37 protein-coding genes are annotated in these 50,752 nt (G+C 50.4%); 19 read left to right on the top strand and 18 right to left on the bottom strand.

Going from position 1 to position 50,752, the window contains the following annotated elements:
• Positions 1 to 234: 234 nt before the first annotated feature.
• The gene (locus AC2215_RS11710; RefSeq protein WP_486810177.1) at positions 235 to 1,227 is read right to left on the bottom strand and encodes a ribose-phosphate pyrophosphokinase; all 993 of its coding nucleotides are present in this window, start codon (positions 1,225 to 1,227) and stop codon (positions 235 to 237) included.
• 462 nt (positions 1,228 to 1,689) lie between these two features.
• Positions 1,690 to 2,667, bottom strand: coding sequence for a DMT family transporter (locus AC2215_RS11705; RefSeq protein WP_486810176.1), 978 nt, complete (start codon positions 2,665 to 2,667; stop codon positions 1,690 to 1,692).
• A 180-nt stretch (positions 2,668 to 2,847) separates the two neighbouring features.
• Here AC2215_RS11705 and AC2215_RS11700 point away from each other — a divergent pair, with 180 nt between their 5' ends.
• Together AC2215_RS11700 and ureG are read left to right on the top strand one after the other, a co-directional pair.
• Positions 2,848 to 6,051 carry an ATP-binding protein gene (locus tag AC2215_RS11700; protein WP_486810175.1) on the top strand — a complete coding sequence of 1,068 codons (3,204 nt, stop codon included), beginning with the start codon at positions 2,848 to 2,850 and terminating at the stop codon, positions 6,049 to 6,051.
• Positions 6,052 to 6,146: 95 nt separating this feature from the next.
• Entirely contained in the window at positions 6,147 to 6,743 is a 597-nt protein-coding gene (ureG, locus tag AC2215_RS11695) for an urease accessory protein UreG (protein WP_486810174.1), read from the top strand.
• Between the two features lie 267 nt (positions 6,744 to 7,010).
• Here the strand turns inward: ureG and AC2215_RS11690 are convergent, their stop codons facing one another.
• Entirely contained in the window at positions 7,011 to 7,832 is an 822-nt protein-coding gene (locus tag AC2215_RS11690; protein WP_486810173.1) for a DUF6816 family protein, read from the bottom strand.
• A 710-nt stretch (positions 7,833 to 8,542) separates the two neighbouring features.
• Between AC2215_RS11690 and AC2215_RS11685 the strand changes: the two genes are divergently transcribed.
• Positions 8,543 to 10,291 (top strand): ABC transporter ATP-binding protein, encoded by a 1,749-nt coding sequence (locus tag AC2215_RS11685; RefSeq protein WP_486810172.1) that lies wholly within the window; start codon positions 8,543 to 8,545, stop codon positions 10,289 to 10,291.
• 523 nt (positions 10,292 to 10,814) lie between these two features.
• Here the strand turns inward: AC2215_RS11685 and AC2215_RS11680 are convergent.
• The 3 genes from AC2215_RS11680 to AC2215_RS11670 form a co-directional block, all read right to left on the bottom strand.
• Positions 10,815 to 11,180, bottom strand: a complete 366-nt coding sequence (locus AC2215_RS11680) for a HetP family heterocyst commitment protein (RefSeq protein ID WP_486810171.1) — start codon at positions 11,178 to 11,180, stop codon at positions 10,815 to 10,817.
• 153 nt (positions 11,181 to 11,333) lie between these two features.
• Complete coding sequence (locus AC2215_RS11675; protein ID WP_486810170.1) at positions 11,334 to 13,040, bottom strand: beta-barrel domain-containing protein; 1,707 nt, start codon at positions 13,038 to 13,040, stop codon at positions 11,334 to 11,336.
• A 508-nt stretch (positions 13,041 to 13,548) separates the two neighbouring features.
• A complete protein-coding gene (locus AC2215_RS11670; protein WP_486810169.1) occupies positions 13,549 to 14,733 on the bottom strand; it encodes an NAD(P)H-quinone oxidoreductase subunit H in 1,185 nt (394 codons plus the stop codon).
• Between the two features lie 180 nt (positions 14,734 to 14,913).
• Here AC2215_RS11670 and rsmH point away from each other — a divergent pair, with 180 nt between their 5' ends.
• Entirely contained in the window at positions 14,914 to 15,828 is a 915-nt protein-coding gene (gene rsmH, locus AC2215_RS11665; protein ID WP_486810168.1) for a 16S rRNA (cytosine(1402)-N(4))-methyltransferase RsmH, read from the top strand.
• A gap of 180 nt (positions 15,829 to 16,008) precedes the next feature.
• Here rsmH and AC2215_RS11660 read toward each other — a convergent pair whose 3' ends face one another.
• On the bottom strand, positions 16,009 to 16,167 hold the full coding sequence (locus AC2215_RS11660) for a hypothetical protein (protein WP_486810167.1): 159 nt from the start codon (positions 16,165 to 16,167) through the stop codon (positions 16,009 to 16,011).
• Here AC2215_RS11660 and AC2215_RS11655 point away from each other — a divergent pair.
• From AC2215_RS11655 to AC2215_RS11645, 3 genes are read left to right on the top strand one after another with little or no spacing between them, the layout of a single operon-like run.
• On the top strand, positions 16,166 to 17,851 hold the full coding sequence (locus tag AC2215_RS11655; protein ID WP_486810166.1) for a SpoIIE family protein phosphatase: 1,686 nt from the start codon (positions 16,166 to 16,168) through the stop codon (positions 17,849 to 17,851). The two genes, AC2215_RS11660 and AC2215_RS11655, sit on opposite strands and share 2 nt — an antisense overlap.
• A 3-nt stretch (positions 17,852 to 17,854) precedes the next feature.
• Positions 17,855 to 18,271 (top strand): ATP-binding protein, encoded by a 417-nt coding sequence (locus tag AC2215_RS11650; RefSeq protein WP_486810165.1) that lies wholly within the window; start codon positions 17,855 to 17,857, stop codon positions 18,269 to 18,271.
• A 14-nt stretch (positions 18,272 to 18,285) separates the two neighbouring features.
• Positions 18,286 to 19,350: an acyl-CoA dehydrogenase family protein gene (locus AC2215_RS11645; RefSeq protein WP_486810164.1), complete on the top strand. Its 1,065-nt coding sequence runs from the start codon at positions 18,286 to 18,288 to the stop codon at positions 19,348 to 19,350.
• A gap of 154 nt (positions 19,351 to 19,504) precedes the next feature.
• Here the strand turns inward: AC2215_RS11645 and AC2215_RS11640 are convergent, their stop codons facing one another.
• On the bottom strand, positions 19,505 to 20,161 hold the full coding sequence (locus AC2215_RS11640) for an esterase/lipase family protein (protein ID WP_486810163.1): 657 nt from the start codon (positions 20,159 to 20,161) through the stop codon (positions 19,505 to 19,507).
• A 574-nt stretch (positions 20,162 to 20,735) separates the two neighbouring features.
• Here AC2215_RS11640 and AC2215_RS11635 point away from each other — a divergent pair.
• A complete protein-coding gene (locus AC2215_RS11635; RefSeq protein ID WP_486810162.1) occupies positions 20,736 to 21,191 on the top strand; it encodes a hypothetical protein in 456 nt (151 codons plus the stop codon).
• Positions 21,192 to 21,193: 2 nt separating this feature from the next.
• On the opposite strand, the gene AC2215_RS11630 is transcribed toward AC2215_RS11635, so the two are convergent.
• The 5 genes from AC2215_RS11630 to AC2215_RS11610 form a co-directional block, all read right to left on the bottom strand.
• Positions 21,194 to 22,297, bottom strand: a complete 1,104-nt coding sequence (locus tag AC2215_RS11630; RefSeq protein ID WP_486810161.1) for a tetratricopeptide repeat protein — start codon at positions 22,295 to 22,297, stop codon at positions 21,194 to 21,196.
• Positions 22,298 to 22,356: 59 nt separating this feature from the next.
• Positions 22,357 to 23,100: a 16S rRNA (uracil(1498)-N(3))-methyltransferase gene (locus AC2215_RS11625; protein WP_486810180.1), complete on the bottom strand. Its 744-nt coding sequence runs from the start codon at positions 23,098 to 23,100 to the stop codon at positions 22,357 to 22,359.
• Positions 23,101 to 23,541: 441 nt separating this feature from the next.
• The gene (locus AC2215_RS11620; RefSeq protein WP_486810160.1) at positions 23,542 to 23,892 is read right to left on the bottom strand and encodes a hypothetical protein; all 351 of its coding nucleotides are present in this window, start codon (positions 23,890 to 23,892) and stop codon (positions 23,542 to 23,544) included.
• A 657-nt stretch (positions 23,893 to 24,549) separates the two neighbouring features.
• Entirely contained in the window at positions 24,550 to 24,717 is a 168-nt protein-coding gene (locus AC2215_RS11615; RefSeq protein ID WP_486810159.1) for a hypothetical protein, read from the bottom strand.
• A gap of 323 nt (positions 24,718 to 25,040) precedes the next feature.
• Positions 25,041 to 25,709, bottom strand: a complete 669-nt coding sequence (locus tag AC2215_RS11610) for a response regulator transcription factor (protein ID WP_486810158.1) — start codon at positions 25,707 to 25,709, stop codon at positions 25,041 to 25,043.
• A gap of 238 nt (positions 25,710 to 25,947) precedes the next feature.
• Between AC2215_RS11610 and AC2215_RS11605 the strand changes: the two genes are divergently transcribed.
• Positions 25,948 to 28,749: a PAS domain S-box protein gene (locus AC2215_RS11605; RefSeq protein ID WP_486810157.1), complete on the top strand. Its 2,802-nt coding sequence runs from the start codon at positions 25,948 to 25,950 to the stop codon at positions 28,747 to 28,749.
• On the opposite strand, the gene AC2215_RS11600 is transcribed toward AC2215_RS11605, so the two are convergent.
• From AC2215_RS11600 to AC2215_RS11590, 3 genes are all read right to left on the bottom strand, one after another.
• Positions 28,675 to 30,069, bottom strand: a complete 1,395-nt coding sequence (locus AC2215_RS11600) for an ATP-binding protein (RefSeq protein WP_486810156.1) — start codon at positions 30,067 to 30,069, stop codon at positions 28,675 to 28,677. The two genes, AC2215_RS11605 and AC2215_RS11600, sit on opposite strands and share 75 nt — an antisense overlap.
• A gap of 46 nt (positions 30,070 to 30,115) precedes the next feature.
• The gene (locus tag AC2215_RS11595) at positions 30,116 to 30,895 is read right to left on the bottom strand and encodes a tetratricopeptide repeat protein (protein ID WP_486810155.1); all 780 of its coding nucleotides are present in this window, start codon (positions 30,893 to 30,895) and stop codon (positions 30,116 to 30,118) included.
• An 812-nt stretch (positions 30,896 to 31,707) separates the two neighbouring features.
• Positions 31,708 to 32,853: a hybrid sensor histidine kinase/response regulator gene (locus tag AC2215_RS11590; protein ID WP_486810154.1), complete on the bottom strand. Its 1,146-nt coding sequence runs from the start codon at positions 32,851 to 32,853 to the stop codon at positions 31,708 to 31,710.
• A gap of 469 nt (positions 32,854 to 33,322) precedes the next feature.
• Here AC2215_RS11590 and AC2215_RS11585 point away from each other — a divergent pair, with 469 nt between their 5' ends.
• Both AC2215_RS11585 and AC2215_RS11580 read left to right on the top strand, forming a co-directional pair.
• Positions 33,323 to 35,980 (top strand): hybrid sensor histidine kinase/response regulator, encoded by a 2,658-nt coding sequence (locus AC2215_RS11585; RefSeq protein ID WP_486810153.1) that lies wholly within the window; start codon positions 33,323 to 33,325, stop codon positions 35,978 to 35,980.
• Between the two features lie 579 nt (positions 35,981 to 36,559).
• A complete protein-coding gene (locus tag AC2215_RS11580) occupies positions 36,560 to 36,958 on the top strand; it encodes a response regulator (RefSeq protein ID WP_486810152.1) in 399 nt (132 codons plus the stop codon).
• On the opposite strand, the gene cobJ is transcribed toward AC2215_RS11580, so the two are convergent.
• Positions 36,955 to 38,841: a precorrin-3B C(17)-methyltransferase gene (gene cobJ, locus AC2215_RS11575; protein ID WP_486810151.1), complete on the bottom strand. Its 1,887-nt coding sequence runs from the start codon at positions 38,839 to 38,841 to the stop codon at positions 36,955 to 36,957. The two genes, AC2215_RS11580 and cobJ, sit on opposite strands and share 4 nt — an antisense overlap.
• Positions 38,842 to 38,957: 116 nt before the next feature.
• Here cobJ and AC2215_RS11570 point away from each other — a divergent pair, with 116 nt between their 5' ends.
• The 6 genes from AC2215_RS11570 (at position 38,958) to AC2215_RS11545 (ending at position 44,318) form a co-directional block, all read left to right on the top strand.
• Positions 38,958 to 39,845, top strand: coding sequence for a universal stress protein (locus AC2215_RS11570; RefSeq protein WP_486810150.1), 888 nt, complete (start codon positions 38,958 to 38,960; stop codon positions 39,843 to 39,845).
• Positions 39,842 to 40,360, top strand: a complete 519-nt coding sequence (locus AC2215_RS11565) for a thermonuclease family protein (protein ID WP_486810149.1) — start codon at positions 39,842 to 39,844, stop codon at positions 40,358 to 40,360. Before AC2215_RS11570 ends, AC2215_RS11565 begins: the two co-directional genes overlap by 4 nt.
• 261 nt (positions 40,361 to 40,621) lie before the next feature.
• The gene (locus AC2215_RS11560; protein WP_486810148.1) at positions 40,622 to 41,458 is read left to right on the top strand and encodes an inositol monophosphatase family protein; all 837 of its coding nucleotides are present in this window, start codon (positions 40,622 to 40,624) and stop codon (positions 41,456 to 41,458) included.
• 305 nt (positions 41,459 to 41,763) lie between these two features.
• A complete protein-coding gene (locus AC2215_RS11555) occupies positions 41,764 to 42,744 on the top strand; it encodes a J domain-containing protein (protein WP_486810147.1) in 981 nt (326 codons plus the stop codon).
• A complete protein-coding gene (locus AC2215_RS11550) occupies positions 42,745 to 44,031 on the top strand; it encodes an ATP phosphoribosyltransferase regulatory subunit (protein ID WP_486810146.1) in 1,287 nt (428 codons plus the stop codon).
• A 59-nt stretch (positions 44,032 to 44,090) separates the two neighbouring features.
• Entirely contained in the window at positions 44,091 to 44,318 is a 228-nt protein-coding gene (locus tag AC2215_RS11545) for a ferredoxin family protein (RefSeq protein WP_486810179.1), read from the top strand.
• 467 nt (positions 44,319 to 44,785) lie between these two features.
• Here AC2215_RS11545 and AC2215_RS11540 read toward each other — a convergent pair whose 3' ends face one another.
• Complete coding sequence (locus tag AC2215_RS11540) at positions 44,786 to 47,101, bottom strand: ATP-binding protein (RefSeq protein ID WP_486810145.1); 2,316 nt, start codon at positions 47,099 to 47,101, stop codon at positions 44,786 to 44,788.
• A 938-nt stretch (positions 47,102 to 48,039) separates the two neighbouring features.
• Here AC2215_RS11540 and AC2215_RS11535 point away from each other — a divergent pair.
• Both AC2215_RS11535 and AC2215_RS11530 read left to right on the top strand, forming a co-directional pair.
• Positions 48,040 to 49,425, top strand: a complete 1,386-nt coding sequence (locus tag AC2215_RS11535) for a DNA phosphorothioation system restriction enzyme (RefSeq protein WP_486810178.1) — start codon at positions 48,040 to 48,042, stop codon at positions 49,423 to 49,425.
• A 214-nt stretch (positions 49,426 to 49,639) separates the two neighbouring features.
• A complete protein-coding gene (locus tag AC2215_RS11530; RefSeq protein ID WP_486810144.1) occupies positions 49,640 to 50,419 on the top strand; it encodes a hypothetical protein in 780 nt (259 codons plus the stop codon).
• The last annotated feature ends 333 nt before the right edge of the window (positions 50,420 to 50,752 follow it).

Here is a 50,752-nt window from a genome sequence, read left to right as displayed (position 1 = left end):
GGAATGGGGAATGGGGAATGGGGAATGGGGAATGGGGAATGGGGAATGGGGAATGGGGAATGGGGAATGGGGAACATTTCATTGAATAATTTTCCTCTCCCTTGTCCCCTTGTCCCCTTGTCACCTTGTCCCCTTGTCCCCTTGTCCCCTTGTCCCCTTGTCCCCTTGTCACCTTGTCCTCTTTTCACCTTGTCCCCCAAAGTCTCCCCTACCTCCAAAAGAGCCTATGCGAGATTAGCGAAACATGCTGCTAACGGAACTATCTTCGTGGACGCGCCAAATGGTTTCACCCAAGACATTTGCTACCGAAAGCACGGTCAACTGGTCGAAGAGACGATCGCTCGGTACAGGTATTGTATTGGTGACGATGACTTCTTCAAAAACACCACTCGATAGGCGATCGATCGCTGGCGGAGAGAAGACCGCATGGGTGGCACAGGCATAGACTTGTCTAGCCCCCTCCCGACGGAGCATTCGACCCCCTTCGCTAATGGTCCCGGCCGTATCGATCATATCGTCCACCAGGACGGCGGTTTTACCTTTCACGTCTCCAATCAAGTTCAACACTTCTGCAACGTTATGAGCTTGTCGGCGTTTGTCGATAATCGCCAGAGGTGCGTCGTTGAGTTTTTTCGCGAAAGCCCTCGCCCGCGCAACACCGCCAATATCGGGAGAAACCACCACAAGATCGGATAAGTTCTTGCTCGATAAATAATCGATCAGAACCGGGGAACTGTAAACGTGATCGAAGGGGATATCAAAATAGCCCTGAATTTGTGCCGAGTGTAGATCCATAGCCAGGACGCGATGTGCGCCGGATTTGGTCATCAAATTCGCGACTAATTTAGCGGTAATCGATTCTCGACCAGCAGTTTTTCGATCGGCCCTGGCGTAGCCGTAGTAGGGAACAACGGCAGTAATTTGCCGAGCGGAGGCGCGGCGGCAGGCATCGATTGTAATGAGCAATTCCATCAAATGATCGTTGACGGGGTGGCAAACCGGTTGAATTAAATAGACATCGCAACCCCGAATCGATTCTTGAATTTGGACGTAGAGTTCTCCATCGGCAAACCGCTTGCGAACCATCGGACCGAGGTCGATGCCAAGATATCGAGACACCTCTCGGGCCAGAGGAACGTTAGCAGAGCCAGAAAACAGTCGCAGTCGGCTGTTGTCGACGACAGAGAGTAAGGACGGCTGAAGCGTTAATGTTGCGGAACGGCTCACAATAGAACCTCGACGTTCGTAATTTCATGGAAATCTTACCATTTCCTTCGATCGAGAGCTACGATTAAATTTATTCCTTTTTTTGAGCTTTAGATTTCGTTTTCTTAGCTTGGGGATCGCGCTTCCGCGCGATCGCGTTGTCAAAGTCAATCGGGTTTTTCTAATTTCAAAAAAATTCGGCGCGATCGCTGCTTGCTCGGGTGAATGTCGGCATTCTCGCCAGCCGTTATCAGAATGTTAGCTCGTTAACTTGAAAAGTGAGAACGATCTCGCAACGCAGGAACGAAAATTTAAAAATGTGTGCGGGCTTCGAGAGTCGAACCCCCTGCCGCTCTTACCTTTGAAAGCCATAAATTTTACTGCCAATCAGTACATGATTACCGGTATGGAAATCGAATTTCGAGCGCGAAAAATGCCTCGTTTTAGCCGATTGACTGTTGAGAAATTTGGGTTTAAGGCTAGCTACTTCTCGACCGTTTTACTCCCTCGATCGAGAGCTTCGGGCGATTCAGTTGGAGTTGATTTTTCGATGGTCCAAATACTAACCAAGGCAATTGCTGCCCCACTCCATTGTAGCGGAGTCAGAACTTCACCCAGAAATAAATTTCCAAAGAGCAGGGCAAAGACGGGGGTCATAAATGTTAACGAACTTAAGTTAACTAAGTTACCCATCGATGCAAAATAAAAAAATAAACCGTAGGCGATCGCGCTGCCAAATATCGTGGAATAGACCAGGGCACACCAACCCCAACGATCGATATTCACCCACTGTTGGGATTCGCAAATTCCAGAGAGGATAAACAGTGGGACGCCACCGAGAATCATATGCCAACCCGTTGCCACCACCGGATCGACGTATTGGGAGACTTTTGGCATCATCACAGTTCCCACGGCCATGGAGAGCGATGCGAGCAGCATCAACCACTCACCCCCTCGCAACAGTTGACTCCACTCAAAAGAAGATGTTTGTTGCCCGAACGGTGCCAGAATCCATTCTTCGGGTAAACCGATGGCACTGATGCCCAGCAATCCCACACCCAGTCCAATCCAACCCCAGGTGCCTATTTTCTCCCGATACAGCCACCAGCAAAGAAGGGCGACGATCAGGGGTTGAGAATCGATCAGGACCGAACCCAAACCCGCGCCGGTGCGTTCTAAGCCTTCCGAGAGAAAGCCTTGAAATAAGGTTCCATCCACCAATGCAAACAAGCCAATCCACAACCACCCCTGCCAACTCTGGGGCTGGGGTTTGCCCAAAATCCCAGCGGTTGCCAAGACCAAAATCCCAGCGGGAAAGAGTCGCACCCCTGCGACAAATAAAGGTGTCGTGTCGGGCAGAACGCTTTTCATTGCCACCATTGCCGTACCCCAGAGGAAAAAGGGCGCGATCCATAAAATTGGGGTTAGGGAAAACTTAGAATCTGCGAGTTTTAACTGCATAAATGATGAGGAGCCACGGAGCTCAGATTTACAATATTGTACTCAAATACGTCGCAATATGTATTTATGTTAAGAGGCGACGGACCGCCATCCGAGCGACCGATACTCGATCGCGCGCCGGGGCGCTCGAGGGTCAGTATAGTAGAGTCACAAACGTTTACGATGCGTGGGGAACGGTCGATGGAGTTACCAACTCAAACCGGTGAAATGGAGTCAAACGACAACCCGAAAAGAAGCCAGAAAAAGAAACCACTCTATCTGTTTCTCGTCATTCCCTTCTCGATTCAAGTGTTTGTCGCCGTCGGACTGACGGGCTATCTCTCATTTCGGAACGGTCAAAAAGCGGTTAACGAACTGGCGAGTCAGTTGAGAAGCGAAATTGCCGATCGCATCGTCCAACACCTACACGCCTATCTCGATACCCCCCATCAGATCGATCGCATCAATGTGGAAGCCTATCGCCAGGGAGATCTCGATTTAGAGGATTCCCAACGCCTTCTCGATCGCTTTTGGCGCCAGGGTTTGCGCTCGACTCAGGTAGGAACGATCGGAGTCGGTCTTCGGGATGGCACGTTGCTCGGGGCGAACCGTTCCGAAGGCTATATCGTCACCAGCCGTCCATCGACTGAGGGCATCTTACAACGCTATCAAGCGGATGATTCCCGAGAACTGGGCGCGTCAATTCTCGAAAAACCCGGTTACGATCCGCGTCAGAGGGGATGGTATCGAACGGCAGTGACCAAAGCCGGTCCAACTTGGACGCAAATCGATACCTCCATCGACGACAAGCGCCTGGATATCTCCGCCGTCTATCCGGTGTACGATGGTGCGGGGTTGCTGCAAGGGGTCTTTTTCGTCGATATCTCTCTATCCCAAATCGGTCGATTTCTCCAGAGTTTGCGCATTAGCCCGACAGGACAGGCTTTTATTTTAGAACCGAATGGGGCACTGGTTGCCAGCTCGACTCTAGAGCAGCCGTTTTCCATCCAAGGCAATCGCCTCACCCGTATCGATACCTTCGATCGAAACAACAAAACTGAAATCGCCGCCTTAGCCCAACATCTGCAGGGGGAATTCGGTCAACTCGATCGGGTGATGGGTTCCGAGCAAATCACCTGGATGTGGCAGGGCAAACCCCAATTCGTGCAAGTGACGCCATTTCAGGATGAGTTCGGTCTCAATTGGTCGATCGTGGTCGTGATTCCCGAAGCGGATTTCATGGCGCAAATTCATGCCAACACCCGATTGACGATCGTCCTGTGCGCGATCGCCCTGGGATTGGCAACGGCTCTGGGTTCGGTCACCGCTCGTTGGATCGGTCGGCCGGTTCTGCGGTTGAGCCAAGCCGCACGGGAGATTTCTGGGGGGGATTTGAGTCAGACCGTCACCGTCGAAGGAGCGGACGAATTAGAAGTCTTAGCTGAAGCCTTCAACGATATGGTTGGCAAGTTACAAGCCTCCTTTCGCCAGCAGGAAGAGTATTCTCGCCTCTTGGAAGTGAAAGTCGATCGAAGAACCCTCGAGTTGCAACAAGAAATTGAAGAGCGCAAGTTACTCGAACAGAAGCTGCGTTCTTCGGAAGAAAAACTGCGAGCGGTTTTCGAAGCGATGACGGATATCGTCTTAGTGATGGACGCCCAGGCACGCAATATCGAAGTGGCTCCCACCAATCCCGGACGCTTGTACGAACCGGATAATGAGGCAATTCGACAGACGATCGATCGCTTTTTTCAAGAAAATAGCCAAATTTGGTTGAGTAAAGTCCAGCAGGCTTTGAGCACCCAGCAAACGATTACCTTCGATTACACCCTCACCATCGATCGGCAAGAGGAGTGGTTTAGTGCGAGCATTTCTCCCATGTCCGATTCCCAGGCGATTTGGGTGGCACGCAACATCAGCCCTCGCAAGCGCGCCGAAGCCGCCATGCTCAAAGCCACAGAAGCAGCAAAAGCTGCCAACCGTGCCAAAAGCCGGTTTTTGGCCAATATGAGCCACGAGTTGCGATCGCCCCTGAATGCAATTTTGGGTTTCGCTCAACTGATGACTCGCGTCCCCAATCAATCCCCGGAACAGCAAGAAAATCTCGACATCATCACTCGCAGTGCCGAACACTTACTGTCTTTGATTAACAACATCCTCTCTTTTGCCAAGATCGAGGCCGGACGCACCACGCTCAACCCGCGTAACTTCGACCTGTTCGAGCTGCTCCAAGATTTGGAGGATATGTTCCGTCTGAAGGCAAAGGAAAAGCAGTTGGAGTTGCGGTTCGAGCGATCGCCCCAAGTCCCCCAGTACGTTCGTACCGATGATGTCAAACTCCGTCAGATTACGATCAATCTACTCAACAATGGCATAAAATTCACCGAAACTGGTCGCGTTTGGGTGAAAGTCAGTACCGAACCCCCAGAAGGATGGCAAGGGAAAACTCCGACTTCGATCGCTCCCCCCCTCCACAAAGCACGTTTGTATTTTGAAGTCACGGACACGGGGGTGGGGATTGCCCCAGAGGAACTCAAACTCCTATTCGAGCCGTTCGTTCAAACTCAAACCGGTCAAAATGCCCACGAAGGGACGGGTTTGGGTCTGTCGATCGCCCATCAATTCGTACAGTTGATGGGGGGACAGATGACCGTTGAAAGCGAAGTCGGACGGGGAACGCGCTTTGTGTTCGATATTGCCATCGATATTATCGAAGCGATGGCCTTACCCCCGCAACAGCCCGCACGCCGCGTTGTTGGCCTCGCCCAAAACCAATCGTCCTACCGATTGGCGATCGTGGATGATAATTGGAGCAACCGGCAACTGTTAGTCCGATTGCTCGCACCACTTGGCTTTGAGGTGCGAGAGGCGAAAAACGGGCAAGAGGCGATCGAGTTGTGGGAGCATTGGGAACCCCATTTAATTTGGATGGATATGCGGATGCCGGTGATGGATGGCTATGAAGCCACCAAACGCATTAAAGCCACTACCAAAGGTCAGGCGACGGCGGTGATTGCCCTGACGGCAAGTACCCTCGAAGAAGAGCGGGCGATCGTCCTTTCGACTGGATGCGACGATTTCGTCCGCAAACCCTTCCGGGAGTCGGAAATTTTCGAGACGATGCGCAAACATATTGGCGTGCGCTACATCTACAGCAACACTGACGCTTCACCCTCTTCTACGTCTTCTCCATCGGTCAAACCGTTCGATCGAGAAACGTTATCCGAGAAGTTGCGATCGCAGCTCGAACAGGCGATTCAATCGGGAGATATGGAACTGATGGAAAGTACGATTGAAGCGATCCGCGTCGATTGTGCCCAACTCGCCGAGTTTCTCGATGCGATGGCACGGGATTTTGCCTACGATGAGATTTGGGCGTTCCTTCAATCGAATGGGAAGCCATAACTGGATTGGCGATCGCTCTCAACCCTGGACGAAGAGACGATTGCAGAGGCGATCGAGTAGAATTTATCCTTGACGAGTCCATCGGGAGAATAACCGTGAGTCCATTTCGTATTGGCATCGCCGGCCCAGTTGGGTCGGGAAAAACCGCTCTCGTGGATTCCCTGTGTAAAGCTTTGCGCGATCGCTACGAGATGGCGGTCGTCACGAACGATATCTATACCCAGGAGGATGCGCAATTTCTGGTACGTTCCCAGGCGTTAGCGGCCGATCGCATTTTGGGAGTGGAGACGGGAGGCTGTCCCCATACGGCGATTCGCGAGGATGCCTCGATCAATCTCGTCGCTGTCGAACAGTTGGAGGAACGGTTCTCCCCCCTGGATTTGGTCTTCGTGGAAAGCGGGGGGGATAATCTCGCAGCCACTTTTAGTCCGGAACTGGTGGATCTGACGCTTTACGTCATCGATGTCGCCGCTGGGGATAAGATTCCCCGCAAAGGCGGTCCCGGTATTACCAAGTCCGATCTGTTGGTCATCAACAAAATCGATCTCGCACCGCTGGTGGGGGCAGATTTGAGCGTTATGGAACGAGATACCCAAAAAATGCGCGGAGAGAAACCCTTTGTTTTTACCAACTTGAAGACTCAGACGGGATTATCTGAGATTACCGATTTTATTCGTTCGCAACTGATTTAGCCTCTGAATTGAGGCTGGGTTGATATTTGGCGTTCCACCCCTCAAACTCCCCGCAGTTAACGACTGAATTTCCGGGCCATGGAGAAGACCGAGATGAAATGAAAAGGGCACGAATGGCGATGGAAAAGATGCAAACAGCTAGGATAGATCGATAATTTATAGCGCTTCGTCATCAGTGTATTTACACGATTGAAGAAATAGGTTTTTTCCATTCCCCATTCCCCATTCCCCATGACTGACAATGTGTAACGAAAAGGGCGCGAACTGCTATAACGACTGTTTGACCAAATCCAATTGATAGCGGTAGAGTGCCACCGGACGATCTTTGGCTATAAAATAGTCTGGATCTTGGGGGGAAAGGTAAATTGCCGTGATTTGGTCGGCGGTGACTCGATCGCCTTCGACCGTATCGATTGACCTTCCATCCGGGGTTTGATGTTGGTAAGCCGTGGTGGTTTCGACGCGGTTGAAATAAATCCCCGATGCCGTGCGAAACACTTGGTCGATCAATTCCGTTGCAGCAAATCGATCGGGAGTTGGGGTTTCGCTAGCTCGTCCGCTGACGATCGAGATCAGTTGACGATCGCCTCGAAATGCACTGACTTGGCGATTGGGATCGTCAGGATCGACTTTCACCGATACGACGCCGCTATCCCCCAGATAAGCCCGCGCGATGCTCGATCCGTTAAACTCGCGATCGGCCACGATCGATACTGAGTCAGCTCGATCTCCCTTCACCGACACCGGAACGGGTAAAAATCTTCGCAATTTTCGCTTTGCCAATTGCGGTCCGAAACGCACCAGAAAAGTAACCGGGCGATCGAGGTACGGGCGATTGCCTTCAAATCCTGGTGTCACCAAATCCGGTGCGAGGGGGGCAACCAAATCGATCAGGGTACTGGTGACTTCCCAAGTTCCCGCCATCCAATCGGGATAAACGAGATCTCCCTGGGCACTTTCGATTGGCGGCAGATTTTGCCAGTCGGGAAAGCGATCGAGTCGTTCGATGAGGGGAGTCGCCAGTGCTTTTGGACTCCAAAGAATGATTAATAACACGACGGAACTCAGAAAACGAAACAGTAAATTCATGAAAATAAGCGATCGGTAATATTTGGGTTCGCTGAATATTTGGGTTGCTCTTAAATCAAAGACGAGCTAGAATCTCTTCAGTTATTTTTTAGGCATCTTTTCTGGATTGCCCCGTTCGCAATTTTATCGGTTCGATCGACCTGTTTTACGAGCTAGCAGCTTCGATATTTTCTCATCGATCGTGAGGTCTCTACAGATCGTCTCAATCGTATTTAAATGTAACCTTTCCGATTTTTCTCTCATTGTGAGCGAGTGGCAAATTTTTTCTGAATTCCCCATTTTCAACTCCCAATGCAGTCTGTCGTCAACCCGATCGGTTTTTCACGCACAATTCTCGGGTTCGGGTCTCCTGTCGGGACCTGATTCCCTCGAGGGTCCGTGTTGGTAATACTGCTAAATGATGAGACTTCTGGTAGAAATCAAAGACAGAATCCATTTTGAGCCTGAATTTCTCAATTCTTTCTATCTTTCCCCTTCCCCCCCATGTCCTCCAGATGTCGATTCACCAGACCCTCAGAATTAACCGGACTGCTGAACGTTTGCCATCCCTGATTCTTGAAAACTCTTGTGCCGGCGATCTCCATTCTCGATCTTGAGAGAACATTAGGGCGGTGCAAATACTGCAAAACCCGACGTATCTTCGATCGCCCATGGCGATACAAGGGTCTTGAAATGCAGGAAATCGCCCGAAAGTGTTAAGATTTCTTACTATGAATTCTTCTCGGCTGGAAAAACTACTCTACTACCTGCGTCCGCACTGGAAACCCACGGCTTTGGGGATTGGGGCGCTGTTTTTCGTCAATGGTTTGGGGGTTTACATACCCCTTTTGATTCGCAACGCCATCGACGAACTGCAAATTAGCTTCAGTTTCGACATCGTACTGCGTTACGTCTTTTCGATCTTAATTCTCGCCACAGTCATGTGGGCGATTAGAGTGGCGTCGCGAATGTGGATTTTTGGGGTCGGTCGCCAGGTGGAGTTCGATCTCAAGCAGCGCATTTTCGAGCATTTGCTGACTCTGGAAATGTCCTATTTCGCCACCCATCCCATTGGGGATACGATCAATCGATCGACAAGCGATGTAGACAATATTCGGCGGCTAGTGGGATTTGCCGTCCTCAGTTTGGTCAATACCCTCTTTGCTTACCTTCTGACTCTGCCGGTGATGATTGCCATCGACTTGCGGCTGACGTTGCTCTCGTTGCTGATTTATCCGGTGATGTTCGTGGTGGTTTGGCTATCGAGCAATCGCCTGCGTACGGAGCAGATGGTACTCCAAGAAAAGCTCTCGGATATGAGCGGGACGATCCAAGAAGATATGAGCGGCATGGCGCTGATTAAAATCTACAGCCAAGAAGAGAACGAGCGCCGTGCGTTTCGCGACTTGAACCGAGGTCTCCTCAAAGCCAATCTCGATTTGGCTCGCACCCGCACCATTCTATTCCCCCTCCTCCAAGGGTTAGCCAGCGGCAGCTTGCTCATTTTACTGGCATTCGGTTCCAGCGCCATCGCGGACGGACGGATTGATGTGGGCGATTTGGTAGCGCTGATTCTCTACGTCGAGCGTCTGGTCTTTCCCACGGCCCTGCTCGGATTTACCCTAACGATTTACCAGCGGGGGGAAGTGAGTATCGATCGCATCGAAGCGATCTTCACCGTCGAACCGAAAATTCGCAATACTGAGACATCCGAGCCTCTGGCGATCGATTTCGTCCAAGGAAAAATAGAAGCTCGCAACTTTAGCTACCGCTATCCTGACAGCGATAATGCTGCTTTGGACGATTTAAGCTTCGAGATTTTCCCTGGAGAAACTGTCGCCATCGTCGGTTCCATCGGTTCGGGAAAATCAACGCTGGTACAAGCCTTTCCCCGCCTGTTGGATATTGCCCCCGGTCAGCTTTTTCTCGATGGTATGGATATCACCCAAATTCAGATCGAGGATTTGCGACGGGCAATCGCCTATGTCCCCCAGGAGAGTTTTCTCTTTAGCACCACGATTCAAAATAACATTTGCTACGGTGCGCCTCTGACCCCTTTAAATGAGATCGAACCGGTCGCCGAACAAGCACAAATTCACGCCGAAATTCTCAACTTTCCCCAACAGTACGAAACGGTTGTGGGAGAGCGGGGGATTACCCTGTCCGGGGGACAGCGACAGCGAACCTCTCTGGCCCGCGCGCTGCTGGTGGACGCACCGATTCTGATTTTGGACGATGCTCTATCGAGCGTCGACAATCAAACCGCGACGGATATTCTTAAAAATCTCTCGACGCAAACTCAACGCAAAACGGTGATTTTTATCTCTCACCAAATGTCCGCTGCGGCGATGGCCGATCGCATTTTTGTCATGGAAGAGGGAAAAATCATCCAAACCGGAACCCATACGGAACTCATCGGGCAGAGTGGATTGTATCAATCCCTGTGGGAAATTCAGAAGTTTGAAGAGTTACTCATTTAAATCCATCGAACCATAGAAAAATCCCCGAACACTTCGCAAGGTTGAGAGTTCGGGGATTCCCTCGGGGAAAACTTGTTTGTTTTATCGATATCTCATGCCGAGGAACCCTTGACGTTCCGACTGAATAAAGCATGCAATGCAAAGCTTTTAGGCGTTGATTGCGACTGCTAGACTTCGCCTGGATTATTTACAACGCCAATTGTAAATGCCGGCAACCCTGAACAGTCGTCGAATTCGAGAATTGTCGATCGATGACAAACTGTAATTGGGATAAAATTCGCCAATTAACGGATACTGAAGGCTTTCGGCTGTTTGGAGAAGGTTCTCATGAATCATGCAGGTTAGAACGATACTCCTGAAGGCTTCGTTCGAGCGATTCACAACAAGCCATCATTGAGTCTGTCGTCGTTTTCCCTTTCGTGGCGATAACAGCGACAAACTGATATCGTTCTATCCGATCCATGAATTAAAGGTTTTCATGGAATATGTACTTGTCAAAAAAGGGTAAAGGTAAAATTTTCGCTTAAAATCCCGATAGATTATAGTATCCACAACCTTTAACTGCAGCACTTTGCCGATCGAGCGTCGTCATGTGAGCGAGTTCCTTAATTTTGAGAGACGTTTTCTGAGACTTCTGTTGAGTGGGTTGCTCGCATCGAGTTTCTGCCCGGTGTCCGCTGGGTTTGCAGCCTTGACGGTTTTCTTTCATTAGCCGATTGAACGTGCGATAAGGCATATAGTGCAGGGGGTTATATCCGCCAAAGCGAAGAATGAGCAGGCACGCCCAAGAATATTTCCCGGCTAGAATGGCTTCAACGACCTGATCGTACTGTTCGCGGGTCATGATTTTCGAGAGTCGATCGCTGTCAAAAGAACTTTGATAAGTCATGGTTTTGCACACCTAAACTTTTGATTCGTCCTACAAAGTTTGTTGATTGCCTGGGTTGGGTCACAAATCTCAATGAGAAGTCTCAATTCTTTGGGCTACTACGTCTTGGATGAATTGAGATTGCAGTTCCATAAAAATGGGAGTGGGAAAAAACTAGAAATTCACGCCGCCTTCTTTTAACTGACGCAGAGGATCGATCAGTACATCCAAAATACGGCGACGGCGAATAATGATTTCCGCATTGGCGGTTTGTCCCGGTTTGAAATGAATTTTTTCGCCTTCTTCAGTCACATAGTTGCGCTCCAATTCAATTTCAACCTCGAAGACTTCTCCCATTTCCGGAGTCGATTCGGCATCTGGCGCGATCGAAGTGACCTTGCCTTCCACTAAACCGTATTCCTGAAAGGGATAAGCATCGAATTTGAGTTGTGCGAGCATTCCCATCTCCAGAAATCCCGCTTCTCGCTCGGGCAGTTTCGCCGAGAGCACCAAAGGCGCTTCTTCTGGGGCAATTTCGGCGATGGTCTGTCCCGGTTGGACGACTTCACCGCTGTGGTTGAGATGTAGCGCTAAAATGACGCCATCCACCGGAGCGTGAAGGAATCGTCGGTCTAACTTCGCTTGGGCACTGGCCAGTAAAGTGCCCGTTTCGGCGATTTTGGCTTCGAGCTGAGTGAGCTGAATTTCGAGTTGGTGAATTTGCTGCTGGATTTCAAGTTGAGTTCGTTCTCCTTCGGCTTTCTTTTGCTCGAGTTCGGCATACAGTCGCTCGGCTTCGGCTGAGGCCTGTTCGAGGCGACCTTTGTTTTCGCTGATACTTGCTTGACGATCGCGCAGATTTTGTTCGATATCGAACACTCGTTCGGAGGCGACGGTTTCGTCGTTCAATTCGGTTCTCAATAAAGCATTTTGGCTGTTGAGAACGTCTTGCTCTGCTTGAAATAACAGATCCCGAGAGATCGCCCCCCGCTCCACCAGGGGTCGAAGTCGCTCCAAACGCTCTTGGTTTTTACGAACTTGCTCTTGGAGTTGCGATCGCAGTTGTCCCGCACGAGCCGGTAGGGGAGCGATCTGATTTTTTTGGATTTCCATCGCCCCGAGCTGGGTTTGTAACTCCGACAAGGTTTGCCGCGTAATCTCTGCATTGGTTTCGGCTTGGGCGATCGATGCTTCGTGAGCTTGAAGGTTTGCGCTCGATATCGCAGCTCGGGTTTGAGCCTCCATACGCAATCGATCGATGGAGCCTTGAGTTTGCATTAACTCGATTTCATAGGCCGAGAGTTGCCCGGAAAGCCGCTCCACTTCAGCTTGAGCTAATTGAGTATCAAGTTCGGCGATCGGTTGACCCGCTTTGACGGTATCCCCTTCTTTCACCGCTAGATAGGCAACTTTCCCCATCTCCACGGGGTGAATTTTGTGAACGTTGCCTTGATGGACTAGTTCGCCTCGCGCTTGACCCACCTCGTTGATTTCGCCGTACCACGCCCAAGTTGCAAAGACCGCACAAAATACCACGCCTCCTAACATCACTTGGCGCGGAAATGTTGCTGCGGGTTGTTCGAGTAAGTTTTGCACCGAACCGGACCAGTGGGAGGCCCGCTCGCTGGCTTGGGCTTTTTCCGGAGTCGAGGGTTTTAAGGAGTCTGAGGTCGAGCCGGGAAACTGAGGTAGAACTCCTGCTACCGAAGGAAGACCCCCATAGATTGCCGTGGCGCGATCGCCAATGTCGGTCATCTGGGGGCGATCGAGGGATTCTGTTGATAAATTTCGAGAGAAATTCAGCTCCGGCAAACTTGGAGGTTTGGATGATTTATCCTCATGGTTTTGTTTGGAGTTAAGGGATCGAAATATGGGTTTCATATCGGAGCGTTCCTGTCGGGATGGTTGGCAAGACCTGTCCGAGGTAATCGATCGAATGACGGAAAACAGCAGTGTTGGCTCTGAAACACGACCCGGTGCTCGCACTGTACTTACTTACGTATAAACACGGATTTTGTCCGTATTTATAACGAGAAATAGCCTCACCTAGTGCTAGGCTAAGTGAATTTTCTGAGCCCCTCTGCCATTTTGGCAATTTTGCTACTTCTCTTTGCAGAATCTTTATACAAATCTCAATTCGATCGCGATCTTAGGGGATTTTCTTAAAGTTTTGGTAAAGAAGAAAAATTTAACATTTACATTTTTCAATCCATACAGTGATTTAGATCACATTTTTTTTGTCTTGTCAAGGAGAGCAACACTCCTTGTTGGAAAAAAAACTGTAAAAAAGCTGAGTTTCGATCGATATCGGAGATCGGAACTCAGCTAGCAATATTCAGAAAAAGGGGTTTTTTATCTCTATGTTGGAGATCGCAAGTCTTGACGAGATTTATCGATCGACCGATCCCATAATCACATCGATACTACCGAGAATCGCCACAATATCTGCAACCTTCGCACCCTTCAAAATATGGGGCAAGACTTGCAAGTTATTAAAGTCAGCGGCACGAATTTTCCAACGCCAAGGAAATACATTATTGTTACCAACAATATAAACTCCCAACTCACCTTTACCCGACTCCACGCGGACGTAATGTTCTCCCTCGGGAATCTTAAACGTGGGGGGAATGCGCTTGCCTAAAAACTGGTACTCAAAATCGTTCCACTTCGACTTAGGACCTTCGGCAATGCGCTTGGCTTCTAAATTCTCGTAGGGGCCTCCAGGTAATCCATCCAGGGCTTGGCGAAGAATCTTTACTGACTCGCGCATCTCGCGAACCCGCACGACATACCGAGCCATGCAGTCCCCTTCCGTTGCCCAATGCACTTCCCAGTCAAAGTCATCGTAGCACTCGTAGCGATCGACCTTGCGCAGATCCCACTTCACCCCCGAGGCCCGCAGCATCGGACCGGACAGTCCCCAGTTAATCGCCTCTTGGCGGCTTATCGTGCCGATGCCCTCAATCCGACGGCGGAAAATGGGGTTATTGGTAATCAGCTTTTCGTACTCATCGACTTTGGGCTCGAAGTAATCGCAGAAATCGCGACACTTATCCACCCAGCCGTAGGTCAGGTCTGCTGCCACACCGCCGATGCGAAAATAATTATTATTAATCAACCGCTGACCGGTGGCCGCTTCCCACAGATCGTAAATCATCTCCCGCTCGCGGAAAATATAGAAAAAGGGCGTTTGTGCTCCCACATCGGCCAAAAACGGTCCCAACCACAGTAAGTGGTTGGCGATGCGGTTCAACTCCAACATGATGACCCGAATGTAACTCGCCCGTTTGGGAACCTCGATGCCAGCAAGCTGTTCGGGGGCATTGACGGTAATCGCCTCATTGAACATTCCCTCGGCGTAGTCCCAGCGACTGACGTAGGGAACGAACATAATATTGGTGCGATTTTCGGCAATCTTCTCCATTCCTCGATGCAGATAGCCGATGACGGGTTCGCAGTCGATCACGTCTTCCCCGTCCAGGGTGACGATCAACCGCAACACGCCGTGCATAGAGGGGTGGTGCGGCCCCATATTTAGCACCATTGGGTCGGTTCTGGTTTCGATCTTGGGCATGAGTTACCTGTTGATAGTTGGTGAGTGTGGGAGCGCCTGGAGGCGCAATGGGGGCAATCGATCGCCAGTGGCAAAAAACAACCAACAACCGATAGATTGTTATAGAGCCGATCGCCCGATCGAACCCCTGCTAAATAATGTTTACTTTTGTTTCATCCATATAATTATAAGGAGATTAGGTTGACTCGATCGCAGACCTCCAACTCGAATCAAAACCTGACGGGTGGATTTTCTCACGTTCCGGTACTCCTGTCCGAATCGATCGCCCAACTCGCCGTTCGTTCCGGCGGACGGTATCTCGATGCCACCGTGGGGGCTGGGGGACACACTCGTTCGATTTTAGAAGCCGCCGAAGACGTGCGGGTGACAGCCGTCGATCGAGATGAGGACGCGATCGCTACCGCTAGAGCAAATTTAGCAGAGTATGAAGATCGACTCGAATTTTGGCATGGTAATTTTGCCGATTTTCCCCAAACCACTGATGGCTTTGACGGGATAATCGCCGATTTAGGCGTGAGTTCCGGACAGTTGGATATCCCCGAACGGGGATTCAGTTTCCGCCACTCGGCCCCGTTAGATATGCGCATGGATCGGCAACAATCCCTCACCGCTGCAGATATTATCAATCATTGGGACGAGCGAAAACTTGCCGATGTGTTTTACCACTACGGTGAAGAGCGATTTTCTCGGCGGATCGCCCGTGCCATCGTCCAACGGCGTCCGTTTCAAACCACCACCGACCTGGCGGAGGCGATCGTCCGCGCTCGGCCCGGTCGCCATCGATATGTTAAAATTCATCCGGCGACCCGCGTGTTTCAAGCGTTGCGAATTGCCGTTAATGAGGAACTCAAAAGTCTGGAAACATTGCTAGAGCGTGCGCCCAGTTTGCTAAAAGTGGGGGGTCGCATCGGGGTGATTAGTTTTCATAGTTTAGAAGACCGACGGGTCAAACATTGTTTTCGGGATGACCCGCAACTTGAGGTACTTACCAAAAAACCAATTGTCCCTCAAACGTCAGAACAAGTTGCAAATCCTCGGTCTCGTTCGGCTAAGCTAAGGATAGCCGAACGGCTCAATGTAAGATCGACAACATAAGGAGCGACCGAGTCGTGAGTTGGAAATATTCCGATGGCCGCTTTGTAGGGTGGTTCTCTGTCTCGAGCCGGTTGTGGCCAAATCTTGGATGCGAACCGTCCGAGGAAATGGGTTCATATTCCCATAACCCTCGAGTGAGGTCAGTTAATTGCGTGAAATCCACTCAAACGCCGACCCGCGTCAAACCGACGAGCGCTCGAGATCGGACGTTCGAGACCGAATGTGGTGAGAACCCAACCCCAACGCCCGAGAACAACTCGGTTGGTGGGAATTTGATAAAACTGCCGATGGCAGCACTAACCCAATTACGATCGTTAGCCGACAAGTGGGAGATGGCATGAGTCGGGGAAGAAGTAACAGACTAAAACTTTTAGTGGTTGACGATGAAACGGACAACCTAGATTTGCTCTACCGTACGTTTCGGCGCGATTTTCGAGTTTATAAAGCCCAAAGCGCTCACCAAGCCCTCGAAATTTTAGAAGAACGGGGAGAAATGGGCATTATTATCTCCGATCAGCGAATGCCGGAAATGAACGGAACGGAATTCTTGAGTAAGACCGTCGATCGTTTTCCAGATACAATTCGCATTCTCCTGACGGGTTTCACGGATGTTGAAGACCTGGTGGATGCGATTAATTCCGGTCAGGTGTTCAAGTATATTACCAAGCCCTGGAATCCCGAAGAACTCAAAGCCGTGGTCAGTCAAGCGGCAGAAACCTACGGGATTCTCAAACAGAGAACGAACGAACTCAATCGCAGCTTGCGACGGGAATCTTTGTTCAATGACGTGATGAGCGCCATTCGAGAGGAAACCCTCTACAGCAAGATGCTACCCAAAATTATCGAGACGGTGGGTCGCAGTTTTGCAGCCACCAGCGGTAAACTCTACCCAGTTGCGAACGACGAACTCTCGAAAGAATCTTTTTCGTATATCGCGCCCGATGCGGATGAGGAAGTTGCCTCGATCGAAAATCTCGACTTAATTCATCAGGTTCGCCAAGAGCGCACGAGCCAATTGGTGGAAAGTCAATCGAGCGCATCGGAGAACGAACACCTCACTCAACTGGTCGTGCCCCTGGTTTACCAGCAGGATTTACTCGCAGTCTTGGCACTCTACCAAGTTCACAGCGACGAACCTTGGTCTCCCGATGACGTGCAACTGATCGAAAGCGTCGCCGAACAAGCCGCCCTGGCTCTATCCCAGGCTCAACTCTACCAGCGCACGGAAGAACTCGTCCAAAAAATGCTGGCGGAGTTGGACGTGGCACGGCAAATTCAGTCAAATTTGCTGCGGCAGACGATGCCAGACTCCCAGACAGAAAAGGTGCAAGCCTGCTGCTATCCGGCTCTCGGGGTAGGCGGCGACTTCTTTGAGGTGTTCGAGCATCCTCAAGGGGATTTGTGGCTGGCTCTGGGAGACGTTTCGGGGAAGGGGGTTCCGGCCGCTCTATTCATGGCCAGTGCGATGTCGGTGATGCGGCGAGAGCTATCTCTAGATAATCCGCCCGACCCGGAAATCGTCATGCAAAACCTGAATCAGAGTTTGGCGGACGACCTAATTAGCAATAACTGCTTTATTACCATGGTTCTGGCTCGCTATACGCCTTCGAACCAACAGCTCGTTTATGCCAATGCCGGTCATATCTATCCTTTAGTGTGGTCTCACAAGGAAGTGGCTGCTCGCGCGGGCAAACCCACAGAAGCGGAAGTCGAACATCATTTTCTCAAAACCCGAGGGATTCCATTGGGAATTTTGCCAGTGTGGAAAGCGAAATCCGGTTCTGTCACCCTCAAGTCGGGGGATGTGTTTTTACTCACTAGCGATGGACTCACCGAAGCCACAGTGACAGAAATAGACAGCAGTGGAGAAGAAATATCGGTGATGTTACAACAGGAAGGGCTGTGGAAATTACTTCAGCTCGAACCGAGTCCGTTGGATTTATCGAGCGTTTTAAACCGCGTTCGAGGTAAAACCCAAGAGCAAGAAGACGATCAAACGATACTTTCCCTGGAGGTCCTGTAGTTGATGAAAACGGAGCTGCACATTCCCAGCGAGTTACGGTTCTTAAGCATAGTCGAAAATTGGCTGCTGGGGTGCTTGGAGATGGATCTTGGCGAAAGTGAGGATTGGTCGCGTCAATCGAATCGCCTGCGCTTGGTTCTGGCCGAAGCTTACTCCAATGTCGTCCGCCACGCCCATAAAGATCGACCTCATTTACCGGTGACGTTACGTTTGGAGCTTCACCAGAGCAATATCGTTCTGGAGGTTTGGGATTTCGGTCGGGGATATCAGTTGGAGAATTACGAAGCCCCGACGCCAGAAGCACTGCAAGAGGGTGGATATGGCTGGCTGATCATGAATCGACTCATGGATCGGGTGGAGTATATCGCTCAAGAGGACGGACGCAACTGTTTGAAGTTAGAAGCGGATCTGTCGAAATAAAAAGTTAGAGAGTCATGGCGATTCCCATCCCGGTCTCCAACCCATTGGAGACACTCGCTTCTTACTTACAAGAGTCTGTTGCTCCCCAAGCCGAGCGCCTCGATTTCGATCGAGTGGCCTTACACCAGGCACTGGCGGGTTTGGGCGAGCGCGGACTTTTGGCACTGCGATTGGATGTCACCGAGGCGGTTTTCGGCTCGTTTCAAGAGGCGATCGCTCGTAATTCCGGGGCATTGGCGTTCTTGCAAACCCAACATCAAAGTGCGGCAGCGATGGTCGCCCGCAGCGAGAACGAACCGCTCAAACAGGACTATTGGCCCCACCTGGCAACGGGCGATCGCCTTCTGGGGGTTGGATTCTCTCAGTTGCGACGCGCGGGCGCACCTCCCGTACGGGCCCATCGGGCAAATGAAGGATACCACATTGAAGGTCAAGTGCCTTGGGTAACCGGTTGGGGATATTTTCAAGAATTCATTATTGGAGCGATGCAGCCCGACGGACAGGCGGTGTTCGGTATCGTCCCCTTTACCCCCACGATTCGGGGTCAAGAGGGGTCGATTTCCTTCGGAGAGCCGATGCAACTCAATGCCATGGGGGCGACGAATACTGTGACCGCTCAGCTTGATGGATGGTTTTTACCCCCAGAACGAGTAGTGAGTGTTAAGCCCGTGGGTTGGATGGAAAAACAGGCCCGGCCCAATTCCCTGCGTCACAGCTTCTTTCCCCTCGGATGCGCTCGCGCCGGCTTGGATATCCTTTGGGAAGCAGCCCAACGGAAGCAGCAAGGGTTTATTTTCGAGACGTTTGCGGCTCTCGATGCCGAGTTGAACGATTGTCGCGATCGAATCTTCAATTGGGTGCAAGGCGACGATCGAACTGAGGATCCGATCGAATTGCGATCGCAGGCGATCGATTTAGCCGTTCGCTGCTCTCACGCAGCCGTTGCCGTTTCTAGCGGGGCAGCCAATTACCGCCACCATCGAGCCGGACGGGTGTATCGAGAGGCACTCGCCTACACCGTTTTCGGTCAAACCACAGCGGTCATGGAAGCAACTCTAGCTCGGTTGGTGCGATCGTGATGTTGGGTTTGAGGTTTCAGGTGTGGGATGTGGAGTGTCGGTCTTTGGAAGGGAAAGTCGATATTTAGACAATCTACCGATCGAAAATACTAAATTTGGGACTTGACAAATGACCGTTTGTTTTTACTTTTCCCCAAACCCCACACCCTACACCCTACACCCCACCCTCGCTAGAGACTTTTCGATCCCCAACTGAGGTTAAAGGAGCAGCTAGAGTGTCGGCAACCACCTGCAAACTTCTGGGATCGGTGACCATCCAAGCGTGGAGGGCAACGGGTAATGTGATTTCCCGACCGACATTCATTTGAGAGCTGCTCGCCGGTACGATCATCAAATCGTAGGGCGTCCAGATGGAAGTAAAATCAAGCTTGCCGAGCATCGTCGGAGCATCTCGGTTCAAATCTTCTAAAAATGCACTGTTGGGCCGCATTTGCAAACAACCCGGTCTCCCCAATGCATAGGCCGTCCAAGTGCCGTGATGGGGTGAGGAAATGGAGATAAACCGCTTGACTCGATCGATTCCCCCCAGTCGCTGGAGGTAATAGCGGCTGACGATGCCCCCCATGCTAAATCCGACTAAATCGAAGGGTTGAGACCTGAAGGTTTGCTCTGCGTAGGTGGCGACCTGTTGGGCCAAATGCTCTAAGCCGAGAGTCCCGTTATTGGGAGTTAAATCCAAACTGTAAACAGACCACCCTCGCTTTTGCAAGTCGGTCGACATCTTTTTAAATAAGGCAGTGGTATCGTAAAAGCCATGAACGAGCAAGACGGGATGGCGATCGGTATTGGAGGGGGTTTTGGGGAGATTCATTTTGGGGTTCGCGGATGGGCTGAAGTTGAGCGTATCCAACTGCGCTCTCAATTATCCATTCGATGGGGACGACCGATCGAACCGTTCTCGATCTCGATAAGTATAAATCCTTAATCTTTTTGTAACTCATTGTAAAAATTGGGACCCATCGTTTTGAGAAGACTGGACATAATCTCTCAAATACGACGAATTTAACCGCTACAGCGTTCAAAATATTAAGAATTGTTAACAGTTGTTGCTATTTGATTTATCAGAAATTCATAATTTCTCTTAATAGAACTTTAGAATCTCAGTTCGACACGCGAATTCCGATCGCAGTTTCGGTTTTCTCGCGTTCGAGCTGAGCTAGACCGTAACATCTTGAGTATCCAACAGATAACGAACCCGTTGAAGTTGGCAGATGTCTATCCCGAGCTTTCAGGTGGGGAGTGCGCGCGTCGATCGTCATCTTTATCGAAAAAGGATTGAAGAGCATTCGAGTTTTACTTGGCTCGATCCCGCACTCGCGGGCTTCACGATCGAGTTTGCGAGTGCGGTCTAATACCGCGTTCATCCATCATAGGTAATCATCTTTATGTTTAAGCTATTTGGCTCCAACTCCAAAGAAAACGAAAACTTTTTTCTCGAATTTGACGATGTGAGCGAAACCCCATCGGCGCCGCCCGCGCAACCGGAAGCTCCCGTCGCCGTTGTCGCCCCTGTAGAGGAGAAGAAACCCGAACCCGCACCCGAACCGGTTAAAGAAGAGGTTCCCGTCGCCACTGAGACAGTCGCACCGACGGAGGAGTCTGCCAAACCGGCGAAAAAGACAAAGACGAAGAAAGCTAAAGCTCAAAAAGCTGAAGCACCCACCCCTCAAGCCGCTCCCGCTCCTGCCGTTCCCGCCCCACCGGCACCGAAAAAAGAACCCGAACCGGTGGTGCTGTTTGCCCCTAACTACTTAATGCCGACCCCAACAAACGCCCGTCGTCGTCCGAGTGCCAATATGAAAGGGTTTTTAGATATGGCGCGGGATATGAAGCGTCGCTAGAGCTAGCGATGTTTGAGGAAAACTAGCCCGCTGTAGAGGGCAAAAGCCGGGTCCCAGTTTGAAGGTTCCTCGCGGGCTAGTTCGATGTAGTGGGATACGCGCGCGAGCAAAAACGAGTATTCGATCGCGGTTTCCCCAAAGGGGTTAAACTCCGAGCTAACTGAGACATGACTCAAGTGTTGCTCCAGGTTTTGGGTTAAATCGTTCCACTTGATGCGATTGGTGGTTTGAGGCAACCCACCTTCCTGGAGATGTGTGTTTTGGGAGAAGGAAACCCCTTTGTGAAACTGGTAAGAGCGATCGCAAATGCGCAAAATGCAGTTTCGATCCTTCAGGTGCAGGTCGCAGATGCGAGCGTAGTCTCGGGTTTCGACTTTGCGGGTGACCTGCTCGGACTTTTTACGGCTGATATCGTAATGAACGGCATCGACAAAGATGGGTAACCCGCCTTCCACCCGCTGGGTGACTTCTTTCCAGTCAAACGCGATCGCCCCAAGTCGATCGTTTTCATCCAGACAGACGACGGTCGGTTGACCCTGAAAAGATTGAAAATAGCGAACGCGAAAGATTTGAATTTGGGCGATATCTTTTAAAGAAGCCCAAAAGACTGAAATTCCCGCTTGTTGCAGTTCCTCTCCATAGACGCGCAACTCCCCAACTTTTCCCGTCCGGTACAGTCGCCAGCCGTAGATTTGCAAGCGCATCTTTGCGGTGTAGGGATCGATTTGCAAAATCCGGGCGAGTTGCCCGGCGGCTTCCTTACGTTTTTCCGGTGGCGTCGCTTCGAGAATTAACACCCCCTGTTCCTGACTTTGGGGATCGGCTTTGGCGCGATCGAGGGCTTGTTCTCGCGAAGCCCGTTCTCGTGTTTCCAAACGCTGCAACCCCTGACGCGCCTTTGTGAGAATTTTCGGCAAACTAACGGTGCGAAGTAGTTGCCGGTAAACTTTCTCGGCCGCTTCGGCTTTGTTGGTTTCTTCGTAAAGGCGACCGATGTAGAACTGCACCCAAGGGTCTTGCGGCGATTGTTTATAAAGCTGTTTGAGCAGGCGGGAGGCTTGTCGGTAGTCTTGGTTTTCAAATGCAGCCGTTACGCGATCGAGCATGGTTCTTTCCGGGCATCGGGTAGATTTATCGCACCTGCGAGCGGGCGATCGTATCTGCTCTATTTTGCCCTCTCGAGGGCGGCCGCGACCAGGGAGAGGGCTGCGATGGGTGCGGTGAGGGCCCGCAAAACCCGGCGGCCGAGGGAAACCGGTTGAAAACCGACGCTTATTGCCTTATCGACTTCTGCGGGCGTCCAACCCCCTTCGGGACCGATGGCGAGAGTTATGGATGGGTGTGGAGACTGTTGCAAGCAATCGAGCAGGTGGGGTGCATCTCCTCGGGCAACGCAGATATAGGAGGGTTCGGATGCGGCGGAGTGGAGAATGGATGAAAACGGCAGGGGATCGGCAACGATCGGAATAACCTGACGTTCCGATTGTTCCGCCGCTTCTCGGGCAATTCGCCGCCACCGCTCGATTTTGCGAGGGCTGGGTTCGAGGAGGGTGCGAGTGCTCAAGGCGGGGAGGATGCGATCGACTCCTAACTCGGTACACGCGCGCACCACATCATCGAAGCCACTTCCTTTGGGGAGGGCGGCAATCAAAGTGATGGGAACGGGTAACTCGGTTTTGACTGAGATTTCTTTTTCAATAACACCCATCCATCCTGGGAGGGCATTTTCTTGGGTGGCGGCTTCGATACGGCTGAGCCACCATCGTCCCTCGCCATCTATCGCAATGAAGCGATCTCCCGATTTTAAACGCAAAACCCGACTCAGATAATGTTGTTGTTCCCGAGCTAGGTGAATGTGCGGGGGATGAAATTGAGAGGGGGCGATCGCAATGCGTTGCCATTGAGCCATGGAATTCGAGGAGATCGATCGCGGCGCGCGATCGAAGGTAGATCCATGCGCCACCCACAGGGTAGGCATAGGGGAACTACCCCAGTTTAATCCGTGGGATCTATCTTCATGAAAACCTCGATTAGGAATGTCCGGGAAAATAACACAATACCCCACACCCATTGGTGAAAGGTTAAGGTTGTATTCACTTTGTCAACTTTCCCATAATCGACCGAAAACCCGGAATTGGGGGGTCTCCCCCCAAACTGAACGGTGGGGGAGGCGTGGAGTCCCCCACACCCCCTGCGTACAAGAAAGCGATCGTGGGAGAGCTAGTTTTGAAAGGGTTTGAGCTATTCGAGTCAGTCAACTTGACATCTGGCAAAATTGCTTAACCTTTCACCAATGCCCCACACCCCACACCCCATCTGGTGAAACCCTCTTATCCCGCAGTGAAGTTCGCTAGCCAAAGCATTGCATTGGTACGCGGCAGGAGTCCCATTTGGGAGCAAGTTGAAGATTTTGCCACTGATGCCACTGAGTGAGGCGGTTTTGAATGCCTTGTTGCAAAAGAGATTCGATTTTCAACCGTTTCTGTGTGGAAACGCAATGAAGTAATACCGGCACTTCTTCTTGGGAATCGATCTCGATGTGGCGGTTGGGAACTTGGCTTAACACTTCGTCGAGTAATGCCTCTCGAATTTGCGGTTGAACGAATTCCGATCGCGTACTGCGGTAGGGATCGCACTCTAAGAGGCAATCGAGTTCTTCTTCCACAGCGGCACGAGTTAGATTGACGGTGATTTTCGACATGATACAGCCTTTTTGGTTAAGTTTGAATGCAGTGTTTCGGGAGTTACGATCGTCGATTGGAGTGTTTCGAGATCGCGATAGTCAGACTAGAAAATCTACACGGGTACAGTGACCCGTGTAGGTGTGAGCTGAAGGATTAGCAAGACTTCACAGATCGTGGAAATTAACCCTGTCATTTGAGACGTGTGACTTTTTTCTCGGAAGATTTTGGAAATGTTTCATTGCATTCGATCTAAGACATTCACCAAAGAAACAAGACGAAAATATAAAAGAATAGGAAAACGATGACGACCAGTGTCCAGAATGTTGAATCGATATTTTGAGGAGCGATAGAGAAATTTAGATTGAATGAATTTTGTTTTCGATATAGGGCATGTCATCAGTTACATCTAGGAGTCTTTTAGGACAAGGATTTGATAACGTTAGCTTGAAAATACCTTAAAAAGCTAAAACTAATACCCAGTCAAGAGTGTAGGGATAACTGACGATCGACCTTAGATTGTGCGCGATGGAGCGGTTTTTAATTCTCCTTAAAGCTCGAACGCGGAAGATCTGGAAGATTGAGTTGAATTCGAGCGGATTAAACCCTAGATTTTTATGTCTTCTTTTAATTAATCTGGGTCGAGTGGGCGGTCGAAGAAATCAAAAATCTTCCCGTTATGCCACTTGTAAGTCTTCGAGCAGCTTATTCCGCGCTTCCACAGAGCGAGCCACAATTTCTTCTAAATCGGGCATTTCTTGCCAACAGGAGGGACAGAACCAATAAATTTGATTTTGTCGAACGTGGCGAATGAGTTGGTCGGAACAGCAAGGACAAGTATTCATGACTTTGACACTCTAAATAACATCTGTGGAGGCTGTATTTCTCACACTACGATCTTATGTATCACTTCATTTACCGCTAAGAGTGTATCGTTAATTACAAGAGTCGATAGACAATCTACGGCATCTCTTGAAGTTATGTCTGAACTCTATCAAAGTAACGTGAAGAAATCGAGAAGGTAATTAAAAGTTGAAAAAGCCTAATATTGATGATAAAATACTAATAAATATTTTAAAATCACAGGCATGCAAAACCTAGATTTTCATCAAAAAATAATTGCAAAAAAATTGCAAAACTTAGCCATCGCAGTTTATTTCAAATCAACTTATTTTAGGTGATAGCCGACACCGCGAATGGTTTCAATGAAGTCCGTTTTTGCCCCGGAAGCCTTGAGCTTATGACGCAATCCTTTAACGTGAGCTTTGACCGTTTCTTCTTCTGGGGGATCTTCAAGAGACCACAGTTTTTCAATAATTTCGCTGCGAGTGAGTACCCGTCTTCCGTTACGTAGAAAAAGTTCGAGGAGCGCGTACTCTTTGGGCGTTAAATGTAAGACCCTCTTACCATAGGTCACGTTGTAGCTCACTGGGTCGAGCCGCAGCTCTCCCCATTCTAAAATCGGGGAGGAGGAAACCTGTCCCCGGCGCAATAAAGCACGAACCCGAGCCAAAAACTCGGGAAAATCAAAGGGTTTCACCAGATAATCATCGGCACCTGCATCCAATCCTTCCACTTTATCCATGCTCGTATCCCGAGCGGTCACCATGAGGATTGGCGTTTTGCAGCCATTGTAGCGAAGCCGATGACACAGTTCGATGCCGTTCATTTTCGGGAGCATCACATCGAGCAAAATGAGATCGTATTCGAGAATTTGCGTTTGCATCCAACCGGCTTCTCCATCAGCAACGACATCGACAATATAACGTTGCTCGTTAAGGGCTTCGGCTAAAGCTTCAGCTAGCTGCATATCGTCTTCTACTAAGAGAAGCCTCATCGAATTTCTCCTTCAGTGGCAGCAGTTTTCCCAGGGCTCGAACCGGCGTCAAGGGACTTGACCCTTACATTTGGGGTTGAGTTTTTTAATTCTTAAATTATTGTAATTATATTTTCGTATTTTCTCAATTTTTGTCAAATTAAATTAACAAGTATGAGTCTTCACTTCTGTATTAATTTAATAAAAATTAATACAGAAGTTGAGTCCACCTCGATCGGTCTCGTTATTTCAGACGCTGATGAATTGTGATTTCCGCAGATGGCTAGCTGACTTTGCCGGTATCAAATTACCGGGGATGGGTTTCTTTCAACCTCAGAGGGAAAATACACCCAGCCGCGAAGAACTCGAAGCTCAGTTGGTCCGGCAGACCGCAGAGATCGATCGATTGAAGGTCTCCTTGGAGAAGTCGATCGCCGATCGCACTCAACTCAAAACTCAGTTGCAGTTATTCGAGTCGGTGATGCCGAACATCGACGACGCGGTACTCATTGCCCAAGCCGAGCCACTTCACGAACCCGGTCCGCGCATCACCTACATCAACGATGCCTTTACCCGCATTACCGGCTACTCCCGCGACGAAGTTCTCGGTAAAACACCGCGCATCCTCCAAGGGACGAAAACCGATCGCCTCGAACTCGACAAAATCCGTTCGGCACTAACTCGCCAGGAACCAGTGACAGCCCAACTGCTCAACTACCGCAAAGACGGTTCGCAGTTGTGGGTGGAAACGAGCATTTTCCCAATTTTCGACGCTCGCGGGACTTGCTCCCACTTCATGTCGATCCATCGCGATATTAGCGATCGCATTTCTGCTGAAGCGCAACTCCACCAGAAAAATTCCGAGTTGCAAGCCATTTTCCAAGCTCTACCGGACTTGTATTTTCGGATGGACGCTCGGGGAACAATCCTCAACTACTACGCTGGCAGCAAAGAAAATTTGTACGTTCCTCCCGATGAATTTTTGGGCAAATCCATGGCAGAGGTACTGCCTGCCGATATTGGAGAACGATGGCAAGCGTCCCTCGAACGGGTTGGTCAAAGTGGCGAGTTGGGTATTCTCGAATATTGTTTGTCGATGGGGGAATCAGAAGAATGGTACGAAGCTCGCATCTTGCCGTTTCTCGATCGAGAATCCATCGCCATCATCCGTAACATTAGCGATCGCAAACGTGCCGAACGGGAACTGATGCGCATCGGTAAGGCCGTCGAAAGTGTCAGCGATGCGATCGTCATTGCCGATCGATCCGGTCGTTCGATTTATCACAATCCGGCGTTTTTGCACCGATTTAACTACACCCCCGAAACCCTGAATGCCGTTGGTGGTTTATCCCGTTTGTTTGCCGATTCCGACGTCGGTGGCATGGTATTCGCCAAAATCGCCCAGGGTAAGTCTTGGTTGGGCGAGGCGATTCTACACAATTCGGACGATCGCAAAATGCTCGTGTCCCTGCGAGCAGATGCCATTGAAGATCGAGAGGGGCATATCGTCGGCTTGGTGGGGATTTGCACCGATGTCACCGAACGCCGACAAGCGGAGACGGCCCTGTGGGAAACCCAGCATCTCCTCGAACAAATCGCTCGCACCACCCCCACCTCGATTTATATTTTCGATGTCAGCCAGCAGCGCAATGTCTACCTCAATCAAGCTGGCTGCCAATTTTTTGGGGTTTCCCCCGCCCAACTGGTCGATCGGGGGTGGGATTTCTTCGCCGACGCGCTACATCCGGAAGATTTATCGGCATTAGGAGATTTAAAACAGCGTTTCGCGGGGGTAGAAAACGGCGAAGTTCTCGAGACAGAATTTCGGATGAAAAGCGGTCGTGGAGAATGGCGCTGGTTGCACGCCTGGGAGGTGGTGTTTGCTCGAACGCCCTCCGGGGTTCCCGAAAAGATTTTGGGGACGGCCATCGATATCACCGAACGCAAGCGGGCCGAACAGGCATTACTCGAAGAGCGAAACTTCGTGGCAGCCGTATTGGAAACAGCTGGGGCCTTGGTGAGCGTTCTCGATCGCCAGGGCAACATCATCCGCTTTAACCGCGCCTGCGAACAACTGACAGGATATACCTTAGATGAAGTCCGGCATCGATGCATCTGGGATTTGTTCGCGATTCCCGAAGAACTCGCGGCGGTGCGATTGAGATTTGAAACCTTACTCGATCGACAAGCACCCATCGAATGGGAAAATTACTGGCAAGCCAAAGATGGAACCCGCCACCTGATTTCTTGGTCGAATAGCGTTTTGCTCGACGCTCAAGGGGAGGTGAAGTATATTATCGCCACCGGATTGGATATTACCGAGCGAAAACGCGCCGAAGAAGTGCGTTTGGCTTTGGAAAAAGAACGAGAACTCAGCGCCCTGAGACTGCGATTTTTTTCGATGGCTTCTCACGAATTTCGCACCCCCCTGAGTACGATTTTGCTCTCCGCTCAATCCTTGGAAGTTTCGATGGAAAATTGGACTCCTTGCCAACGATTGAGAAACATTCATCGCATTCAATCGGCGACCAAGCACATGACCCAACTGATTGAGGATATTCTGACGATTAATCGCGCGGAAACGGGGAAATTAGACTTCGATCCCCGCCCGATCGATTTGAGGGATTTGGTGGGGAAAATTGTCGCTGAAATGCAACAACATCTCCAGGTTCGACCCGATCGAGAGGGGGGGATTCGATTTGAAAGCGTTGGAGAAGTGCGACCGATTGCGGTGGATGTGAAACTGATGCGATCGATTTTGACCAACTTACTCTCGAATGCGATTAAATATTCGCCGGATGGGGGGGAAGTGGCATGTATCTTAACGATCCAAAAGGACGGGGTAACCCTTGAAATTATCGATCGCGGCATTGGCATTCCCGAAGCCGATCGCGATCGCCTGTTCGAGGCATTTCATCGCGGTGGCAATGTCGATTTCATTCCCGGTTCCGGTCTGGGTTTGACGGTGGTGCAAAAATGCGTCGAATTACATGGGGGGCAAATCCGGATCGCCAGCGAGGAAGGAGTCGGAACGACCATCTGGGTCAGTCTGCCGGGATAGAGCGAGTTCGGCACTCAGGAAATCGATAAACTGACGGGCCGTTCTCCCGGATCTGCCGTTGTGGCGGGTTGCCCATTGCAAAGCTCGACTTTCGAGTTCTTCTGGGGGCAGGGGAATCGCAGCTTGGGATGCCAGATGCCGGATAATATCCAAATAGCGGGTCCGATCGGCTGGCTCGAAGGTGAGGGTTAACCCAAATCGATCGCTAAAGGAGAGTTTTTCGTGCACTGTATCCCAAGCGTGAATTTCATACCCATCTCGCGGACGGGGGCGATCGTCGAAAAATTCCCGAATCAAGTGCCGTCGGTTGGAGGTGGCGTAAACCAGGACGTTACGGGGTCGTTCCGTGAGGCTGCCTTCTAAAATGGCTTTGAGGGCTTTGTAGGTATCGTCGTCTTCTTCAAAGGAGAGATCGTCGATGAAGATGATGAATTTTTGGGGTTGGTGCCGCAGTCGATCGACGATTTCGGGCAAATCGATCGCCATCGATTTCGTGACTTCAATCAGCCGCAACCCCCGCTCGGCATACTCGTTGGCGAGGGCTTTCACCAAAGAAGATTTACCCGATCCCCGACTGCCGTAAAAAAGGACGTGTAGGGCGCGATATCCCGCCAGGAAAAACTCTGTATTGGCGATCGCCCGATCTTTTGGTCCGTCGTAACCGGCCAGTTCGCAAAGTCCGATCGGATCGGGGTGGGCGATCCCCTCTAACTTTCCCCCCAGCCAGCGGAAGGCACGATATTCGGCAAATAAACCGGAACTGAATTTCTGGTAGTAGGTGGCGAAATCTTCGAGGGCATCTCCCCAGTTATCGAGATGTTGAAGTTGCCGGCGCAGTTGCGCTTGATGGGTGCGTTTGATGCGAGTTTCCCGGTTGTCAGCAACGAGGGAATCGCCCGGTTCCCAAGAAATGGGAGAGACGGGAATAGGGGCAGCAGCTTGCACCCACTGGCACAGTTGGGAGCAGGGGAAGCGGTAGAGGGTTTGCAATACCTGCAAATCGTGACGGGCAGCAGATACCAGGGAGGGGGGCAAGTCTTCGAGGGAAGCGCGTTGGATTTGTTGGGTGAAGGGATTGTCTGCCGCGAAAATTTGCCCCACCAGGTGCGCCGGCCAGCTCTGAGTGTCCCCAGCGAGGGCTTGAAACCAACGACCGTAAGCTAAGAGCGGCTCGACGCCATCTTTACGAGACTCCAACAGGGCGTCGAGGAGGTTTAAAAAGCTGCGGCCGATGTCTCCTTCGAGAACGGATTGGTAGAGCAGCAGGGATGCAGCTTGGGATTGCAGGAATCGGATCGAGGCCAGGGTTCGTTCGTCCATACGATCTCAGATCTGAGGCGATTGTACCCATGATGCCGTTCGGCTGTTAATTGCGCAACCGATCGATAATTTGTCGGGCAATTCGGGCATCTTGGGGTCGTCCTTGGGCGCTGAAGAGTTCTGCGGCTTTTTCGAGATCGGCAATCGCTCGCTGAGCATAGCCCAGGGTGATGTTGGCGAGGCCTCGATTGCCGTATGCTTCGGCGTAGTTGGGTTCGACGAGCAGCGCCCGGTTAAAATCGGCGATGGCGTTGCCGGGTTTTTCCAAACGTCCCCAAGCCACTCCGCGATTGAGATAGGCTGGGGCGTAATTGGAATCGAGATCGACAGTTTGGGTGTAGTCTTCGATGGCACCTTCCACATCACCGCTTTCAAATCGATCGATGGCGCGGTTGTAGTAGGCATCGGGTTCGCTGGGGGCGAGATCGATGGCTTCGGTGAAATCTGCGATCGCCCCATCTCGATCCCCCATCATCGAGCGGACGTTCCCGCGGTTGATGTAAGCGGCAACTCGTTGGGGATCGAGTTCGATGGTTTGAGTATAGTCGTCGAGAGCTGCTTGATATTCGCCCAATTCCGTCAGGGCCTTGGCGCGATTGTAGTAGGCCGAGGCCAGACTCGGCTGAGCCACGATGGCTTCGGTAAAGGCGGATACCGCACCTTCGTAATCCCCGTCGCGAATTCGATCGAGTCCTTCCTCGAAGTATTCGGCGCCGCTGCGTTGGATGACGGCACTCAGGGCCTGAGGGGCAATCGAGAGTGACGGCACTCCCGCCAAAACGATCCAGATGCCGACAGTGGTGGTGAAAGAACGAATCCGATCCATAACGCTCCTGAGCTGTGACTTCAGCTTTTCTCAAATATCATTTGGTGAAACACAGATCGACCCATTTCGGGCAATCTTTAACGGTCTCGTTTTCTCATCTCCAATAACCCCCAGCCGATTTCCGAGAAAAACCCCCTAGACGGTTCCGATTGAAGGCTTCCCGCGATCGAGCGTCCGAGAGCGCCAGGCAAAACTTCGAGTGCCCCAGTCGCAGAACGAGTGCTGTTGGGGAACGCTTCGGCGAACGGTCTCGGTTCGGGTGAGATTCTCAACGTTGTCGGCTCTTAGAGGAGATCGGTACGAGCTTCGGATTTTGGACGCTGGATGGATCTGTGACGACTAATTTGCTCGCGAGTCATTCGTTGATGTTGCGCCATTTGCGATTCGGGCTTCCGGCGCAAACTCCATCGTCTCGCGAGCGAAAAACTCATTCGATTTGTAACAAGTCGTACGAGAGCGGGAGATGTTCGATACAGCCAGTGCGCGATCGCTCTCCCGCTCTACGGACCGATCGGCGAACGTTCGCAAGAACTTCTACCTCTATGAGTGGGTAACAAGGAAAAGCTCTTGTGACACCCCAAAGCGAGACTTAAATTATTGATTTCGATCTAAATTTAAAGTAATTATAGCATTGAAATTAATTTTGGAGACCGATCGAAATAAAAGTTTGAAATCTATCTCAAATAGAATCTCTCAAAGGCGAATTAATTAACACTTTTTTAACTTTTAATACAACTTTGTCAATCGAATAACGCTCGAATTCAAATAAGACTCAGTCTGTTGGTGATTATCTCATCTCAAAACGAGTGCGTTTAAATTGCTGTAAAACGACAATTTCTCAGATCTGGAAATCGATTTCGCGGAGTCAGTAATAGGGGAAATCTGACAATGGCTTTCGTGCCGCGATTCGCAAAGCTTTGTAGAGTTAAAAAACCACCATGTAACTCGACAATATGTTTGGAAATCGTCAATCCCAAGCCCGCACCTTGTTGCTCGTAGATTTTGCGATCGAATTGCATATACGCACCCACTCGGGCAATTTGCTCGGGACTCATTCCCCGTCCTCGATCTTCTACCGATAATACTAACGTGCCATTATCGATCGTGCTAGTCACAAATACCGGAGAACCGGATTCGGAAAATTTAAAGGCATTATCGAGTAGCTCTTCCATAAGCTTTTTCAACCAGTATTCGGAAATCGGTAGAGAGACATTATGGATATTGAGCGTTAAGTCACCGCAGCGATCGTGTTGGCGAACCTGTTTGAGCGCTTGATGGGAAATCAGACTTTGAATCGATCGAGACTGACAAGCGCGAAGCTGGGAAATTTGAGCCGGCTGAGTTGCCATCAGCTCTAACTCCGCATAAATCAAAAAGTTTTGCACCAATCGGTACAGACGCTCTCCAGAATGTTTCAGTTGGGCGGCCATCTCGCGAATCTCTGTGGGGTCGAGAGTCTCGGCATCTTCGATCATAAAAGTCGCAAAGGAGAGAATCCCATTTAACGGGGTATTGAGTTCGTGAGGCAGCGCGCGTACGATATTCCCCCGCAGTTCATCGAGTTGGTGTTGGGATTCTCGATCGATTTGCGAGCGTTTTTGCAAGCGCGTCTCGATCGATTTTAATAACTCCTCCGAGGTAAAGGGTTTGGCAATGTAATCATCGGCCCCCAATTCCATCCCCTCTCGCAGGGAAGTCCAATCGACCTTCGAGGTGAGAAAAATAAACGGTACGGTTGCCGTTGCCGGATCTTGGCGCAATTGCCGCAACACGCTACAGCCATCGAGTTCCGGCATCACGATATCGCACAGAATCAGGTCGGGAATGCGATCGCGCACTTTTTCCAACCCCACGAGACCGTTCTGGGCGGTTGAGACTTCAAAGTTTTCCAGTTCGAGAATTTCCTGAATGCTATCGAGAACTTGGGTGTTATCTTCGATGGCTAAAATGCTGGTCATATCCGGGCACCATTTTTGTTTGACCGAGGAATCGGTTGAGGGTGTTTGGGGCACCCTCGAAACCGGAACGGGAGATGCAAGTCGGAAGGGCAATCGCGCTGTTACCGCCTCAAGATCGCCAATTTCATTAATTTCATCCTACGAACCAGTCTGTTTGCGCTCGCGTGTGCGCTCGCGTGTGCGCCCGAGGTCTAATGGACAACACCCATATAGGTCAAACCGCTAAAATCGATTGAGACCTTTGGTTTATTCATCGATAGCAACTGCCAGTCCAATTCGGACAACACCGGACAATTGTGTAATTTTGCCTTCCCCCCAAGGGTCGGCGTTCCCTTGCGTATGCGCGCGCGAACTCGGGGTCCGACCGCTGCCCCCGAAGCTCCCAAAGCCACCGCAGCCCACAGTCAATTGTGACCTAACCGATATGGCGACTGCTATATTTCTTCATCTCGCAAGCACTCGAACCTCCATGTGGTCTATCCTAAAAAATCTTCTTTCACCGGAACAGTATATGCCTCACGGTCACTGCTACCTGTGGCAAACCCCCTTGGTCGGGCTGCATGTGGTCAGTGACCTGCTCATTGCCCTGGCGTATTTTTCCATTCCAGGAATTTTGGTGTACTTCGTCTTCAAACGTCCAGACGTGCCATTTACCAATTTCTTCGTTCTGTTTGGCGCGTTTATCATTCTCTGCGGTGTCGGACACCTCCTCGAAATTTGGACCCTGTGGCATCCCGCCTACTGGCTGTCGGGAGTGGAGCAAGGGGCAACGGCTCTGGTTTCCTGTTATACTGCAGCATCCATGGTGACATTGCTGCCTCAGTTTCTCTCGCTGAAAACTCCTGAAGAACTCGCAGCCATCAATCAAGAGTTACAGCGAGAAATCCAAGAACGCCTCAAAGCCGAAGCCCAGTTGCGCCGCGCCTACGAAGAGCAAGAGTGTCGAGTGGACGAGCGTACGAGCGAGTTAGTCAAAGCCAATCAAACCCTCGAAACCGAAGTTCGAGAGCGCAAGCGCGTTCAGTCGAAATTGCAACAAATCGCCGCGCGGGAGCAGACTATTTCCCGCGTCGTCGGACGGATGCGCCGCACCCTCGACCTGGAAACGATCTTTACCGCCACCACCCAAGAACTGCGGCAAGCACTGGGATGCGATCGGGTTTTGGTGTATCGCTTTCACTCCGACTGGAGTGGAGAAGTGGTCGCCGAATCCATCGCCAAGGGTTGGAAACTGTTAGTGCCCGTCCGTAGTATCGATCCGAGTTTGACGAAAGTGGCCATCGGTACGTCCGATTGTACGATCGCCACCCTCGCCAATACCGAGAACCCGATCCAAGATACCTACTTGCAAGAAAATCACGGACGGTTCTACCAAGACAAAACCAACTATCGCTGCGTTCGGGATATCTATCAAGCGGGTTTCGATTCCTGCTACATCGAACTGCTCGAACAATTTCAAGCGCGCGCCTATACGATCGTTCCGATTTTCTGCGGTCGCCAATTGTGGGGGTTGCTCGCGGCTTACCAAAATTCCCAACCCCGCGATTGGCAAGAAGCGGAAATTGAGATTGCCAGCCAAACCGGAGCGCAATTGGGAGTTGCCGTCCAGCAGGCGCAACTGCTCGCGCGCACCCAACAACAAGCCGCCCAACTGCAAAAAGCCAAAGAAGCGGCTGATTCGGCCAACCGGGCGAAAAGCGAGTTTTTGGCCAATATGAGCCACGAATTGCGTACCCCCCTAAACGCGATATTGGGGTTTACCCAGTTGATGAACCGCAAGCAAGATCTCAATCCCGAATACCAGCAATATTTAGAGACGATCGATCGCAGTGGCGAACACCTGCTGGCCTTGATTAACGACATTCTCGATATGTCTAAAATCGAAGCGGGACGAGTCACCCTCAATGAAGGTAATTTCGATCTCCATAGCTTGCTCGACTCCCTGGAGGATATGCTGCAACTGAAGGTGCAATCGAAAGGTTTACAACTGATGTTCGATCGCGCCGACGACCTTCCCCAATACGTTCGCGCTGACGAGAGCAAGCTGCGCCAAGTTCTGATTAACTTGCTCGGCAATGCCATCAAGTTTACCCGAGAAGGAGGGGTGAGCTTGCGGGTGAAACGCAACGATCGCCCCGCCTCTGATTCCCCGGAGGAGGTCTATCTTCAGTTTGAAGTTGAAGATACCGGCCCCGGCATCGCCATTGAGGAGCGATCGAAACTCTTTGAAGCCTTCGCTCAGACGGAAACGGGTTTGCAAGCATCCCAAGGAACGGGTTTGGGGTTGCCCATCAGTCAAAAGTTCGTGGAACTGATGGGAGGAAACATTAACGTCAAAAGCGAATTGGGTCGAGGTTCGATGTTTTCCTTCTCCGTTCGGGTGCAGTGGGTGCAAAAGACTTCGATGGCGAGGGAGAATTCCCCAGAAGAGATGGGAAAAGTCATCGGTTTGGCACCGGGAGAACCCCACTACCGGATTTTAATCGCGGAAGATCGATGGGAAAACCGTCAAATTTTGGTCAAACTTCTCAGTACCCTGGGCTTTGACATACGAGAAGCTCTCAATGGTCGAGAGGCGGTCGAGATGTGGGAAGACTGGCAGCCGCACCTGATTTGGATGGATATGCGAATGCCCCAAATGGATGGCTACGAAGCCACCGAGCAGATTAAAGCCCTCGACGCGGCGCGATCGCCCGCAGAAAAATCGGGGACGATAATTATCGCCCTGACGGCGAGTGCCTTTAATGAAGACCGACAGACGGTGTTAGCAGCTGGGTGCGATGATTTCCTGCGCAAGCCCTTTCGAGAAGGAGAACTATTGGCAAAAATCCAGCAACATTTAGGCGTGCAGTATCTTTACGAAGCCCAGGAGAGCGATCGTTCGGAAGAGAACCGACGCAACGAACTCTCCCTCGACGAACTCAAAGAGGCGATCGCCGAACTTCCAGAATCCTGGCGGGAAAAGGTTCGTTATGCTGCCGCTCAATGTAGCGATCTGCTGGTCCTAGAGCTGCTAGAAAAACTTGGAGAAGATCGAACTGCGGTGGTTACCAAGGTTTCTGAGTTGGTGGAGAACTTCCAATTCGATATCATTCTCGAACTGACAAAGCCATCGGTGATGCGGTAATGGGGGGGATGCGCAGACGGGGTGACACGCACGGGGGAACAAGGGGGAGTAGAAAGAGATGACCACTGACCCAGTATCAATTACTCAGTGTCCATTCACTTCCCCTCTACTTCCGACGACCTCTCGAGCACTTCCATTCGATCGAATTTTCGCGATTCCAAAACGCTCGTTTTTCTGATTGATAGCGCTTGGTTATCCGTTTATTTACACGAATCGAAGAAATAGGTATTCCCCATTCCCCATGACTGAAAATTTGTAATCATACCGGCGCGAACTGCTATATATATCTTGAGTAGATATCTTGAGTAGAGAAGCTCGATCTTTTTTAACAAAAGTTTTAAGAGAGTGAAGTGAATTTATTTAAAATTAATAAATTGTTTAAATCGTTATTTTAATGACATCTTTATCTGCACAATATTATACCTTGCTTTTTAATATACTATTTAAAGAATTGGTAAATTAAAGGATAAAAAATTATAGTTCAAAGCAAGATAAAGCCAATAGAAACACGGCTAATTAGTGAAGGTGGCATAATGCGTTTAATCTTAACTCCACCCGATTTTTTGGGAGAACTCAATCGTGAATACCATCTTACTTGTCGAAGACGAAACTATCTACATTCGGCTATTTTCTCAGCTTTTAGCAAAACAAGCAGGATTAGCCGTCAAGCATTCAGAAAATGTCGATGAAGTCATAGAAATAGCGAAGTCCGGTCAAGCCGATATGATTTTAATGGATGTTTGTTTGCCCAACAGTCGCTATCAAGGGCAAGTTATTGATGGTATCCATATTACGCAACTCCTCAAATCCCATCCGAGATCGGCAAAAATACCGGTAATTTTAGTCACGGCCAACGAAATTATTAGCGATCGCGGCAACCTCCTCGAACAAAGCGGTGCCGACGGTTATATCGCCAAACCCGTCATGGATTACCAGCAGTTCGTCAACGACGTGTTAGCCCGATTGCCCCAAAACTAACCCTTCCGTTCGTCCAAATACCCCCGGGGAGTAATCATCCAACCCTCATGAAATCCCGTGCGAGTATTGCCGATTAAAACCGTCGTTAGCATATCGATGTCACGATCGAGTAACCCCTCCAACGTCGTCAATTGCACTCGTTCGTCTGGGCGATAAGCCGATCGCACCAGGGCCACTGGGGTTTGACGATCGCGGTACTCCAAGAAAATCCGTTGGGCGATCGCAATTTGTTCGGTGCGCGTTTTCGATTTGGGGTTGTACAGCGCTACCACGAAATCAGCTTGCGCTGAGGCTTGGAGGCGTTTTTCGATGGTATCCCAAGGGGTGAGCAAATCGCTCAAACTAATGGCACAGAAATCGTGCATCAGCGGCGCGCCGACGCGAGAGGCAGCCGCTTGCAGGGCCGTCAAACCGGGAAACACTTTAACTCCAGGGGTTTTGCCATCCCAGCCGCGATCGCGCAACTCCTCAAACACCAACCCGGCCATGGCGTAAATCCCGCAATCCCCCGAGGACACCACCGCCACCGTCAGACCCCAATCTGCCAATTCGATCGCCCGCGCCGCCCGTTCCCGTTCCTGGGTAATCGGCAGGGCTTCGACGATTTGTCCCGGACGCAGCAAGGGGCGAATCAACTCGATATAAAGCGAGTAGCCGACGATCGCATCCGCCTCGGCAATCGCGCTTTGGGCCGCCGGAGTCATCTGGTCGAGTTGACCGGGCCCGGTTCCCACTAACCACAACCGACCCTCGCGCCCGGTATATTCCACCTCAGCTAACGCCACCGCCACCGTCACCGCCCCCGCTTGGTTTTCCTCCTTATAGATTTGTTTGGCAACCAAAAGCTGGAGTTCGCCCGACGAAGTGCGATCGCCTGCCGCGCATAGGGCTGCCGCTTCCGCCACGCTGGGGGTTCCCACCTCCCGTTCCACCACCTTTGAGGGGGAAGGAACCGCCACCGATGCTAACCGTTCGGCGCTAAACGTCACTAAGGGAAACGGGTTCTCCTCACACGTTTCCAGTAATCCGACCTCATCGGCTTTTATATCGATCGTGGCAATACCGGCGATCGCCTCTCGCGCCAGATGATTCGCCTGAAAGACTCGATCGATCGCCCGTTCGATAAGTTCTTGGGACGTTCCCCGCTCGCAACCCACTCCCACCCACAAGACTCGGGGATGCCACTGCACCTTGGGCAACTCCGAGTCCGGGGCAAATCGTCGCTGAGTAAACCCGATCCAAATCCGGGCAGTGGAATTGATTCCCTCGGACGCGGCTTCGGGAAAGTCGAAAATAAAGGGGTTTTCTGAAGGTAAGTGCTGCTGCCACAGCGTCGAACCCACCTCCTGAATCACCTGTACTGTTTCCCCTCGCGAGATCGCCGCACTCACCCCCAGCCAATCCCCCGTACCATGCCGCCAACCAAAGGGAACCCCCAGCAAGTCCGCCGCCGGCAGTCCCAAACCGTTTGCCGCGCCGGTAAGGACGGGAGTTGCCCCCAGTTGTAGTGCCACCAGACGCGCTAATCGATCGGCCCCACCGAGATGACCGCTACACAAACTAATGACGAATTTTCCCGCCTCATCCACTACCACCACAGCCGGATCGATCGCTTTATCCCGTAGCAACGGGGCGATGAGGCGCACCACGGCCCCGGCAGCCAAGCCAAAGACAAACCCTCGATGGTGCGGCCACAGTTGAGCGATGCAATCTTTGAGCGTCCCTTCGTAAACTTGGGTGTGGGGAAGATGTTTGAGAGAGGGGGGAACCCACAACGTTACATCGGGATGGGAAGGGTTGCCACTCTGGCATAAGCGTCCGAGGCGTTCGGCACTGCGAGGCGTGGTGGCGAACGCGGCGATCGGTGAAAAGTTATCGAGCATGATGCAATAACGGTGTAGGCATCCAACTACAATGACAGGAAAGGGGTGAGAGGGGAAGTTCTCGCTCCGGGTTTTTCTTAATAGCTCCCCACTTTATATAAAAGATTCAATAGACTATGTTTCAACGGATTTTAATCTGCACCGATTTCCAAGACGGTCTCCAACGTCTGGTTCGCTTCGTCCCCAGCCTTGCCAAGTCCGGATTGCGCCACATTGTATTTTGCCACGTAGCTCCCCTCTTAGACGATCGGGGCATTTGCAAGGTGGACGAAAAAGCGATGGAAACAGCACGGGAGCGCCTCTCCGTCGCTCTAGAAAATGTTCCCGATGGGGTTGAGGTGAAAGTGGATGTCGGTTCTGGAAAATTTGCCGACATCGTCCTCAAAAGCGTCAAGCAACATGACAGCGATTTAGTATTGCTGGGCACTCAACCCCGCACCCTCCTCAATCAAAAGCTGTTTGGTAGCAATACGATCGAACTGACTCAGCGATCGAAAATCCCCCTGATGGCGATCCGTCCGTCTTTGATTTCCACCTATACCAATGAAGAACTAGACCTGCGCTGCCAGCACCTATTTCGCTATCTCTTAGTTCCCTACGATGGTACCGATGAAGATAACGCCCTGCTCAAGCAAATCGAGGGCTATTCTGGAAAGATCGGCGATACTTGCTTCCAAGAATGCTTGCTCGCTCAAGTCCTTGATGTTGCCGGACAGCGACGGGAAGTGCGTCAGGAAAATGCCGAGGACGAAGCCAAACAAACCCTCGAACCGGTGAAAGCCAAGTTAGAACAGATGGGTTTGAAAGTGGGCATCGACGTGAGATCGGGCGATCCCCTGGCCGGAATTCTGGATATGGCCCTCGAATACGATATCAGCGCCATTGCCATTGCCGCCCGCAGCGTCCCCAATCGTCTCGTCAACTGGTCTCGCCCCAGCTTTTCGGCACAAATCCTTCGCAGTAGCTGGCATCCGGTAATTTTTGTCCCTTCAGAGAAATCGTGAGGCAAATCCGAGTTTTTGGGAGTCTGGCAGCACTCGCCTTGACTGTGGCAGGCTGCCAACCCAGTGCACCTCAAGGATTTCGAGTCCGGATCGATCGTGTCGTCAGCGGACAAACGGTCGAAATTTCGCCTCTGGAGGGAAATCCACCGAAATCTGGAACCCTTCGATTCATCGGTATCGACGCGCCGGACTTACAGCAACAGCCCTGGGGAGTTGCCGCGAAAAATAGACTTCAAGCGCTCGTGGAAGGTCGAGAGGCAATCGTCGAATTCGATGTGGAATCTCGGGATGGATTCGATCGATACTTGGGATATCTCTGGATTGATGGCATTCTAGTCAACGAACAACTGATTGCCGAAGGATACGTCCTCGATCGCATGCGATCGTCGAATATAAAGTATCAACAGCGGCTCACTCTCGCTCGGGAACGGGCCCGACTCACCCAACAAGGCATCTGGAATCCCGACAATCCCCTGCGGCAGACACCTGGTGAGTTTCGCCGTCAGAATCGGTGAGGGGGCAATGGACAATTGACAATGGGTCAGTCGCGACGCTCTTCCCCTCTGGAGGGCAAAGCATTTGGATCGGTTAGGTTTCGTTTGTTGCAGAATTTATTGCCCAAATACTTGTGCCCCTACAGTCTCCCCGTTCTACATTTTGAATTTTCTTCTCCCTTGTCTCCCCGAAAAAATTCCAAAAAAATACTTGCGTCGCGACGCTCGAACCCGGAAGATTGTCAAGGTTAGGGAAACCTGCAATCTACAATCGGAAATCGAATGAGCGATCGCACTTTAGAACCATCCACCGAAGAACTGCAAATTTTCCTCGATATTGCCACCGAAGCCGCCACGGCCGCCGGTGCAGTGTTGCTATCCTACTGGGGGAAGCTCGATAGTATCGAAGAAAAAGGACGACCGGGGGATTTGGTCACCAGCGCCGATAAAGCGGCCGAAGCCGTAATTTTAGAAGTTTTGCGCCGCCACGTACCCGATCATGCCATTCTCGCGGAAGAATCGGGAGCGTTGGGGAAACAGCAAAGTAAATACCTATGGGCGATCGATCCCCTCGACGGCACGACGAACTTCGCCCACCAATTTCCCTTTTTTGCCGCGTCCGTGGGACTGTTGATTGACGGTATCCCCTCGGTGGGAGTCGTATTTAACCCCTTTACTCAAGAACTGTTTCGAGCCGCAACGGGTTTGGGGGTCACCTGCAACCGCCAACCGATCGCAGTGTCCAAAACCCAGGAACTCATAAAAAGCCTTCTAGTAACGGGTTTTGCCTACGATCGCCGCGAAACAGAAGACAATAACTATGCGGAATTTTGCCATCTAACTCATTTAACTCAAGGCGTACGGCGTAGCGGTTCTGCCTCTGTAGACTTGGCTTACGTCGCCTGCGGACGGCTAGATGGCTACTGGGAACGGGGACTGTCTCCCTGGGATGTCACCGCTGGCGTGGTGTTGGTACGCGAAGCCGGGGGACGGGTGACGGCTTACGACGGCAGTCCCTTCGACATTAAATCTGGTCGCATTCTCGCAACGAACACGGCCCTTCACGACGAGTTGAGTGCGGAACTTTTGAAAGTGCAGGGGCAAAGGGTGACGCGGTAACGCTCCAGAGGGGGAAAAGGGGAATGGCTAGGGTGACCCGGAAACGGGGCGATCGAGAATGTGGGTTTTTAATTTTTAATGGGTGCATTTTCTCCCCCAGCGATTAGCGGCTCCCTTGCTTTCCCGACTTCCCCTGCTCTCAAACCCCCCAAAACTCCCCGCAAGATCGAGAGAAAAAACGAGAGCGAACTCTCGGGCAACACCATTTCTTGACATCAGTCAAAGTCAGGAGAACGACGGGTGCAGACTTTTAGCTAACCAGAGTAAAGTATATAAATAGAATTGGCCTGAAGGTGGTGGAACTTATGATGTCATTTGACTTCGATCGAGGATTATTCAAATCTGATTTCTTCGATCATCATGCGGTTCTGGGAATGCCGATCGATGCGAGTGCCCGAGAGATCCGCAAGCGGTTTATGAGTATTGCCCGTCGATTGCACCCCGATATTTGCAAAGCCCAGGATAAACAACTCGCAGAGGCTTTATTGTCGAAGTTAGTCAATCCGGCTTATGCAAAACTCTCGAACGATCGCGAACGAGAAGAATACGTTGTCTTGCTCAAAATGATGGGCAAACGCTTGATTCAAGATAGTAAATCGATCTCCCTGGGAAGCGATCTGGCAAAGCAGCTTTCGCGGGAAAATAATTTCGAGCAAGCTTATAAAACAGCATTGGAAACCTTAGCCGCCGGACAGTACGAAGATCTCGATGGAACTTTAGATCGGATCGCCCAAATGAGCGAACTAAATTTAGTGTATCTATGGCGAAAAGAACGCGATGGCGGCGGTGTTAGAAAAGACCAAAAACCCGTTAGCAGACCGCCCGCATCGATGCCACCCACTACGGCCGGGTCCCCATCCCAATCGCGGCAAAGCGCTTACGTCGCCCGCCACTGCCAGCGAGCGGAAGGGCTAATGACAAATAATAATCTCAATAGCTTGACGATGGCTCGCAAAGAGTTGCAAGATGCCCTTAAGCTCGATGCGAATAACAGTCGCGTTCATGCTTTGATGGGTACAGTTTATCTCAAACAAAATCAGCTCAAACCGTCGAGTGTTAATATCACCTTGGCTAAAAAGCACGTGACCCAAGCTCTGAAGCTAAATGCAAAAGAACCTGCAGCTTTAGAGGCGCGCAAACAGCTCAACCAACTGCTCGCCAGCAGTGCGACTGGGACGCAGAAAACAGGGACGAAGACGAGTCCGAAAACGGGTACTGCAAAGGGCAAATCTGATAAATCCAGCGGCGGTTTGTTTGGTGGTTTGTTTGGCGGGAAAAAGAAGTAAATGACAGTCTATCAACCCCCCACAGGGGCTAGAGATCTCTTACCGATCGATGTGGCACAAAAGCGCTGGATCGAAAAACGCCTGCAAGAGGTGTTCCAACGCTGGGGCTATCACCGAATTATTACCTCCACTTTGGAACGCTTAGATACCCTGGTTGCTGGGGGTGCCGTGCGGCGATCGACGACGATTCAGTTCCAGGATGCGGAGGACGAAGTGTTAGGGCTGCGGCCGGAACTGACGGCTTCCATCGCCCGGACGGTCGTGACTCGGATGGCGGGGACAACCTTTCCCCAGCGCCTTTACTATAATGCCAACGTCTTTCGCCGCGATCTCGAGGGAGGACACGGGCAGCAGCACGAGTTCTATCAAGCGGGGGTTGAATTGTTGGGCGCGGGAGGCGTGGCTGCGGATGCAGAAATTTTACTCCTCCTGGCTGATTGCTTGGCAAGTCTGGGACTGCCGCGATCGTCGGTGATTTTGGGGGAGGCAGGACTGACGAGATCCCTTCTCGAACCGTTTCCCGAATCCCTGCGCGAACCGGTGCGCGAGGCGATCGCCCATCTCGATCGAGTCACGCTCGAAATCTTGCCCATGTCCGATAAACTGCGCGATCGGGCGCTGTTTTTGTTCGATTTGCGCGGTCGTCCGGCAGATGTTCTGCAACGGCTTTCTCCCCTGGATTTAGACCCGGCGGCCCGGCAAACCCTCAACGATCTCAAGTCCCTGGTGGATTTGCTTGCCACCCATGACGCTTTAAACGGCGAGGGTGCGACGGTGGGGAATACCTCCACCTTCGATTCCTGGGTGCTGGATTTGAGCTTGATTCAGACCTTCGACTACTACACGGGAATCGTTTTTAAGGTGGTGGGTGCGCCGGATTCCGGGGCGCAGATTTTAGGTCAGGGAGGACGCTACGATCGACTTTTGGGACTGTACCATCCTCAAGGGGAAGACTCCCCCGGTATTGGTTTCTCTTGGAACATCGAAGACTTGCACCGAGTCCTCAAACCCACGGGTCAATTGCCCGATCGCACGCCAACCAGTCACTGGCTGGTGGTTCCCAAAACCCCGAACGCCCGCGCGGCAACCTTTGCCTACGCCCGGAAGCTGCGGGAATCCACCCATTTGGTACGGGTAGAGGTGGAACTCGATCTTCGCGAAACGCCAGCAGCCACGCGCGATTACGCTCGAGATCGCCGTATCTCTCAAATTGCCTGGATCGATGCCGATGGTACGCCAGAAATCGAAACCTTGACTCAAGAGACGCAGCCGCAACCTGTAGAATAATAAGGTTGAGCCATTCACAAACGATTGCCAAGGTGCGATCGAGTTTAGCGAAGTACGCGATGCCACATACGATTGTTACGAATACCTGTGAAGGGGTTGCCGATTGCGTGGACGCTTGCCCCGTTGCATGCATTCACGAAGGCCCCGGAAAGAATACCAAGGGAACGGATTGGTACTGGATCGATTTTTCCACTTGTATCGATTGCGGCATTTGCTTGCAAGTGTGTCCCGTCGATGAGGCAATCGTCGCGGAAGAACGACCGGAGTTACAGCAGACTCCGCAGTAAGAAGACAAGGGAGAGCGGGGAGAGGGGGAAAAGCGTCGCCATTGACCCATTGTTAATTGTCCATAACACTCTCCCCCAGTCTCCGAAGCCTCCTTCTCCAAAAAAAAACCCCCCCGGAGTGACCCGTAAAAGCCAGGGGGGAGCCTCTTCTGATGGTATCTGCTTAATTCCTAGTGTCCCAAAGCTAACGGGGAGTTAGGTGAAGGAATCGCAAAGATATCGGTAGGGTATTTTAAAGATTACTGACACAGGCTTTCAAGAAAATTTTAGGGATTTGTACCACAGTCACCACCAGCTAATGTGGAGGGTAATGGCAGCGATCTCGCGAACCTTTCCCCATCCGTTGCTAATCTGCCACTTCCCACTGATGCAATGTGCAACTTTGAGCAAAGCCATATGGCGATCGAGTAGACTGATTTTCCCTTTCCCCCGCTTTCAGGTTTGGGAAAATTCAGTTGCACGTGGCGTCACTGTATCGATCGAAGCGGTAGCGTAACCGTAAATGTCGTTCCGCCACTGGGTTCTGAGTGCAGCGTAATGTTGCCCTGATGTTTTTGGACGATCTGGTAGCAGATGGCTAACCCCAAACCCGTTCCCTGACCAATGGGTTTGGTCGTAAAGAAGGGATCGAAAATTTTGGCTTGCAGGTGGGGTGGGATGCCGGGTCCGTTATCGTGAATTACCACTTCAATAGCTTGGGTCGGGTCTAAAAACCGAGTGGAAATCCAAATTTTTCTCGATGGCATTTCCTCGGCGAGTAATGCATCGATCGCATTCGCTAAGAGATTCATAAACACTTGATTGATTTGCGCTGGATAACATTCGATCGCGGGAATCGAACCATATTCTTTAACAATCTCGATCCCTTTTTGAATTTGAGAACTCAAAATGAGAAGGGTATTATCAATGCCCTCATGCAAATCGACATTTTTAACTTCAGCTTCATCCAGACGAGAAAAGTTCTTCAAGGAACGGACAATTTCTTCAATACGTTGCGTTCCCACTCCCATCGAGTGAATTGCTTTTAATAAATCCTCTTGCAAAAATTCATAGTCAAGTTCTTGAAGTTGGTTTTCCAAATGGGGATTTTTAGCTAGCTTTGAGTTGATGACCTCTATTAACTCTTGCGTCGAAGATGCGACATAGAAAATATTTCCCTTGATAAAATTAACTGGGTTGTTAATTTCGTGAGCGACTCCTGCCACTAATCGACCCAAGCTCGACATTTTTTCCGTTTGAATAAGTTGTAGTTGGGTATGTTTAAGTTCTTTTAGAGTGTGTTGAAGATGATTGTTTTTATCGACTAACTCTTGAGTTCTTTCCTGAATTTGAGTTTCTAAGGTCTGGTTGTAAATCTCCAATTTTTCTTGAGAAACTTGAAGTCGATCGAGTAAGGTTGAGAAGGTCTCAGCGACCCATCGAACTTCATTGGCAAAAATGTTATGTGTCTGAAACTTTTTGACATCTTGAATGCGATCGAGCGCTACCAATTGACCCATTTTTTGAATGTAACTGGCTAACTCTCGCAGAGGTTCGATCGATGTTTTACTCAAAATTGAATAAACCAAGATAATACAAAATATTGTGGTGAGAATAATATAGAAAAAGATAAGATTAAAAATTCGATTTCCCGCTGCTTCAATTTCCGAGACAGGTTTGACAATTACTAATTTCCAATACGAGCCTGGAACATGAAACAAAAATGCTTTAGATGGCTCTTGGAGGATTAGATCTTCGGGTAAATTAATCGTTCCGTATAGCTTAGAGTCTTGTAGCAAATTTGATAACGGATCGAGAATTACAGCCGTCAGTAAATCTGCATTTTCTCCATCGATTTGGTAACTATCTCGATCGATACGCTCGGAAATGTCTAGATCGTAGTTTGGCATTTGACGCGCTAAGTTTAAAATATTTTCATTCATTGCGTCTAGTGCGTCTGATAAGGGTCGGTAAGCAGACTCCTTTTGGGCGAGTTCTGAGAGTAATATAAACTCTTCAACGGTATTTCCTCGCTCATCTTGACTAAATCGCTTCACTAAATCGAGCTGGGGAAAAGTAATAAACTTATTATTTCTATCTAAAACAAAAACGTATCCACCGGTAATATTTTGCCAAGAAGTTATTAGATTTTGTAACCCTTCCAACTTTAGATCGATGGTAGTCGTTCCCGTCAATTCTCCCGCCTCAAAAGTGGCTACCGTACAAGTCACCATCGGTTGATAGGAGTAAGGATCCATATAGGACTCGCTCCAAGAACAAGTTCCCGGTTTAGCGTGACGAACCGCAACATACCACTCTTCATTGTGATACCCTTGGGGCGTTTGATTGTAATCATCGTAGTATTTTAAAATGCCATTTTCATCTCGACCCCAAAAAAAACTACGTCGTTCGGTGTTAGAATCAAATTGATAAGGCTCGGGCCAAACGCCTCCTCCAGCGACATCTAAATCATCATTAAAATTAATAATTTTGGGAATAATATTTTGAAATGCTTCTTCTTGCTTGGGTAAGTTTTCAACTGTTGTTGCAAGTCCCCGCGTGAGAGCTGCAATTTCTGCAGCTCGCATCTCGAGTTTGGAAACAGCATTATTCCCCGCCTGTTCGATAGATTTTGAGGCTTCATTAGAAATCAGCTCTTTGCCTCGGGTATTCATCACGAAGGTAACCCCGAGGGCAATCCACAATCCCATGCCGCAAACCCCTAAAAGACCCTGAAATCTTAGACTTCGATACCATTTCCCCGAAATACACGGCATGGAGATTTGGTCGTTATTCTGACTCATTTTAAAATTGTAGATTTGTAAAGTATGTTTTTTAAACTCTCAGCAAACCCTAGTCCTGCACTGCCAAAATCACGACTCAGCTCACTCGGCTCGCTAAAAGTTCTGAAACCTCAGACTCTGCTCGATAATTTGACGGTCTACCTACTCCTGCAATCCTGTTCTAGGTCGCTGAACTGCATAAGAAATGGTCTGACTTCTCTAGCTTAACAAAAGGACTTTTGGGTGACCTATTAATTCTCTTTTTTCGTTCACTTTATTAAGTTTCGATAGTGTTTTTGCAATCTTTTTTTTTCTAAATAGTTTAAATGCTTAACCAACAAATTAAATTAATAAAATCTCACTAAAAAATATTTTATATTTTTTAATTGGGTGTGAAATGGGTTGTATACAGTGCAGTGTGGCAGAAATAGAGGGCAAGTAATAAACTGCTAAAAGCTATGCACAGCAAGCGTTTTAAGTTTTTTATTTTGCGGATCGGCACTAGTCAGATATTGATTTCGATCGCCCACTTTAATGCATATCCTCAAATTAATGAGATCTAAACTTTAATTTTTACGTTTTTTTAGGAAACAACAAAAAACGAAATTAATATTATTTTGGTTAAATATTTTTTATCAAAATAATATCTATGTTGGTAATTGCAAAAATAGAAAAATCAAACATCGACCGACATACTATAAAAACTGTGGTTTAGAGTAAACCACAGTCAAAAATTATCCATAGGCTGTCTTTTTTATTGAAAATCAAAAAATCGCGATCGATAAAAGTCAGAGCACTTGAAGATTTAAGCATTTTGTCAAGATTTAGATAATCTATCACTGTTATAGACGCTAACTTTAGAGCGTGCCAAATTTTGACCGGACGTCAAACTGCTCGGATTACTCGTAATTTGTGGCAGAATGTTCGCGTAACCCGATCGAAGATCTATTCGACCAAACATTGTGGGCTGTCCTCGAATTCCGACCTCCATCGAACTGCGATCGTACCAGCAGCAAGCCATCGAGAGTTGGTTTGCCAATCGGGGACGGGGAACCCTCAAAATGGCCACCGGCAGTGGTAAGACGATCGCGGCGCTGGCTATTGCCACCCAACTGTACCGGCAGATTGGCTTGCAAGTGCTGTTGGTCGTCTGTCCGTACCGTCATTTGGTGATGCAATGGGGACGGGAGTGCGAAAAATTTGGTCTCCAACCCCTACTGGCTTTTGAAAGTACTCGCCGTTGGTTCGATCGCCTCTCCAGCAGCCTCTACACCCTACACAGCGGCGATCGACCCTTTTTGACCGTCATCACCACAAACTCGACTCTGATGGGCGATCGCTTCGGTTCCCAGCTTAAATATTTCCCGGAAAAAACCCTCATTGTCGGCGATGAAGCCCACAATCTCGGGGCCCCTCGTCTCGAAGAAAGTTTGCCCCGCCATATTGGTTTGCGTCTGGCCCTCTCTGCAACCCCAGAACGGTATTTCGATGAAGAAGGTACAGAGGCAGTATTCGACTATTTCGGACCGGTTCTGCAACCCGAACTTACCCTCGCCGATGCCATTCGCCAAGGGGCACTAGTTCCTTACCGCTACCATCCCATATGGGTTCGTCTCACGGAAGGGGAATCGCAGGTTTACGCCAAACTAACGCGGCGCATCGGTTGGGCGTTGATGGATCGAGAAAAGAAGGGTTCTCGCCAGAAGAGAGAAGAGGATGTGACAGCCTTGTTGATGCAGCGATCGCGTCTGATTGGGGCCGCCGCCAACAAGCTAACCGCCTTACGGCAACTGATGGAAACCCGACGCAACACCTCGCACACCCTATTTTATTGCGGCGATGGGGCGATCGAGGCAACAGGAGAATCTCAAATCGATGCGGTGGCGCGGATTCTGGGACGGGAAATCGGCTATCGCATTAATACCTACACCGCCCAAACCTCCCCCCAAGAACGGGAAAAACTGCGACATCGTTTTGAAACCGCTCAGTTGCAGGGGTTGGTGGCGATTCGCTGTTTGGATGAAGGAATGGATATTCCAGCGATTCAAACGGCCGCCATTCTAGCCAGCAGCAGCAATCCCCGTCAGTTTATCCAGCGACGAGGGCGCATTCTCCGACCCCATCCGGGCAAACAACGGGCAACGCTGTTCGATTTCATCGTCATGCCTCCAGAACTAGATCGCGAAACCTGGGAAGTCGAACGGAATCTGCTCAAAAAAGAACTTAAACGGTTTATCGAGTTTGCAGATTTGGCTCAAAATTCAGCTCAAGCGCGGGTGCAGTTTCTGGAGATGCAGCAAAAATATGGCTTGCTGGATGTGCGATCTATGGCGGTTGATTTTTGAAGATTATCCCCTCGCAGCCGAACGTGCCAAACGCGCCGGATGCAAGTTTTAATGTTTAATTTGTAATTTTGCATTCTCCTTAGCCTGTCATGCTTCGCTGCTAACCAACACTCCCCCGCAGCTGATATGCCGACGTAATACCTCTTGACAGGCCCGAGGGGGGGCGATAAATTCCGGGGAGTATATTTATACCGACAGATCTTGGAGGTAACGAATGCTTCTAGTTGAAGCGCCTGGGGTGCAAGCGATCGCTGGTGAAAATGCTGTTGCGGTTTCTCAACTGCCGCCGGTTTGGCAAGATATCGCCACCGGGAAAGTGGAAATCGGGAAGTCCGATGTGGCAAGTTGCGTGGAAATGGCGCAGTTGTTCCAGTACAAACTCGAACGCGGCGAGGTGGATTTATTTGACGAACGACCGGAACTCAACCATCTGAAATCCTCATTTTGCGAACTATTCGGACAGTTGGCTTGGGAAACCCTCGAATTCTACGGACTCGATTTCCAAGTGCGCAGTTATCCCGATTTTGCAGCAATTCTCAAGCAGTTTGAGTCAATTGGAGGCGATCGCCAAAATCAGATTAACGTGATTCGCATTGGCATGGATTTATTTGAGGAGTTCGGTTACGAATTACCGGCGAGTTTCTATCATGTCAATCTATCACCCATCTACCAGGAGGACTTGTTTGAAGAGCGGGCATTGCGCTACGATCCCCGCGATCGCGACCACAAGCGGGCCTGGGATGCAGTGCTTCATGCAGGTAAAGTGTTTGCCATCCAGATGAAACTCCAGAGCATTGCCTCGAAATATGGCTTGACTTACCAGCATGGATGCGATTGTAACAAGCATTTAGCCTCGATCGACCCCAGCCGAGGCGCGTTTGACTACGAAATTCATCCCGATAAGCGTCGGCGTTGGATTCGCAGCTTCGTCTGGACGACTTGGTACGAGTATGCGTTCTTTGGCGTCATCCCGAATACCCGGTATTTGACTTGACATTCCCCCACTGAAAAGATGGGGAATTCTGGGTTCGTAAACCCGGACTGACTCAGTATCATTTCTAACATCGAGCAGAGGTCTAGATCTCCCCAACGAGCATTTGGGTCAGTCAGATTTGGGTTCGCCGACGATGACTCGCCCGAATGCTCCCCAACAGAACCTTTCCCACGTCAGTTTTGGATAAGACTATTTCCGGTGAGGGCGGGGAATGGGGAATGGGGAATGGGGAATCGGGATGAAGTACTTTGCTCCCCAGCAACCAGATGTAGCCAGTGCGATCGCTTCGCTCATCAAGAGGCTTGCCAACCGCCCGAATCTCACCCAGAGTCG

Source organism: Zarconia sp., from assembly GCF_057467645.1.
This window is presented reverse-complemented; position numbering and strand designations above follow the sequence as displayed.

What these genes read in the sequence shown, in the direction of transcription:
- AC2215_RS11705 (WP_486810176.1), bottom strand. Translation starts at nt 2,667, where the DNA reads ATGCAGTTAAAACTCGCAGATTCTAAGTTTTCCCTAACCCCAATTTTA.
- AC2215_RS11700 (WP_486810175.1), top strand. Translation starts at nt 2,848, where the DNA reads ATGGAGTTACCAACTCAAACCGGTGAAATGGAGTCAAACGACAACCCG.
- AC2215_RS11690 (WP_486810173.1), bottom strand. Translation starts at nt 7,832, where the DNA reads ATGAATTTACTGTTTCGTTTTCTGAGTTCCGTCGTGTTATTAATCATT.
- AC2215_RS11685 (WP_486810172.1), top strand. Translation starts at nt 8,543, where the DNA reads ATGAATTCTTCTCGGCTGGAAAAACTACTCTACTACCTGCGTCCGCAC.
- AC2215_RS11680 (WP_486810171.1), bottom strand. Translation starts at nt 11,180, where the DNA reads ATGACTTATCAAAGTTCTTTTGACAGCGATCGACTCTCGAAAATCATG.
- AC2215_RS11675 (WP_486810170.1), bottom strand. Translation starts at nt 13,040, where the DNA reads ATGAAACCCATATTTCGATCCCTTAACTCCAAACAAAACCATGAGGAT.
- AC2215_RS11670 (WP_486810169.1), bottom strand. Translation starts at nt 14,733, where the DNA reads ATGCCCAAGATCGAAACCAGAACCGACCCAATGGTGCTAAATATGGGG.
- AC2215_RS11655 (WP_486810166.1), top strand. Translation starts at nt 16,166, where the DNA reads ATGAGTCGGGGAAGAAGTAACAGACTAAAACTTTTAGTGGTTGACGAT.
- AC2215_RS11660 (WP_486810167.1), bottom strand. Translation starts at nt 16,167, where the DNA reads ATGCCATCTCCCACTTGTCGGCTAACGATCGTAATTGGGTTAGTGCTG.
- AC2215_RS11650 (WP_486810165.1), top strand. Translation starts at nt 17,855, where the DNA reads ATGAAAACGGAGCTGCACATTCCCAGCGAGTTACGGTTCTTAAGCATA.
- AC2215_RS11645 (WP_486810164.1), top strand. Translation starts at nt 18,286, where the DNA reads ATGGCGATTCCCATCCCGGTCTCCAACCCATTGGAGACACTCGCTTCT.
- AC2215_RS11640 (WP_486810163.1), bottom strand. Translation starts at nt 20,161, where the DNA reads ATGAATCTCCCCAAAACCCCCTCCAATACCGATCGCCATCCCGTCTTG.
- AC2215_RS11635 (WP_486810162.1), top strand. Translation starts at nt 20,736, where the DNA reads ATGTTTAAGCTATTTGGCTCCAACTCCAAAGAAAACGAAAACTTTTTT.
- AC2215_RS11630 (WP_486810161.1), bottom strand. Translation starts at nt 22,297, where the DNA reads ATGCTCGATCGCGTAACGGCTGCATTTGAAAACCAAGACTACCGACAA.
- AC2215_RS11625 (WP_486810180.1), bottom strand. Translation starts at nt 23,100, where the DNA reads ATGGCTCAATGGCAACGCATTGCGATCGCCCCCTCTCAATTTCATCCC.
- AC2215_RS11620 (WP_486810160.1), bottom strand. Translation starts at nt 23,892, where the DNA reads ATGTCGAAAATCACCGTCAATCTAACTCGTGCCGCTGTGGAAGAAGAA.
- AC2215_RS11615 (WP_486810159.1), bottom strand. Translation starts at nt 24,717, where the DNA reads ATGAATACTTGTCCTTGCTGTTCCGACCAACTCATTCGCCACGTTCGA.
- AC2215_RS11610 (WP_486810158.1), bottom strand. Translation starts at nt 25,709, where the DNA reads ATGAGGCTTCTCTTAGTAGAAGACGATATGCAGCTAGCTGAAGCTTTA.
- AC2215_RS11605 (WP_486810157.1), top strand. Translation starts at nt 25,948, where the DNA reads ATGAATTGTGATTTCCGCAGATGGCTAGCTGACTTTGCCGGTATCAAA.
- AC2215_RS11600 (WP_486810156.1), bottom strand. Translation starts at nt 30,069, where the DNA reads ATGGACGAACGAACCCTGGCCTCGATCCGATTCCTGCAATCCCAAGCT.
- AC2215_RS11595 (WP_486810155.1), bottom strand. Translation starts at nt 30,895, where the DNA reads ATGGATCGGATTCGTTCTTTCACCACCACTGTCGGCATCTGGATCGTT.
- AC2215_RS11590 (WP_486810154.1), bottom strand. Translation starts at nt 32,853, where the DNA reads ATGACCAGCATTTTAGCCATCGAAGATAACACCCAAGTTCTCGATAGC.
- AC2215_RS11585 (WP_486810153.1), top strand. Translation starts at nt 33,323, where the DNA reads ATGTGGTCTATCCTAAAAAATCTTCTTTCACCGGAACAGTATATGCCT.
- cobJ (WP_486810151.1), bottom strand. Translation starts at nt 38,841, where the DNA reads ATGCTCGATAACTTTTCACCGATCGCCGCGTTCGCCACCACGCCTCGC.
- AC2215_RS11570 (WP_486810150.1), top strand. Translation starts at nt 38,958, where the DNA reads ATGTTTCAACGGATTTTAATCTGCACCGATTTCCAAGACGGTCTCCAA.
- AC2215_RS11560 (WP_486810148.1), top strand. Translation starts at nt 40,622, where the DNA reads ATGAGCGATCGCACTTTAGAACCATCCACCGAAGAACTGCAAATTTTC.
- AC2215_RS11555 (WP_486810147.1), top strand. Translation starts at nt 41,764, where the DNA reads ATGATGTCATTTGACTTCGATCGAGGATTATTCAAATCTGATTTCTTC.
- AC2215_RS11550 (WP_486810146.1), top strand. Translation starts at nt 42,745, where the DNA reads ATGACAGTCTATCAACCCCCCACAGGGGCTAGAGATCTCTTACCGATC.
- AC2215_RS11545 (WP_486810179.1), top strand. Translation starts at nt 44,091, where the DNA reads ATGCCACATACGATTGTTACGAATACCTGTGAAGGGGTTGCCGATTGC.
- AC2215_RS11540 (WP_486810145.1), bottom strand. Translation starts at nt 47,101, where the DNA reads ATGAGTCAGAATAACGACCAAATCTCCATGCCGTGTATTTCGGGGAAA.
- AC2215_RS11530 (WP_486810144.1), top strand. Translation starts at nt 49,640, where the DNA reads ATGCTTCTAGTTGAAGCGCCTGGGGTGCAAGCGATCGCTGGTGAAAAT.